Source organism: Pseudomonas artemisiae, assembly GCF_057128685.1.
In genome coordinates, this window is record NZ_JBSKHS010000008.1 from 148,189 (window position 1) to 201,642 (window position 53,454).

A 53,454-nucleotide genomic window follows, 5' to 3' on the forward strand; every position below is an offset into this window, starting at 1 on the left:
CGTGCTGGTCAACAATGCCGGTGTCACGCCCATGGGTTCGCTGACCGAGACGCCCATCGAGGATTGGCACCACGTGATGACTATCGACGTGAACGGCGTGTTTTATCGCACCCGCGCCGCCATGCAGGTATAACCCAGTTCGCCAGCTTTCGCTGGCTCCTACAACTGGCTCCTACCGTTAGTGGAGTTCTGAGACTATCTGTGCCAGCGCTGCGCTCGGATCGGCGGCCTGGCTGATGGGGCGGCCGATCACCAGGTAATCCGAGCCTGCCTCCAGCGCTTGGCGAGGCGTAAGAATGCGGCGCTGGTCGTCTTGGGCACTCCCCGCAGGGCGAATGCCAGGGGTGACCAATTGCAGGCTTGGGAATGCGCCTTTCAAGGCCGGGGCCTCAAGCGCCGAGCACACTAGCCCGTCCATGCCAGCTTGCTGGGCCAGCCCCGCCAGGCGCAGCACCTGCTCTTGAGGGTCCACATCCAGGCCGATGCCCGCCAGGTCTGCCCGCTCCATGCTGGTCAGCACGGTAACGCCGATCAACAGCGGCTTATGCCCGGCCCGTTGCTCCAACACGTCACGGCAGGCGCTCATCATGCGCAAGCCACCGGAGCAATGCACGTTCACCATCCACACACCCATGTCCGCCGCAGCCTTTACCGCCATGGCAGTGGTATTGGGAATATCGTGAAACTTAAGGTCCAGGAACACTTCAAAGCCACGTTCGTTAAGGGCCTCGACAATGCCCGCCGCGCTGCTAGTGAACAGCTCCTTGCCCACCTTGACCCGGCACAAACGCGGGTCCAGCTGGTCAGCAAGCGCCAACGCGGCTTCACGGGTAGAGAAATCCAGGGCAACAATCACAGGCGACTGGCAAACGGGCATAAAGGCTCTCGACGGGTAATCACAAACGGCGCGCATTGTAGCGGATTTGCCCAGGGGTTAGGACGGCATTTGGGCAGACCGCCAGCGCCCGCTACCCTAGACTTGAACCAACCTGCGGCCGCATTACTCGAACCGGTAAAGGAGGCCTAATATGCCCTGGTATGCGTGGTTGATCTTGCTGGTTGCCATCGGCTCTATCGTCGGTGGCTTGATGATGTTGCGCCAAAGCGCGCAGAAACTCCCCCTGACCGAAGAGCAGCTAAAGCGTGTGCATGAGCGCAATGCGCAAATGGACGCAAAGGAAGCGCGAGACAAATAGCCCTCTTCGCTTGAATCTACCCAGTAAGGTTGTACACATACCGCGTGGAATACTATGTGGATAACCCCTTGGCACTCCTCTGCAGCCTATATACTACGCGTGCTACAGGCATCTGATCATTTTTTGCACAGGGCGCGTGAATCTTTGCCTTGTACAAGAATGCAAGTGATTTCCTCGCCAATATAAAGGGAGGCGTAGCCTAGGCTACCCTCCCTCCTTTACCTCGGTATCAAACCTTATCTAGGGTCAGGCTTTGCCAAGTCGGTACGCTGCACTGCCGGCGAAGGCTTGGGCAATGTGCTTCTCAGGTCTTTTACCTGGGCCGCGCTTACCGCTGGTGCCTGATTTCCCCAGCTACCGCGTACAAACGTCAACAACTGAGCCACCTCATCATCCGACAATCGCCAGGCAAAGCCCGGCATGCCTAGTTGAGAGGGCGCGGCAGTAGTTGACGGCAGGTTACTACCGGCCAATACCAGGCGGATCAACGAGACAGGGTCCTCAGCCAGCACGGACGAGTTGCCAGCTATTTTCGGGAATACCCGGTCGTAGCCTTGCCCGTTGGTACGGTGGCACGCAGCACAGTTGTCGATGTACAGCTCTGCGCCGCGACTACCCTCTTGCCCAACCGCCAGGGCCTTCGCCGTGATTGGATCGGCCTTGAAGCTAGAGACCGGCCGCTCGCTCGCTGGAAGGGTTTTCAGGTAGGCCGCCATCGCCTGCAAGTCACCATCGTTGAGGTATTGGGTGCTGTGCACCACTACGTCCCCCATGGCCCCACCCAATACTGCGTGGGTGGTGTTACGAGCGCTGCGCAGCGTGGCTACGATGTCGTCTGCGGTCCAGGCGCCCAAGCCATCGGCCGGGTTACCGCGCAAGCTTACCGCCAGCCAACCGTCGATCACCGGCCCGCCGGCAAGGTAAACCGGGCTGGCCTCGTCCAGGGCTTTTTCCTGCAGGGTTATCGCGCGAGGCGTATGGCAGCTACCGCAGTGCCCCAGGCCCTGGACCAAATACGCGCCTCGCGCCACTTGGGCGCTGGGATAACGGCTTGGGTCAAAGGCCTGAGCATCGGGGTCGGGCGCAAAGGACTTACGCCAGATCGCCAATGGCCAGCGCATCGACAGCGGCCAAGGCACGTCGTTGGCGCGGTTTTGAGCGTTCACCGGCGCCACGCCTTGCATGAAGTACGCGTACAGGGCCCGCATATCGTCATCGCTGATTTTGGCGTAGGCCGGGTATGGCATTGCCGGATATAAACTTTGACCGTTGGCGGCGATGCCGTGGCGAACCGCGCGATCAAAGTCATCGAGCGTGTAGGCGCCAATACCGGTGGAAACGTCAGGGGTAATGTTGCTGCTGTATAGCGTGCCAATGGGCGAAGCGATGGGTAGCCCGCCGGCGAAGGGCTTGCCACCCTTGGCAGTATGGCAGGCGGTACAGTCGCCCGCATCGGCCAGGTAACGCCCCTTTTCGATCAGGGCCTGTTGGTCAGCCACCGGCGAGGCCTGCAGTGAGCGCGTTTTGGTAGGCCACAGAGCAAACGCCAACGCGCACACGAACACCACCACGCCCAAGCCTAATAGGCTCAAGAGAAACTTTTTCATGCGCTTCTCCTCAGGCCTGAACCAGCGGGCCGGGGTTTTTCAGATACTGCTCACGTATAGCGTGAGCGGCCCAGTATGCCAACGCCCCTACCATCCCGGTGGGGTTGTAGCCGTTGTTTTGCGGGAACGCATTAGCGCCAATGGCGAACACGTTATGCACATCCCAGGACTGTAGATAGCGGTTCAAGGCCGAGGTTTTAGGGTCGCTGCCCATGATCGCGCCGCCACAGGTGTGAGTGCTCTGGTATTTAGTGATGTTGTAGTGCTCGCCAGGTTTTTTCGCATCTCCAGCCATAGCGCTCGGGTTAAGGATTTTCGACATCTCCATCGCCTTGCCCACCAAGAACTGCGAGGCTTTGACTTCGTTGTCATGCCAATCGAAGTTCATCCGTAGCAACGGCCGACCGAAACCATCCTTGTAGACGGGGTCGAGGCTCAGGTAATGCTGGCGGTAAGACATACAGGCGCCCTGCACCTCGAAGTAGAACGAATGGCGGAAGGCGTCACTGGCGGCCTGCTTCCACTGCGTGCCCCAGGCGGGTGTACCCGGCGGCACGTTAACCCCGCGAACCGGCCCAGTGCCGGGTTGCCGAGCCCAGATGATCCCGCCACCCACGAAACCGGCCTTGGCGTTATCCAACTGGTTGCCGTTAAGGTTATCCATGGTCGTGCCGGCACCGCCGATACCAATGAACTGGTTGGCCTGCACTTCCTTACCAAAGAACAGCACGACCCGGTTGAGGTTTTGATACGAATAGTTGCGCCCTACGGTACCTTCGCCTGTTTCCGGGTCGTAGGGCTTGCCGATGCCCGATAGCAGCATCAGGTGGACGTTGTACAAAGAGAACGCGCAAAGCAACACCAAGTCCGCCTGTTGCTCCACCTCGCGCCCTTGGGCATCGAGGTAAGTCACGCCGGTGGCTTTCTTGCCATCGCTGTCGAGGTTGACCTTCAGCACTTGAGCGTTGGTGCGCAGGTCGAAGTTCTTGCGCTGGCGCAACACTGGCAAAATGTTGACATTCGGGCTGGCTTTGGAATAGTTCAGGCAGCCGTAGTCGCTGCAGAACCCGCAAGCGTTACACGGCCCCATCTGGCAGCCATAAGGGTTAACGTAGGGGGCTGAGGCATTGGAGGCGGGAATCGGATAAGGGTCCCAGCCCATTTCGCGGGCCGCGCCATAGAACATTTCAGCGCCCAGGTAGTTCGGGTTTGGCCCCAGCGGGAATTCACGGGAGCGCGACCCTTCGAACGGGTTACCGCCGGCTTGCTTTACGCCTTGGATCACCCCGGCCTTACCGGAGGTACCACACACGTACTCGAAGTGATCGAAGTGAGGTTCGAGGTCTTCGTAGCTGACCGGGAAATCCTGAATGGTCATGTCCGCAGGAATAAACTTCGCCCCGTAGCGCTGCTCCATATTGCTACGCAGCTTGAAATCTTCTGGCAACGCGCGGAAGTGACACCCAGACCAATGGCTGCCCGCGCCACCCACGCCGGTGCCCGGCTTGAACGAGCCCATCTGTCGGTAGGGTACGGCTTGGGAAGTAAGGTTATGCCGCGCGGTGACGGTTTCCTGGGCGAGGCTTTGCAAATATCGCCGATGCACCGAGCCTTCAAGTTCATCGACCACTTTCGGGTAAGCAAAATCAGGTTGGGTATCCCGATCGGCGCCCCGCTCCAGTACCACTACGGTCAGGCCCGCATCAGTCAGTTCCTTGGCCATAATGGCCCCGGTCCAGCCCATGCCAACGATCACCACGTCTACTTTTGGTTTTACGTTCGCCACCTTTAACCCCTCCGCCCGGCCAAGTCCACCGGCCCTATTGGGTACGGCCTGTCACGCACGGTTATCCAGTCCATGTAGTCTGCGCGCATGCCGGGGTAACCGATCATCTTCCACGCACCCATGTTCATGTTGCCGCCGTGGGAAGGGTCGGCAAAGTAACCATTGCGTACTTCGTTGAGCAGGTTGGTGAAGAACAGTTTCGACGAAATGTCCTCCAACACCAGCTTGCCGCTCTCCGCGCTCTTGAGTACGTCCTCCTGCTGGGCAGTGGACAGTTGGGCGAAGGTTTTGCCGGAAAACGCCTTGGTGCAGCTGTTGTCCAGGGCCTTGATGCCAACACGTAAGGTGTCGCGCAAGGTAAGGCGGCCCTGGTAGCCGAACTCCGGTGCCGCGTCGATAAACGGCCCCTGCATGTACCAGATCCCGCCATTGGCGTAGGGCGTTTGCATATGACGGTCGAGAAATTCCGGCACCCCCAATTCCACCGCGCCTGGGCCCACTTGGTCAGAGGGGATCAGGCGATCACAGGCGGCAATTAGGAAGGCCCACTCCTGTGGGGTGAAGAAGGTGGGCGTATAAGCGCTAGGCTGGCCAGTGGCAGGCGCGCCAGCCTGGGCGTCGCCTGCGGGGGTTTGCGCAAAGGTAGAGGTTGGAAGGCCTGCACCGGCGAGCGTAACCACTGGTATCAGCGTCAGGGATTTGCGTAGAAATTCCCGGCGTGCTGGGGAGGTATCGTTTGCGGACATCGGTGACTCACTCCAGGTCTGAACACGGATGTAGCTATCGTTATATTTGTTTCACGCGCGGGACCGCAGCCCAGGGCGGCTTCAGATCTTGAACTGGCGTACCAAACTATTCAAGTTAGTACCGAGCGTTGATACCTCACGCATGGTCCGAGCGCTCTGTTCGGTTTCGTCAGCCAAGCTTTCCACCGCGCTCGCGATCTGGTGCACGCTGCGGTTGATCTCCTCGGCCACTGAAGTCTGCTCTTCCGCGGCGCTGGCGATCTGCGCGTTCATTGCATTGATGGTACCGATCAGGCCAGAGATCGAATCCAGCGATGCCCCTACCTCGTTGGTTCGGTGGTTGGCCGCCTCCCCTGCGCCACTGGACCGCTGCATCGCCTCCACCGAGGCCGTGGTGCCGGCTTCAAGGCGAGTGATCATCCCCTGGATTTCCTGGGTGCTTTGCTGAGTACGACTGGCAAGGGCCCGCACCTCGTCGGCCACCACGGCGAACCCACGCCCGGCTTCTCCCGCGCGAGCAGCCTCGATGGCAGCATTGAGTGCGAGCAAATTGGTTTGATCGGCGATGGAGCGGATCACCGCCAGCACCGAAACGATCGAGCGTACGTCGTTCTGCAGGCTATCCAGGCTGGCGCCACTAACACGGATATCCGATACCAGCGCGCTCATGCCCTGGATATTGCTGCCTACTACCTCACGGGCCGCATGGCCTTGCTTGTCGGTTTCCGCCGCGGCTTCAGCAGCCCGCTGGGCGCTCATGGCCACCTCCTGGGCGGCGGAGGACATTTCGTTGATCGCGGTCGCCACCTGATCGGTCTCGTTACGCTGGCGCTGCATGGCCTGCTCCGAGCGCAGGGTTTGCTGAGTAGCCTGGTTCACCAAGCCATCCAGGTTAGTGGTCATCTGCGCCACTTGGCTGACCATGCCCTGGATCTTGTCGACGAAGCGGTTGAAGGACGCGGCCAGGTCCCCCAACTCATCGCGGCTGGCGATGATCAAGCGGCGAGTCAGATCCCCATCCCCTGCGGCAATGTCGTCCAGGTTGGCTTTAAGGGTACGCAAGGGGCGCACCAGGCCATTGGCAGTCCACACGCCTGCGGCGGTCGTAAGCAACAGCAGCAGCAGGGCTACCAGGAAAATACTGCCCAACAAGCTACGAGTGCGTTCAGTTACTGCGGCCTTCTCGAGTTCCATGGCGGCGTCAATGTCGTCTACATTGATCGCACTGCCCAATACCAAGTCCCACTTTTCCAAGTAAACGGTGTAGCCCAGCTTAGGCACCTGGACGTTATCCTGGCCCGGCTTGGGGGCCATATAATCGATATAGTGATTACCGTTCTTGGCTACTTCCACGAAGGTACGGTAATGGTAGCTACCGTCAGGGTCCCGTGTGTCCCAGAAGCTGGTACCGATGCCCGCGGCACTGTCACCCCGGAAGATCCGCACTCCCTTGCTGTCGTAACCAAAAAAGTAACCATCTTCGCCAAACTTGACAGGTTTAATCACTTCCAGGGCTCTGTCACGGGCGGCCATATCGCCCACGGCGGACGCATCATGCAAAGGCTTGATGGTAGTGAGAGCCACATCCACGTAATTCTTCAGTACCTCGCGGTTGCGCGCCATCAGGCTGTCGCGGGTTTCACGCATCTCCTGATCCGCACTGCGCTGCAGCATCCACGAAGCAAGAGCGCTAATGATCAAAGCAAACAGTAATGCCGGGATAATAGCGAGACACAGCATCTTGCCTTTGACTGAAACTTTCATGATTGCCCTCTTGCCGGTGTGAGTGTTCAAAGGTATCGGCAGATAGAGCATTATCATTAAGTATGCTTACACGCTAATATATAGTGCACCAATAAAATGCTCAAAACCCAGAGCTACCGTTAACTGGCTGCCAGGTCAAGTTTTCACTGTGCGCTTGAATCCAACGGCAGGCTAAAAGCCCGCCGTTGCACGTCTAAAACTTAATTAAATAGTCAGAATCAACTGAGTAGTGGGTTTAAAGTTGATTAATTAACGGCCAAGCGGTCCCGATTACGGTCAAGCAGTGCCTTGCCGATACCGTCCACTTCCAATAGCTCTTCTACTGAAGTGAAGGCGCCGTTCTGTTCGCGGAAGGCCACGATAGCCTTGGCCTTGGCTGCGCCAATGCCTGCCAGCTCCTTTTGCAGGGTAGCGGCATCGGCAGTATTAAGGTTTATCATCTCGTTTTTCATGGCCATGTCGTTTTTCATGGGCATGTCGTTTTTCATGGGCATGGAGGCTGTACCTGCCGGGGCCGTTATCGTGTCAGATACAGCAGCCTGCGCGGCAAAGGGAATGGTCGCCAGCAAGGCTATCAGGGCAGAGGAAAGAAGGGTCTTGCGCATGGTTAATGCTCCTTGACAGGTTGGCACGGCGCGTCGTGGGCCGTGCGCTAACCTTAAAGGAGCCGCGCGTTAATTCCAGCACGCAGGTGTTAACGAAGTTTTCAAACCTCCGGCAATGTTTCGATCCAAAGGGCGCCGTCTCCAGAAGGTGCCTCACCTTGACGGGTCAATACCCCATCCGTACCGATTCGATACACCCCTACAACCTTGCTCAGCTCGCCACAGGCCAGCAGCCATTGCCCGTTTGGAGATATAGCAATATTGCGTGGTTGCTTCTCTTCCAACCGGTGATTGTTCAAGAAGGTAAGTTGGCCCGCCGGGCCCACCCGAAACACGCTTACCGAGCTGGTGGTGCGCTCGGTGATATATAACAGCTCGCAACCAGGCACCAAACGAATGTCCGCGCACCATATGCGGGGTGTAGGGTCATCACTGAGATTGTTATTACGACCGTCTCGAACCAGGCCCTCTTCAAGCCCCAAGGATGCAGGTATGCCTTCCTGGACATCCACCTGGGCAAGCGCGCCGGTGCTGTCGTCAATGGTGAAGGACGTCACCGTACCGCTCATTTCTCCTACAACGAAGACAAACTTTCCGTCTTCGGAGAATGCCAAGTGCCTCGGCCCGGTATTGGCAGGCACTTGTATAAAGCCCTCGCCAATGGGCTGGAGCGCTTTAGCCTGCTCATCCAAGCGGAACTGCAATACCCGGTCCTCACCCAATACACAGGCGTATACAAAACGGTTGCTTGGGTCTGGCCGTACGGAGTGTGCATGCAAGCCGCTGGGGTATTTGTTGATATGCTCCAGCACCTGAAGCTCGTTGTCTATGGGCTGCAGGGTGACCACATCCTCCCCGTAAGACGCACCGAGCAAAAATCCGCCTTTACGATCCGTGGCCAGGTATGACATCCCGGCGCCCAGGGGTGCCTGCCCACGCGCGCTTAGCCTGCCATTGCTGGCCTCTATGCTAAAGCTCGCCACTTGGGGCGGCTGCCCCCGCAGAGCCGCGTATAAGGTAGTGCCATCCGGCGAAAGCGCCAGCGCATTCACCTTCTCCCCCGCCGCCAGCTGCTCAACCAGCTTGAGCTCGCCCGTTTCGTCATTCAGGTGATAGTGCGATACCAGGCCATCGTTAGGGCTGGAGATATAGGCATAGCTCATGGAGGCTTCTCGGCAGGTTGAAGGTCAGCAGCCATCCTAGGTCTGCCAGCCCGGCTACTCAACCTTTGCAACAAAAAACCCAACCGCGCAGGCGATTATTTCATGGCACCTATTGCCCAGCGCTGGCTACAGTGAGAGGTAAGGGGCACAAGCACCGAACGCGCTACCCGGCCCAGCACTAGACGGAGACCGCCATGAACAACGACATCTACCTGCTTATCGAACACGGCCGCGAATATGGCGAGGCCTATGTGCTGGGCTGGTTTGATAATGAAGCCACGGCCAGGGAGGCAGCCCTAAAGCTTGAGTGGGATGCTTATCGAGCCGAGTTGAAGCAGCCCTCGGGGTGGCTCAACGAGAAGCCCGTACCGCCTGGGGAGGCGGAATACAAGCGGTATTGGGTGAAGCCGTTGAGTCGGTTTGCGTATGTGAGTATGCCGGAGGTGGAGCGGGTGCATTAAGACATACGAATGCCCAGTAGCTCTCCACCCATCCGTGGGTAAGGCTAGTCTGGCTATCCGTGCGACGTCTTATATGAACCCAAGCCTGACCCGCCGCCTTACAATTGACTATTTGACCAAGACACGGTCACCGCCACCCTTGCCTATCGCGGTGAGAATAATGCAACGAAAATATAATTTTAAACTCATATTCTTGATCATTGAAGCATCTGTTTCCGCAAGTAGTTGAGGGGTTGACATGTCAATATTATTCAACTGAGCAACACCTGTGATACCAGGGCGCGAAACATGCACACCAAGCCCCTCCCGCGCAGTTATAAGTTCATCCTGCGAAGGTAAACACGGGCGTGGGCCGACAAGACTCATTTGCCCACAAAGAACATTTATCAGCTGAGGAAGTTCGTCCAGCTTCGTTCGCCTTAAGACTTTACCTATTTTAGTGACTGCTGATGCATTTACTTGATGTGAAGCAACAGAGGCGGTATTTGTTTTCATGGTTCTGAACTTTATCAGGGTAAATTCCTTCTTGTACCTCCCCACTCTTCTTTGCAAGAAAACGGGAGACCCTGTATCCAGGTATCCAATCATGAGGATGATAAGAAATATTGGAAAGCCAAAAATCAGCCCTAGAAATGAAAAAATAATATCAAATAACCGTATCACTTTAGGCCTATTTTTAAGTTTAATAATTTTTGTACGAGGCTTTACCTAGCAGTTATTCTAGGCGGATGCCCACCTGGCTACCTTCCCTTAGCAGCTTGCAGAACGAAGGCAGGTCATCTGACGTGGAAATGATCAGGATTTCCTTCGTGCCGCCCAGCACCAACATGCTCAGCGGATAGTAAATCATCGGCTTGTCGTATACGGGGAGCATCTGCTTCGAGGTACCGAGGGCCAGGGGCTGTAGGCGAGTACCCGAGCCGCCTGCCAGTATGATGCCTTTACGCTGTGCGCTCATTGTTACAAGTTCCTTTTACCATGCATGCTGCATGTAGGCTTCCCTTGGTACGTTGATGAGAGATTGGCACTTTAAGTGCCAGCCTGTCTTACAGAGTAGAAATGTGCCCTTGCTTAGTAACGAGGCTGGCAACAGACCCTAACCCTATCAAAATTTGGCGTCAGGTTCTTGCTACACGGATTTGCTGCTGCCGTAACGCTGCAAGCCCATACACAAAGGCCATAGGCAACCATATCAGCAGCCAATGCTCCTTTGGCCTGGACATAAAAGCCGCGCCTTCAGTCAAGCCTGCTCCTAAACCGAAAATCAGCCAAGTGCCTGCAATAGTGAACGCCGGCTCATTTCTGTATCGCCAGCAACAAACAAGCGCGACCACGTAAAGCAAACACCAAAGACCAAGCCCTATTATGCCGCCCTCGTAGAGGACTGCCAGTTCGATATTATGCGGATCGGCCAGCGCCTCGCTCAGCCCAGCGATCGGAATCACGAACCCTGCATCAAAACCATGCCCGAGCCATGGATGGAGAGCTACCATACCGAGCACTTGCTGCCAGATTTCCGGGCGGTAGGAGGCGCCGCGTTGCATCAGGGCCTCGGGGTAAAACAGCACAAGCGCCAGGCCAATCGCTAAAACTACGCCGGCACCTATCGCGCCTCTTTTAGGGTTGCCCCCTATCAACAGCCAGCCAAAAGCGAGCACTAGGCCTACCAGGGGTGTTCTAGAACCGGTTGCAATAATCGCTATGAGCAAGACCACTAGGCAGGCCGAGGGTAATGCGAGTTTGCCCACTGGCGCGCGGAAGGCAGTAGCGAGCCAATAGGCGGCAAACGCGCCCAACACATGGGAGGTGAGCAGTGGATTGTAAAGCGCCCCCATGCCGCTCAACCGGCCGTCTCCACGGGGCAGTTCCACCATAACGAAGTGCAATAGCAGCATTACTGCGCCAAGGGTGGCGATCAGGGCGGAGACGTAAGTCGCCTTCATGAGGCGATTAGGGCACTGACAAGCCATCAGCCCTACTGAAAGCATCAGCAGGCCCACATATAGCGGGCGCTTCAGCAGGGAGCCTGTACCCTCCTCCGTAGGGGACCATAGGAGGGTGAGCATCATATAGGCCGAGAAGCCAGCGAACGCCCAAAATAGAGGCTGCCGAGCAAGCACTGTCAGAGACTTCGGGTGCATCAGCACTGCCGCAGCCGTGGGAAACGCGATTAGCGCGTAATACAACTTGTGGTAGAGCGATCGGTCCCCGATCCAAAACAGCCCTGTGAGCATGGCCATCCAGCCTACAGGTAGAATATAACGCACCAACCATTCAGCTGAATGGATCCGGGTAGAAGCCCTAGGTAGATATGCAGCCATCACTGCTTTTTGCTCCCCGCCGCATAGCTCACTTGTAAGAATGTGCGGGATTCTAACAAGGGAGCGCTTACAATTGCTCTATCGGGATCTATTGCTTTGCAAAATCAATCAGCAACCAGCAGGGCCTGATCACACAAAGCACTCCCGCTTAGTTTTCGCGGAGCCAGCCTTAAGGACCACGAAATGCCGCCTCACCACATTGTCAACGACGCTCCCCTCGTCTCAGTCATCATCGCGTCCTATAACCACAGGCCATACGTCGAAGCCAGCATCCGGAGCGTATTGGCGCAAACCTACGCGCCTATCGAGCTGATCGTGGTAGACGACGGCTCCACGGATGGCAGCATCGAATTACTGCAGGCCCTGGCCACCCAGCATGGGTTCGACCTTACCGTGCAAACCAATATGGGCCTGTCGCGCACACTCAATGCCGCCATTGCACGCGCCAAGGGTTCGATGATCGTGCCCTTTGGTTCTGACGACATCATGTTTCCCCACAGGATCGCCACCCAGGTGGCGTATCTCGAAGACAAGCCTGAGGTAGGCATCTGTTCGGCCAATATCGAGCACATTGGGCCAGATGGGCAGGTATTGCCCGCCAAGGAACAGCGTAAACGCAACTTACCCTTCCGCCGCCTAAGCTTCGACGATATGTTTTTTGACCGTAAGCCCGGCCCCAACGCAGCCACCTTGATGATACGCAGAGAAGCGTTCGAGCAGGTGGGTGGCTTTGACCCCAACATCCGCCTTGAGGACATCTACATCCAGTTATCTATCGCCCGAACAGGGTATTTCGTGGATGTGCTGGGTGAGCCTCTGTCGCAATACCGCAAGCACCCTACTAACACCTACAAGAACCACAGGTTCATGTACCAGAGCATGCTGGATACCTTTGCTGCCTTTAAGGAGCAGCCTGGCTATGCTGAGGTTGCCATGGGCTATCGAAACGCTATGTTTCTCAAAAGCGCCAATCGAGACAAGCCACTGGCTCGAGAAATTCTGCGTGATATTCCGTGGAAGTACTGGAATCGCAAGACGGTTCGCGGCATTGGCCGATTGCTATTCTCGCGGTAAGTCTGAGGCATGGCCCGCATACCTAGTGGGCGCGGGCCATATACCGGTTGCCGCCCCCCTACGGCACTTGGGGGTCGTAGACAGCCAGGCCACAGGTGAGGTAGCAAGGTTTCAGTGGTTTGTTAGTACTCGCATACTCTCCCCGAATCGGCGCGTCAGTTGACCAGCCAAGGCTGCCTTCGCCCTCCTTTCCCCGTGTACCAGCCTGATTTCCTGTGGCTTCTCCCGCATCCCCTTTACAAAATCCAGCAACCCGGCTTGGTCCGCATGGGCGGAATAGCCTTGCAGGCTGGCGACGCCCGCGCGGATGTCATACCGCTCGCCGTCCAGGTCGATCGCCACAAAGCCTTCGGCACCTTCTGCGGCCTGAATCAGCGCCCCTGGGGTACCCTTGGCTTGGTAGCCAGAGAAGAGCACGTTATGCCGTGGGTGGCGCAGCATGGCTTTGAGATAGTTGAGGATACGCCCAGCGGAGCACATGCCGTTGCCAGCGATCACGATGGCGGGCCGCAAGGTACTGGCCAGGTAGTTGACCGTGCTCAGGTGTTGGTCGTGGCTGTCTATGGTGATCAATTGCGGGAACGCCAGTGGTGATTGGCCGCTCTTTGCGCGGGCTTGAGCTTCGGCGTTCCAGTAGGGTTGCAGGTCGCGGTAGGCCTGGGTGATGCGGCTGGCCAATGGTGAGTCGAGAATTATCGGTAGCCGCGGCCAGTCGACTGGCTCGGTAGCGCCCGTAGGGGTGTCTATCGCCTTATGGCGCAGAAGGCTTTCTAAATCAGCCAGCAACTCTTGGGTGCGCCCTAGGCTAAAGGATGGAATCAATATCGTGCCCTGGTCTGCCAGGGCAGTGTCTATCAGCCCCTCCAACCTGGCTTGACGGTTTTCACCACTGCCGTGCAGGCGGTCCCCATAGGTACTTTCCAGCAATAATACATCGGCACGCTCGGGCGCCTTGGGTGCCCGCAGCAAGACAGACCGACCACTACCCAAGTCCCCGGAGAACACTATACGTTTATCTCGAGCTTGCCCAGGCTGGGGCACGCTCACCTCTACATAAGCCGAGCCCAATACGTGGCCAGCCCGCTGGAGCCGGAGTTGGCACGCCGCATGTTCACGCGGGCCTATCGGAAACCACTGCTCATACGGCAGCGCAATCACCCTGCTGCTGACTAGCTTTAAGTAACGCTCAAGCTTGGTTTGATCTTGACTTAGCATGAGCTTGAAAGCGTCTTCGAGCATCAAAGGCAGTAGTTTGGCCGAGGGCTCGCTGCACAGGATAGGACCTTGGAAACCTGCAGCGAGGAGCCAAGGAATACGCCCGATATGGTCCAGGTGCACGTGGGTCACCACCAAAGCGGCAACGCCTTCCAATGAAAAGTCGATAGCAGGCGCGGCTTTGTCGCGAGCCTCTGCCCCTTGAAACAGGCCGCAATCTATAAGCAGGCTCAGGCCTTGATCAAGGTGCAGCTGGTGGCAGGAACCGGTCACGCCCTCGTGGGCGCCATGATGTGTGATAGAGGGGTACTGCACGGGCTCGCTTCCTTTGAGCAGATCGGAACTGAATTACGCCCGGTCGCACGGCCTGAGCCTATCAGGATGGTCTTAAATACAGCCGTGCCTAATATTCGGTAAAACTCCACTACGTTTTTGACGGTAATTGCGGTAGCGTTGGGTAAGGTCGCTATTATCCGTGGCGAGCGGCGCAGGGTAGAAAGCGCACTGCATGACTATGATAAAGCCAGGCAACGTACCTGGGCGGTAACCATAAGGACACACATGAAAGGCTTGGTTGTAGCACTAGCTATTTTGCTGATAGGAGGCTGTGCCGGCACTTCGGAGCCCGAAATAAGGCAAGGCAAACGAGGGCTGCACGTTAGCTGTTCGGGGCTAATGTCTTCGTGGAACAAATGCGAGAAGCGCGCCTATAAGGCCTGCGGTGGCGATTATCGGGTGCTGGCCCGCTCGGGCCAAGAGGGCGAAGATGCCAGCGAGTACCCGTTCGGTATCAACCCGGCCGGCTTTACCAGCCGCAGCATGATCGTGATGTGTAAATGACCACCTATGCGTTGCTTTAAGCGCAACGCTCCCGCTTGGCTAACGCTTTAAGCGTTGGTAGCTTTCTGCCGAATTGCAGCGCGGTGCAGCCTGCGGCGCCCACGCATGGCGATAAACCAGCCAATCAGCGGCCCTACCGCCAAGCCCAGCAGCAGTGCCAGTAACACGATGACCGACACGGGCCATTCTGGGCCAGTGAACCCTAGAACGCTCAGGGCTACGGTTTGAGGGTTTTCCAGCACGAACAGCAGGCACACGGCTGCCACTATCAGTACGATTACTACTTGCACAAGGCGCGTGAAACTACGCACGGGTGTTCCTCCAAGGTTCAGGCGCTGTCGCGCACTTCATCTTCGTTTACACGGTCCCGCAGCTCTTTACCTGGCTTGAAGTGTGGAACGAACTTGCCATCGAGCGTGACCGACTGGCCGGTTTTCGGGTTTCGCCCTACACGGGGGGCACGGTAGTGCAATGAAAAGCTACCGAAACCACGGATTTCGATCCGGTCACCCGTTGCCAGCGATTGAGACATTTGTTCGAGCATGGTCTTGATTGCAAGCTCTACGTCCTTGGGCGACAGCAGGCCTTGATGCGTGACAATTCGTTCGATCAGTTCGGACTTCGTCATGTTTTTCCCTTCTTAATCAAGAAGCTAGGAAACCGCAAGAAGGTTGTAGCATGGCTCAAGCGGTTTGAACAGCTTAAGTATTGACTTTATTCATGCTTTGCGGGCGTCGTTGTTTTGACTCCGAAAAGCCGTCGTGCGTGAGCAACCGAGCTGGCTTCGGCAGTCGCGGCCCAGGCAGAGCAAAAAATGCTCAAGCCTCCAGAGAAGAACACATTCGGTAAGAAAAAAGCAGCTGAAAAACCATTCAACATTATTTTAGGCTGCACTAGCGCTTAAATAACGAACACCCAAGTGCTGTAGCTCGCAGCGGGCTTTGAAGTCTTTCGAATAGGGATGACTGACTTTCGCATGGATTTTTCGCTTGAACTCATTGGCAATCTCAGATGGCAATCAGGTTAGAAATAAACACACAAGATCCCGAGGAAATCGCGCTTATACAGCGCTATTGGGCAATAGATGAATCGGGGGCCTTTATTGAAAAGGTCAGGGACTTGGTTCCCTTTCGCGAATTGACTCAGAGCAGCGCGGTAGCCAGTTATGTGAAAGACCGCTGCAAGGCCTACGACGACAATCAGCCCTGCACAGACTGCAGTCAGCCCGCTGAAATTACCAGCCGTTCTGACCTAAATAGACAATCGCAAGGCTCAATCCTGCGACGGTGCTTAGCGTGCCAGGAGAAGGTAGCGGCTCGCGAACAGGCGCGTGAGGCCGAACAGGCTGCACAATTGGCAGATCGTCTTGCTGAATATGCGCGGGGGCAAAGCAGCCAAACCTGCGTTTATCAAGAAATTGGCGATGCTGAAGTACTGATATTAATAGCCCTGGAAGCTGCAATTACTCCTCGCTTAACGCAGGGCACCTTTGTCATCCAGGACTGCAAGGCCTTATGCCCAGGTCAGGCGGCGCCCTATGTTAAAAGGCTGGTAATGGCTGGGGTGTTGGTTCAACGTCCTTTCGAGGCACAGGCAGGCACCTATTTCCTCAAAGACGATGAGTTATGGGTCAGAGAGCCTTGGATTGCGTATGGGCTAGCACCCGACCCAAGCATGACCAGTACCGGCTCACTACTAGAAACCCTCTCTCTACGCACGCTAACAGACGGGCCAGCCATTGCGGAGCTTTGGCTCGATTACGCGGCTCAAGATGTAATGCATTATTTTCTTAGGGAATGTGAAATTTATCAGCACCACTTATGTGATGAGGCACTGCTAGACATTCAGAGCAGCTTTCGCAGTGCGTTGACAACTTATAGCGTAGCGCAACTCTGGTCAGTAGCCTGGAAGGTGGTGCGAGACGCTGCCAGTCTGGCCAACCGCACGTATTACAACCGAGAAAAAGCGGCCGCTACCATCCCGGGCAAGATTCGTCGGCATATGGAAAAGGTAGAGCGCGACGCTACCCCTATCAGCGCCTGGAGCCGTCGGGATGAGCACCCAGCGGGTACCTTGGGCATGGTCTTTTGGGAGCTGTTTCAGATCGACGAGGATACCCTGGGTTCTCAAGCATTGGAAGCCTTGTCTGGTATCGGCGCGCCAGCATCCACGCATACTCTTGAAGCAGCTTTGATCGTTCCTGCCGCCCAACTGGTCCATGCTGCCGTTGCCGAAGAGCTAGCAGGTGAAGTACTGCTGGAGTTCGCTGCCCTTATCCAGCGGGGTATTGGCGTGCCGGAGGCAATTCAAACCATCTTGGATGAGCGTGCCGTGTTGCAAGCCCGCATCAACCTACAATCAAACTAAAAAAAAGGGGTGACCGAAGTCACCCCTTTTTCAGATAGAGAACAGAACTTAGTTCTGCTTTTCCATCTGAGCGCGCAGCAGATCACCCAAGGTGGTCGGGCCAGCAGCTTCGGAGCTAGGCTTCTCGCGCAGGCTCTGAATGGCTTCTTTCTCGTCTTCAACGTCTTTCGATTTGATCGACAGTTGGATAGCCCGGGACTTGCGGTCGACGCTGATGATCTTGGCTTCGACTTCTTCGCCTTCTTTCAGCACGTTGCGGGCGTCTTCAACGCGGTCGCGGCTGATTTCGGAGGCTTTGAGCGTAGCTTCGATGTCATCGGCCAGGGTGATGATAGCGCCCTTGGCGTCAACTTCTTTAACGATACCGCGGACGATAGCGCCTTTGTCGTTCACTGCGACGAAGTTGGAGAACGGATCGTCTTCCAGCTGCTTGATACCGAGCGAGATGCGCTCACGCTCAGGATCAACCGACAGGATAACGGTTTCCAGCTCGTCGCCCTTCTTGAAGCGGCGTACGGCTTCTTCGCCAACTTCGTTCCAGGAGATGTCGGACAGGTGGACCAGACCGTCGATGCCGCCGTCCAAGCCGATGAAGATACCGAAATCGGTGATCGACTTGATGGTGCCGGAGATCTTGTCGCCCTTGTTGAACTGGCCAGAGAAGTCTTCCCATGGGTTCGACTTGCACTGCTTGATGCCCAGGGAAATACGACGACGCTCTTCGTCGATGTCCAGAACCATAACTTCCACTTCGTCGCCAACCTGAACGACTTTCGACGGGTGGATGTTCTTGTTGGTCCAATCCATTTCGGAAACGTGTACCAGGCCTTCCACGCCTTCTTCCAGCTCCGCGAAGCAGCCGTAGTCGGTCAGGTTGGTTACGCGCGCGTCTACGCGGGTACCTTCTGGGTAACGTGCCTTGATAGCAACCCATGGGTCTTCGCCCAGCTGCTTCAGGCCCAGGGATACACGGTTACGCTCGCGATCGTATTTCAGTACCTTGACATCGATCTCGTCGCCAACGTTGACGATCTCGGAAGGATGCTTGATACGCTTCCAGGCCATGTCGGTAATGTGCAACAAGCCATCCACGCCGCCCAGGTCGACGAATGCGCCGTAGTCGGTGAGGTTCTTGACAATACCCTTGACCTGCTGGCCTTCCTGCAGCGATTCCAGCAGCGCTTCGCGCTCTGCGCTGTTCTCGGCTTCCAGGACGCTACGACGGGAAACGACAACGTTGTTGCGCTTCTGGTCCAGCTTGATGACCTTGAACTCGAGCTCTTTGCCTTCGAGGTGAGTGGTGTCGCGCACTGGGCGCACGTCGACCAGGGAGCCCGGCAGGAACGCGCGGATGCCGTTGACGTCGACGGTGAAACCACCCTTGACCTTGCCGTTGATAACGCCCTTGACCACTTCTTCGGCAGCGAAGGCAGCTTCCAGAACGATCCAGCACTCGGCGCGCTTGGCTTTTTCACGGGACAGCTTGGTTTCGCCAAAGCCGTCTTCCACCGCGTCCAGCGCGACGTGAACTTCGTCACCGACCTTGATGGTCAGCTCGCCAGCTTCGTTGAAGAACTGCTCGAGCGGGATGACGCCCTCGGATTTCAGGCCTGCGTGAACAGTCACCCAGTCACCGTCGATATCGACAACGGTACCAGTGATGATCGCGCCTGGCTGAAGGTTGAGGGTTTTCAGGCTTTCTTCAAAAAGTTCTGCAAAGCTTTCGCTCATTTTAATTCCTGTAAATTGAGCCGGATGCCGGCCCATCAACCACGCTCCAGCTAACGTGGGCTGCGTTCAAATAAAAGAAAACCCGCGGGAGCAGCGGCAATCGCCGCTTACACTGGAACCCCCGAGGGCCTTCCTGGGTCAGGCGGGGTCGCGCAAACTACGCAAATCGACCTCGCTCATGATTCGTTGGAGCACCTGTTCGATGGACAGCTCGGTAGAGTCAAGCTGTATAGCGTCCGCGGCAGGCTTGAGTGGCGCCACGGCTCGCTGGGTGTCGCGCTCGTCGCGCAGACGTATCTCATCCAACAGACTCGCCAGACTAACATCATCGCCCTTTGCCTTCAACTGCAAGTAACGACGGCGGGCGCGTTCGTCCGCGCTGGCGGTAAGAAATATCTTCAGGGGCGCATCAGGAAACACCACCGTTCCCATGTCTCGCCCGTCGGCGATCAACCCTGGGAGCTCGCAAAACGCCTTCTGGCGCTCGAGCAATGCTTCGCGCACCGCGGCAATGGCCGCCACCTGTGACGCCCCGGCACCCACCTGCTCATTGCGAATGGCCTGGGACACATCATCCCCCTCAAGGACGATACGGTCCACCCCGTTGCCGGTTGCCGCGACGAATTGCACATCCAGGTGCTTGGCCAGCAGCACCAGCGAGGCTTCGTTGCTCCAGGAAACGCCGTGGTTGCTCGCAGCGAAAGCCAATAGCCGGTACAGTGCGCCGGAGTCGAGCAGGTTCCAGCCCAATTGTTCGGCAAGCTTGCTGGCAACGGTGCCCTTGCCCGACCCGCTAGGGCCGTCGATGGTGATGACTGGAATGTGAGCATTCACAACAAACCCTCTTCTAAGACATGCCCCTCACGCGCCCTTGGCGCTGAAGAACCGTGAACAAAAACAAGCCGGCAACCGGTGACGCGGGCTACCGGCGCGGATGATACCCCTATCTATGTGACACCGGCAGTCACACCGCCAAGACACGGCGCTATGGGGTATCAATGTCGGCATTAGGCACGTGGGGTTTGGCTCTATCGGCCAGGATTTGCCCAAAATGCTCCCGGGCCATGCGAGCGCGCTTGAACACACTGAGCAATTCTTCGCTGTCGCGCGCCTCAACCGCCTGGCGCAGCGCGTCGAGGTCGGCGCGATAGGCATCGAGTTGGCGCAACACAGCGTCGCGGTTGGCCTGGAAGATGTCGTGCCACATGACCGGGTCGCTGCCAGCGATGCGGGTAAAGTCCCGGAAGCCGCCTGCGGCGTAACGAAAAATCTCCAGGCTTTCATCCCGCCGCGCCATGGAATCAACCAGGTTGAACGCCAGCAGGTGAGGCAGGTGGCTGGTCGCCGCCAGTACCTCATCGTGGCGCTCGACCTCCATGTGTTCTACATCCGCGCCCAGCGCTCGCCATAGCATGTCCACCACGGCCAGCGCCGCAGGGTCCGTCTCGGCCAAAGGCGTAAGGATTACCTTGTGCCGCTGGAACAGGGCGGCATTGGAAGCCTCTACCCCGCTACGCTCGGAGCCTGCGATAGGATGGGCAGGCACCAGCCGAGCCAGGTGCCCTGGCAAGGCAGCCCGGGCCGCGCGGACGATATTGCCCTTGGCGCTCCCAACGTCAGTGATAATGGCGTTTCCCAGGTCCAGCTTCGCCAACAGCCCAAGCACCCGCTCCATGGCCAGGATCGGCACTGCCAGTTGGATAACGTCCGCACCCACGCAGGCCTGCGCCAGGCTCTCCTCGCAGCGGTCGGTTACGCCTAGCTCCACCGCGCGGGCGCGCGAACTGGGGTTCAGGTCCACCCCCACCACCTCGCGGCACAGCCCGCTGGCCCGCAGCCCTTTGGCAAAAGAGCCGCCAATCAGGCCGAGGCCGACCACGACCAGGCGGCCGATCAGGGGCGTGGGCGCCGAAGTGTTTCGATTCAACATGAGGGTTCCGAAAAGCCTTGGCCGCGACGGCAAGCCCGCCGCGTTCCGGGTTATACGAGTGGCTGAATGCCCACTGTGGGCAAGGTTAGAGCACAGCCTTGGGATAGGAGCCCAGCACCTTGAGGGCGACCGCTTCGCCGCTGATGCGCTCGAGCACCGCCTTGATCAGCGGGTCCCGGTGATGACCCACGAAGTCGATAAAGAAGACGTACGTCCACTTCCCGCTTCGCGAAGGCCGGGTTTCGATGCGGGTAAGGTCGATATTGCTGTCATGAAACGGCATCAGCAGTTCATGGAGCGTGCCAGGCTTGTTTTGCATGGAGACAATGATCGAGGTTTTGTCGTCCCCGGTTGGCGGGACTTCCTGGCTACCTATGATCAAAAACCGTGTGGCGTTATCCGGGCGATCTTCGATCTTCTCAGCCAGGCGATCCAACCCATACAGGCCAGCCGCCATGTCCCCTGCGATGGCCGCGGAATTCCACTCTCCCTTCACTCGCTTGGCCGCTTCGGCATTGCTGGATACCGCCACGCGTTCCACGTTGGGGTAGTGGGCATCCAGCCATTTACGGCACTGGGCCAGGGATTGGGCGTGGGAGTAGATGCGCGAAATACTGTCGGTTTTGGTGTTGGGGCCAATGAGCAGATGGTGGTGGATGCGCAATTCCACCTCGCCACAGATCACCATATCGTGCTCAAGGAAGCTATCAAGGGTGTGGTTCACCGCGCCTTCGGTGGAGTTCTCCACCGGCACTACCCCGAAATTCACCGCCCCCGCCACTACTTCGCGGAACACTTCATCGATGGCGGCCATGGGCTGGCTGATCACCGCATGGCCGAAGTGCTTCATGGCAGCGGCCTGGGTGAAGGTACCCTCAGGGCCCAGGTAGGCTACCTTTAGCGGCTGCTCCAGCGCCAGGCAGGTAGACATGATCTCGCGGAACAGCCGAGCCATCTCTTCGTCGCCCAACGGCCCCTGGTTGCGCTCCATCACCCGCTTGAGCACCTGGGCTTCCCGCTCGGGGCGGTAAAACACCGGCTGCTCGCCGGCGGCCAGGGTAGCCATTTTTACCCGGGCCACTTCCTGAGCGCAGCGAGCCCGGTCACTGATCAGTTCGAGAATCTTCTCGTCGAGGCTGTCGATGCGCAGGCGCAGCGCCTTGAGTTCCTGATCAGACATCAGCCATGCTCCTTCTCGAATGCTGCCATGTACGCGACCAAGGCTTCGATCGCATCCAAGCCCAAGGCGTTGTAGATGGAGGCGCGCATGCCGCCTACAGAGCGGTGCCCCTTGAGGTTGAGCAAACCGCGCGCGTCGGCGCCCGCCAGGAAGGCCGCGTCGAGCTTCTCATCGGCCAGGCGGAAGGGCACGTTCATCCAAGAACGGGCTGCGGGCGCGATAGGGTTGCTATAAAAATCGCTGCTATCGATAAAGCCATAGAGCCGGTCCTTCTTGGCGCGATTGCGTTGCTCCATGACCGTTACCCCGCCCTGCTCCTTGAGCCATTCGAACACCAGGCCAGAAAGGTACCAGGAGTAAGTCGCCGGGGTGTTGTACATGGAGCCGTTATCCGCGGCTACCTTGTAGTTGAGCATGGTGGGGCAACTGGCGCGCGCATTGCCGAGCAGGTCTTCGCGCACGATCACCACCACCAGGCCGCTGGGGCCGATGTTCTTCTGGGCACCGGCGTAGATCAGGCCATAGTCGGCAACATCGATTGGCCTTGAAAGGATGTCCGAGGACATGTCCACTACCAAGGGCGCATGGACCTTCGGCGCCCAGTGAAACTCCAGGCCGCCGATGGTTTCGTTGCTGGCGTAATGAATGTAGGCCGGGTTATCGCTCAGTTGCCATTCGCTTTGGGCTGGCAGGTCGAGGTAATCCAGGCGCTTGGCGCTGGCTGCCACATTGACCGTGCCATAACGGCGGGCTTCATCGATGGCCTTGCGGGACCAGATACCGGTGTCAATGTAATCGGCCACCCCCCCTTCGGGGAGCAGGTTCAGCGGGATTTCCGCAAACTGCTGGCTGGCGCCGCCTTGCAGGAACAGCACTTTGTAGTTATCCGGGACAGACAGCAGGTCCCGCAAGTCTTGCTCGGCCTTTTGCGCCACGGTGGTGTAATCCGCCCCGCGGTGGCTCATTTCCATCACGGAAAGGCCCTTGCCATGCCAGTCGAGCATCTCCGCCTGGGCGCGCCGTAGAACGGCTTCGGGCAGCGCGGCTGGACCTGCGCAGAAATTAAAGGCTCGCTTGCTCACATCCACTCTCGCTCTACAAAGGGCTGACTATCTTTGCATCGCCGGGCACGAACGCCCGGCTGCCTGACCGGCTTACTCGTCGATTGGCTCTTCGCCAGTATCACCCAGGTGGTCCGCTGGGGTTTCCAAGGTCTCTTCGGGCGCTTCGGCCAACTCTTCCACCCTGCTGGCGGCGAGGGCGTCTTCGCTCTCGAACAGCTCCACTTCTTCCTCGGATGGCTCCTGCACCCGTTCCAAGCCCACCAGTTTCTCGTCGGTGGCGAGCTTGATCAGGGTCACGCCCTGGGTGTTACGGCCCAGGCTGGACACTTCACCCACGCGGGTGCGCACCAGGGTGCCCTGATCGGAGATCAGCATGATTTCTTCGCCTTCCAATACCTGCACGGCGCCCACCAGGCGGCCGTTGCGGTCGTTGCTGACCATGGCGATCACGCCCTGGCCGCCACGGTTGTACTGGGGGAACTCGGCGATGGCGGTACGCTTGCCATAACCACGCTCGGAGGCGGTGAGGATTTCGCTGCCCTCCTCCGGGATGATCATGGAGATCAGGCGCTGCCCTTCGGCCAGGCGCATGCCGCGCACGCCACGGGCGGTTCGGCCCATGGGGCGCACGTCGGCTTCGTTGAAACGAGTTACCTTGCCAGCGTCGGAGAACAGCATCACTTCGCGCTCGCCATCGGTGATGGAGGCTGAGATGAGCACGTCGCCTTCATCCAGTTCCAGGGCGATCAGGCCCACGCTGCGCTGACGGCTGAACTGTTGCAGTGGTACCTTTTTCACGGTGCCGTTGGCGGTAGCCATGAAGATAAAGTGCCCTTCGGTGTACTCCTCCACCGGCAGCATGGTGGTGATGTACTCACCTTCGCTGAGCGGCAGCAGGTTCACCAGCGGCCGGCCGCGGGCGGCGCGTGACGCTTCGGGGATTTCATAGGTTTTGAGCCAGTACACCTTGCCCTTGCTGGAGAACAGCATCAGGGTGGTGTGGCTGTTAGCGACCAACAGGTGGGAAATGTAGTCTTCGTCCTTCACGCCCGTGGCGGACTTGCCCTTGCCGCCCCGACGCTGGGCCTGGTAAGCGGCCAGCGGTTGGGTTTTGGCATAGCCACCGTGGGAGATGGTCACAACCCGGTGCTCTTCGGGGATCATGTCGCCAAGGGTGAGGTCCAGGCGGGCATCGAGGATTTCGGTGCGGCGCGCGTCGCCGTATTCAGCACGGATCAGCTCAAGCTCTTCACGGATCACTTCCATCAGCCGCTCGGCGCTGCTCAGGATGCGAATCAGCTCGCCAATCTGGTTGAGGATTTCCTGGTACTCGGCCAGCAGCTTCTCGTGCTCCAGCCCGGTAAGGCGGTGCAAGCGCAGGTCGAGAATGGCCTGGGCCTGTTCCGGCGACAGGAAATACTTGCCGTCGCGCATGCCGTACTGCGGGTCCAGGTTCTCTGGGCGGCAGGCATCGGCGCCAGCGCGCTCGACCATGGTCATCACCGCCGAGGACTCCCAGCCCGTGGACACCAAGGCCTCCTTGGCCTCCGACGGCGTGGGCGAGGCCTTGATCAGGGCGATCACTGGGTCGATGTTGGACAGCGCAACGGCTTGCCCTTCCAGGATGTGCCCACGCTCGCGGGCCTTGCGCAGTTCGAACACGGTACGGCGGGTGACCACTTCGCGGCGGTGGCGCACGAAGGCTTCAAGCAGGTCCTTGAGGTTCAACAGCCGCGGACGGCCGTCGATCAGGGCCACGATGTTGATACCGAACACTGCTTGCATCTGGGTTTGGGCATAGAGGTTGTTAAGAATGACCTCAGGTACCTCGCCGCGCCGCAACTCGATCACGATGCGCATGCCGTCTTTGTCCGACTCATCGCGCAACTCGGTGATGCCTTCGAGCTTTTTCTCTTTTACCAGCTCGGCGATCTTCTCGATCAGCCGTGCCTTGTTGAGCTGGTACGGCAGCTCGGTCACTACGATTTGTTGACGCCCGCCTACCTTGTCGATGTCTTCGACGGTGGAGCGCGCGCGCATATAAATGCGGCCACGGCCGGTGCGATAGGCCTCGATGATGCCCTGGCGGCCGTTGATGATGGCGGCGGTGGGGAAATCCGGCCCGGGGATGTGCTGCATCAGCTCATCAATGGTCACGTCCGGGTTGTCGATCACTGCCAGGCAACCGTCTAGCACCTCGCCCAGGTTGTGGGGTGGAATGTTGGTGGCCATGCCCACGGCGATACCGCTGGAGCCGTTGACCAACAGGTTGGGCACACGGGTGGGCATGACTGCAGGGATTTGCTCGGTACCGTCGTAGTTCGGTACCCAGTCCACGGTTTCCTTGTGTAGGTCGGCCAGCAGCTCATGAGCCAGCTTGGTCATGCGCACTTCGGTGTATCGCATGGCCGCGGCGTTGTCGCCGTCCACGGAACCGAAGTTGCCCTGGCCGTCTACCAGCAGGTAGCGCAGGGAGAATGGCTGGGCCATTCGCACGATGGTGTCGTAGACCGCGGTATCGCCGTGGGGGTGATATTTACCGATGACGTCACCGACCACACGGGCCGATTTCTTGTAGGGCTTGTTCCAGTCGTTGCCAAGCTCGCTCATGGCATAAAGAACCCGCCGATGCACTGGCTTCAAGCCATCGCGGGCGTCGGGCAATGCGCGCCCAACGATTACGCTCATGGCGTAGTCGAGGTACGACTGCTTGAGCTCGTCTTCGATATTGACCGGTAGGATTTCTTTGGCCAGTTCGCCCATGAGAAGCCTGATTCCTTAATGTAATGAAACTCAGCCGAGCCAGCATTGGCCCGCGATACACACAGCGACTTGCGCTTCACAAACCCTGCATAACGCTGGAATAAGCGCCAGCCTCTAAACCGCTGGATGTTACCACGATGGGCGCCAGGGGCCTATCCCAAAGAGGGCTTTGGAGGAGAAGGCGCAAGCAGATAAAGCGCCCAGGCGAGCGCTGAGAGGGCCAGGCAGTTTTTACAACAGCAAGACTTGGCAATTTTGACGAGGGGCCGGGAAACCATTGCAGGAGCCAGCGAAGCTGGCGATTGGGCTAGTTATGCCCATGGTAATTACGGGGCAAACGCATTCGCCAGCTTCGCTGGCTCCTACAAAAAGCGCGTTCAGTGCAAGCGCTTGCGGCACATCAGCTGGTTCATCTTGGCGGTATCAGGGCGTTCCACCACGCCCTTCTCGGTAACAATGGCGTCGATCAGGTCAGCGGGGGTTACGTCGAACACGGGGTTGAAGGCGTCTACGTCCGCGCCAATGCGGGTGCCGCCTACTTCCAGCAGCTCACTGCCGGCACGCTCTTCGATCGGAATGTCGTCGCCGCTTTCAAGGCTCATGTCGATGGTCGAGCTTGGCGCCACCACCATAAAGCGCACGCCGTGGTGCATGGCGTTCACCGCCAACTGGTAAGTGCCGATCTTGTTGGCCACATCACCATTGGCGGTAATACGGTCGGCGCCTACGATCACCCAGGTAATACCCTTGGTTTTCATGATATGGGCCGCCGCGGCGTCGGCGTTCAGGCACACCGGGATGCCTTCGTTGGCCAATTCCCAGGCGGTAAGCCGCGAGCCCTGTAGCCAGGGCCGAGTTTCATCGGCATATACCCGCTCTACCATGCCTTCGAGCCAGGCACCGCGGATCACCCCCAATGCCGTACCGAAGCCGCCGGTTGCCAGGGCACCGGTGTTGCAATGGGTGAGCAAGGCCTGCTCGCTGCCCTGATGCTTGCGGATCAGGTCCACGCCCAGCTGGGCCATGGTAAGGTTGGCTTCGCGGTCGCTCTGGTGAATGTCTACCGCCTCGGCTTCCAGGGCGGCCAAGGGGGATTCCCCCGCGCGCAGGCGGCCCAGGCGGTCGCGCATGCGATTGAGTGCCCAGAACAGGTTGACCGCCGTGGGTCGGGAATCTGCCAGCAAGGCAATGTCTGCCGCGACTCCAGCCTGCCAGTCGCCACCGGCCGGCAACCGCTGCGCGGCAGACAGCACAACGCCATAGGCGGCGGCAATGCCAATGGCCGGCGCGCCTCGCACCACCATGCCGCGGATGGCGTGGGCAACGTCCACGGCGGTGGTGTGCCGTACCCAGGTTTCAGCGGTAGGGAGCAGGCGCTGGTCGAGCAGGAACAATGCACCGTCGCGCCAGTCGATCGCTTTTACCTTCTCTGCCGCCAAAAGCCGATCGCGCATGCCACACCCCACTCAAGCTACCAAAGCGGCCGATTATACCGCCCCCCCGGGAAAGACGCTCGGGTATACTTGCCGCTCTTGTTCCTCTCATCGGAAGCCCCCATGCCCAACGCCCCAACGCTAGACCTTTTGCTGCTACCAACCTGGTTGGTGCCGGTGGAACCGGCGGGGGTGGTGTTCAAGGATTATGCGCTGGGTATTCGTGATGGCTTGATCGACTTCATCGGCCCTCGGGCCGACGGCATCGCCCGCTCGGCCTTGGAGGTTCGGGAACTGCCCGGCTGCCTCCTGGCCCCTGGCATGGTCAACGGTCATGGTCACGCCGCCATGAGCCTGTTCCGAGGCCTGGCCGACGACTTGCCGTTGATGAGCTGGCTGGAAGAGCACATCTGGCCCGCCGAAGGCCGCTGGGTCGACGAAGCCTTTATCCGTGACGGCATGGACCTTGCCATCGCCGAGCAGCTCAAAGGCGGCATCACCTGTTTCGCCGATATGTACTTCTTCCCTAAAGTGGCCGCCGAGCGCGTGCACCACAGCGGCATGCGCGCGCAAATCTCCATTCCAGTGCTGGATTTCCCCGTACCCGGCGCCCGCGACATAGACGAGGCCTTACGCCAAGGCATCGCCCTGTTCGACGCGTTGCGCGACCATCCGCGTATCAGCCTGGCATTCGGCCCACATGCGCCGTACACCGTGGGCGATGAAAACCTAGAAAAAGTCCGCGTACTGGCCGACCAGCTGGACGCACCCATCCATATGCACGTGCACGAAACCGCTTTCGAGGTTCGTCAGGCCGTGGAGAAAACCGGCGAGCGGCCCTTGGCCCGGCTGGCGCGGCTGGGTTTGCTGGGGCCGCGTTTCCAAGCGGTACACATGACCCAGGTCAACGACGAAGACCTGGCACTGCTGGTGGAAAACAACTGCAGCGTGATGCATTGCCCCGAGTCGAACCTCAAGCTTGCCAGCGGTTTTTGCCCGGTGGAGCACTTGTGGCAGGCTGGCGTGAACGTGGCCATAGGCACCGATGGCGCCGCCAGCAACAACAACTTGGACCTGCTAGGCGAGACCCGTACCGCTGCCCTGCTAGCCAAGGCAGTGGCAGGCTCGGCCACCGCGGTCGACGCCCACCGAGCATTGCGCATGGCTACCCTCAACGGTGCCCGTGCCCTGGGCCTGGAAGCAACGATCGGTTCACTGGAACTGGGCAAGGCCGCGGACATGGTCGCGTTCGACCTCTCTGGGATGGCCTTGCAGCCTGTCTACAACCCAGTGTCTCAATTGATCTACGCCGCCGGGCGCGATTGCGTGAAGCATGTATGGGTCGCCGGCCAGCCGTTATTGGAAAACGGCCGCCTCATGGGCTTTGACGAAGCCACGCTCATCGCCCAGGCCCAAGCCTGGGGTGAGCATATCGGTGCTGGCGATGCCCAATGAACGCCCTCTTTTTATTTAGTTTCAAGGATCGCCCATGAGTAACGTCGACCACGCTGAAATCGCCAAATTCGAAGCCCTTGCCCACCGCTGGTGGGACCGAGAAAGCGAGTTCAAGCCTTTGCATGAAATCAACCCGCTGCGGGTGAACTGGATCGACGAGCGCGCCAACCTGGCCGGTAAGCGCGTGCTGGATGTTGGCTGTGGCGGTGGCATCCTGAGCGAGGCCATGGCCCTGCGCGGCGCCACCGTGACCGGTATCGACATGGGCGAAGCGCCTTTGGCGGTGGCAAGGCTGCACCAGTTGGAATCGGGTGTGGACGTTACCTACCGGCAAATCACCGCCGAAGCCCTGGCCCAGGAAGCGCCCGGGCAGTTTGACGTGGTTACCTGCCTGGAAATGCTCGAGCACGTGCCAGATCCCTCTTCGGTCATTCGTGCCTGCGCGCGCATGGTCAAGCCCGGCGGCCAGGTGTTCTTCTCTACCATCAACCGCAATCCCAAGGCGTACCTGTTCGCCATCATCGGCGCTGAATACATCATGAAGCTGTTGCCCCGTGGCACCCACGACTTCAAGAAATTCATCCGCCCTTCCGAGATGGGCAGCTGGAGCCGTGATGCCGAGCTTCGGGTACGGGACATGATCGGCCTGACCTACAACCCGCTGACCAAGCACTACAAGCTCGCTCAGGATGTGGACGTGAACTACATGCTGCAAACCGTACGGGAGGGTTGATCATGCGCCTGGACGCAGTGCTCTTCGACATGGACGGTACCTTGCTGGACACCGCGCCGGATTTCGTTGCGGTGTGCCAGGCCATGCTCGCCGAACGCGGCCTGCCCGCGGTGGACGACCAACGCGTACGCGATGTGGTTTCCGGCGGCGCTCGAGCCATGGTCACCGCCACCTTTGGCCTGCCCCCTGAGGCATCAGAATTCGAGGCCTTGCGCCTGGAATTCCTGGACCGTTACCAACAAGCCTGCGCCGTGCACACTCGCCTTTACGATGGCATGCAAGCGCTGCTTGCCGATATCGAAAAAGCCGGCCTGCCTTGGGGCGTGGTGACCAATAAACCGGTGCGCTTCGCCGAGCCGATCATGCAGCGGCTGAACCTGGCGCAGCGTTCCCGGGTGCTGATTTGCCCTGACCACGTCACTCGCAGCAAGCCGGACCCTGAGCCATTGGTGCTAGCGTGCAAAACCCTGGGGGTGGACCCATCAAAGGTGTTGTTCGTGGGCGACGACCTGCGTGATATCGAATCGGGCCGCGATGCGGGTACCAAAACCGCTGCGGTGCGCTACGGCTATATTCACCCGGATGACAACCCCAATCACTGGGGCGCCGACTTGGTCGTGAGCGACCCCTACGAGCTGCGCGAGGTGCTGGACCGCGCCCTCCGCGTTGCTGACACCCGCGGTGGAGAAAGCTGATATGTTCGACTATAAAGCACCGCCTCAACTACTAACCGGCCGGGTGATCCTGGTCACCGGCGCTGGCCGTGGCATAGGCGCGGCGGCGGCACGCGCTTATGCCGCCCATGGCGCTCAGGTCATTTTACTGGGCAAGACCGAGGCCAACCTGCGCGCCGTGGCCGCGACCATCGTCAAGGCTGGGCACCCGGAGCCATTGGTGTACCCACTGAACCTGGAAACGGCCACTACGGCGCACTACGAAACACTCGAAGTGCGCATCAAAAACCAGTTCGGGCGCCTTGATGGCTTGCTGCACAACGCTTCTCTGCTAGGCCCACGGCTTACCCTGGATGAAATCCCGGATGCCGACTTCGCTCAGGTAATGCAGGTGAACGTGAACGCCACCTTTATGCTGACCCGCGCCCTGCTGCCGTTGCTGCGCCGCTCGACTGATGCGTCCGTTGTCTTTACGTCCAGCAGCGTGGGCCGCAAAGGCCGCGCTCAGTGGGGCGTGTATGCGGTATCGAAGTTCGCCACCGAGGGCTTGATGCAAACCCTGGCCGATGAGCTGCAAGGCACTTCGCAGATCCGTGCCAACAGCCTGAACCCAGGCGGCACCCGCACCGAGATGCGGGCTGAGGCGTACCCGGACGAAAACCCCGAGCGTAACCCCACGCCAGAGGACATCATGCCGGTGTACCTGTACCTTATGGGCCCAGACAGCACCGGCGTGAATGGTCAGGCGTTCGACGCCAGGTAAGCACCTCCCACGCGTCTCAACACGTAGCAGCCTGGCTTGCCAGCGACCTGGCCGCCGAGCAAGCCCGGTCGCAGCCAAGGCTTGCTGCTACGCGATTTGCGGCTTCAACCCACGTATCCCCATCCACGTAGCCGCCAGCCCTTAGGCGATCGCCTGCTGCTTGCGCTGCATCTTTTCGTGCTCCAACGCCATGCAACGCTCCAGGAACAGGAACATGTAGTCGTAGCTCTTGCAGATCGCGCGGCGCAGTTCGGTTTGCAACGTCTGGGAGGGGTTGTTGCCGGCCAGGGTGCAAATGATCTCCAAGGCTTCCCAGGGGTGCGCGTCATCGTACTGAGCATGCATTTTCAGCCACTTCATGGCGCGCTTACGGGTTTCCTCTGGGAAGGCATTGGCGTAAACGTCGCTGGAGCACACCACTGCTGACCACTCGCCCGTGGCACCCTCGATGGCGTAGTTGGTGGCGGCCATGGCAATCACCAACGAGTCGGTGGCACAGGTTTGCCAGCACCAGTGGCTAAGCGATTGCAGTTCCGGCGGCACGTCCTGGGCTTGCAGGTCGTCCAGGGTCACGCCGTGGGCCGCGCACCAGTTCACCCAATAGTCGGCGTGGTTAAGCTCTACGCGGATGTTACGCATCAGCCAACGGCGCGCCATGTCCTCGCCCGGGTGCCGACCAAAACGGGTTTTGGTGAGGTTTTGCGCCATGTACAGCGAGAACTGCTCGACCACCGGCCACCCGCCAATCAAGTACTGGCGCATGGTAACGGCGCTTAGCATGTTATCACGCAGGCGCTGGTACAGCTCATGCTGCACCACCCGGCGTTTGGCGTAACTACAATCGCGCAGCAGTTGCTGAGCCCATGCCGGGTAACTGGTGGCCTCCATGAGCGGGCCGGTACGGGTAAAACCTAATTCAGCTACATCATTCATCGACAACTTCCCTTCTGTTGGTGAAAAACTACCGCCGGCTTATCTCCGGTTTAGAGGGCTAACCGCCTGGCATACCCAAAGCAGCGGTCACATCGGCGTGCCTTGTGAGCGAGCCTGGTTGCTACGTTGACGCATTCCATTCAGATGCCTTGAGGCGTGGCACGGGCTTTATCAGCGGACCTTAAACTCTCAGCGGTGAACAACCGTGGGCGCTCGATCAAATAGCCCTGGGCGTAGTCCACGCCAATTTCCTTAAGCGCCTGCTCGATAAGCGGCGTTTCCACGAACTCGGCAATAGTACGCTTGCCCATCACATGGCCGATATGGTTGATCACCTCGACCATGGCGCGGTTGATAGGGTCGTCCAGCATATCCTTGACGAAGCTGCCGTCGATCTTGAGGAAGTCCACGGGCAAGTGCTTAAGGTATGCGAAGGACGACATGCCCGCGCAGAAATCATCCAGCGAGAAGAGACACCCCAGCGCCTTGAGTTCGTTGATGAAACGAATGGCGCTGCCCAAGTTGGAAATGGCGCTCGTCTCAGTGATTTCAAAGCAAATCAGATGGGGCGCGATGCCGAACCGGCGGAATTGTTCACGCAGATAATCCAGGAAATCGTCATCGCCGATACTGATCCCGGACAAGTTGATGGCACATACGGCCAAAGGCTCGTCTCCACCGTCATCCATCGCCTGGCGAATGATCGCGAACACGCTCTTTACCACCCAGCGGTCCAGGGCGGTCATCAGGCCATAACGTTCGGCGGCGGGGATAAAGGAATCAGGCAGGATCATACGCCCGTGTTCGTCATGCAGGCGCAGGAGGATTTCCACATGGCGTGCATGCCCTGCTTCGCGCATAGGGCTAGACAACTGGGCGATTTCCTGGCCGTAGAGGGTAAAGCGGTCTTCTTCCAAGGCCAGGCGCAGGCGTTGTATCCAGGCCATTTCGCCGAAGCGCGTGGACACTTCGGTGTCGTCGGCGTGATACACCTGAACCCGGTTGCGGCCCTTCTCCTTGGCCATGTAACAGGCCATGTCCGCGGCACGCAGTGACAACTCCAGGGTGGCCGGCAGTAGATCCAGATGCACCAGCCCGATACTGACAGAGGTCATGAACGGCCGGCCCTTCCACACAAAATGCAGGCTGTGCACGCTCTCGCGCAGGTGCTCGGCAATCCGTTCGGCCTGGTCGGCGGGGCAGTCTTCCAGCAACACCCCGAACTCGTCGCCGCCCAGGCGGGCCAGGGTGTCAGATTCGCGCAGGCCCGATTGCAGCACCGCGCAGATGTGGCGCAACAGCTCATCCCCAGCGGCATGCCCACAGGTGTCGTTGACCAGCTTGAATTGGTCCAGGTCCAGGAACATCAGCGAGTGCCGGCCCTTGCCGTTGGCCATGCGCCCCAGGGCTTGCTCCAGGCGGTGCTCGAACTCCCGGCGGTTGGCCAACCCGGTCAGGGCATCATGGCTGGCTTGCCAAGACAGGTTGGCAATGTACTGCCGCTCCTGGGTCATGTCGTGCAATACCAGCACCGCGCCACTGATGCGCCCGTCGGTTTCAATGGGCGCGCCCACCAGCGTGACCGAGACTGTACTGCCATCAAGCCGCTGAATGAGCTTGGCGTGCTCGCTACCGCCTTTGAGCTGCCCGTCCAAAATGCGCTCGATCAGCGTAAAAGGATCTTGTTCGGCGTGCTCGTCCAGTAGGTTGAACAAGGCTGAGAGCGGCAGCCCCGCCGCGTGCTCGGCCTTCCAATGAGTGAGTTGTTCGGCGGCCGGGTTCATATAGGCAATGGCGCCGGTAACGTCGGTGGCGATCACACCATCGCCGATGGAGGCCAGGGTGACCTGGGCGCGTTCCTTTTCCAGCTGCAGGGCCTCGGCCATGCTATGGCGCTGCACCAACAGCTTGCGGGTGATCCACAACGCCAGCACGATCAGCACGAAGGTGGTGATCAGGTTGGTGGCGATCAACAAGCGCTGCAGCACCCGGGTACCTTCGCCCAAGGCATCACTGAAGGCCTTCTCCGCAGGCGTTACGGCGTCGTTGAGGCTGAGGATTTGCTTCTTCCACTGGGTCATGGCCTCGTCCGAGGCGGTGCCAGCGATAATCGCCGAATGCATCAAGCGGGCGATGTCATCAAGCTCGTTCAGGTAGGCATCACCGATGGTCCACAGCTCGATGGCCCGGGAGAAGTATGAGATATGCCGGAAATTGAGAAACAGCCAGATCACGCCATCGAAGTCATCCGGGTGGTTACCCCCTTGCTGCAGGCCGTGACGGGCCAAGGCCAGATCAGGGTCCGGCTGTTCGAGGGCCAGGCGCAATTCACGGCTGCCCTCGGGCACCGCCATGGCTTCCCGGTACTTGCGAAACGCCTGTTCATCACGATTGTCAGCGTAAAGGCTCAGGTAAAAGATCGCGTCTTTCTGACCTTTGGACCACAGGCTTTCTCCGGCAACATACCCACGCACGGCGCTGAGCGCATACAGGCTGATGCAGCCGAGCAGCGCCAGCAACATCACCACGGCGATGAACGGCCAGGCAATGCTGATAAGCCGAGGGGTTTCCGGTGTCCGTGTCTGCTTCATTTGATCCCTTGCGCAACAGAAGCGGTACAGGGCCCTTGTGGGCCTGGCACTATTCGGCGCAGCGCAGCCAGCGTTAATTAGCGTCGCTTGGCGCGGCGCACCCCCTCTTATCGCGTTCCACCACGGTCTCGTGGACGTAACGGCACCGCGCGACTATAACGCGGTGGCGCGACCAAGCCAACGTGCCAGCAGGGGTGCCAGGTCCTCCAATGGCTGATAGCCGTTAGTGAGCAGGGCAAACTGCCGGTCACGTTCAGCCAACACGGTTGGAAAGCCTGAAATACCAAGGTCATGTGACCAAGTGAAGTCTGCCTGGGTCGCCGCCAAGGTGGCGTGGGCATCGAAGGCCTCGGCAAAACGGGCGCGGGGCAGGCCTATGCCTTGGGCAAGGTCCACCAGGACCGAGGTGCGGGTAACATCCTCGCCCTGGTTATAAAAAGCACTGGCAATGGCCTGGGCCATGGGTAACGCCCGCATCGGGTCCACCTGACGCGCCGCTACCACGGCCCGACAGGCGGGCTCCGTGTTGTACACAAACCCTGGGGGCATTGCGCCTTCGAACGTAAAAGGTTGCCCCGTGGTGGCCTGCACGCTGTGCCAGTGCTCAAGGATGCGCGCTCGGGTACCGTCGTCCAAGGCCGTATGCCCAGTGCGCAAGCCGCCCACCACTAGGTGGGTCTGGACACCGGCCGCAAGCGCCTGGGCGAACAAGCCGTTGGCAACCGGAGCGAAACCCCAACACCAGGAGCAGAGCGGGTCCATCACGTACACCAGGCGGCTGGCCATGGTTCAAGCCTCGGTGGTTTTACGGTAGTTGTAGCCAATGGGGTGCGGCTGATTGCGTGCCTTGGCCAACTCGATCTGCTTTTGCCGATCGATGGCGCTACGGCGGGTTTTCTCGCTCAGGTTATCCCAGCAATGGGGGCAACTGATACCTGGAGCATAGTGCGGCGACTGGCGCTCTTCCACGCTGATCGGCATACGGCAGGCATGGCACTGGTCGTAGTCGCCCTCGGTGAGGTCATGACGAACAGTCACTCGGTTGTCGAACACAAAGCAGTCGCCCTGCCATTTGCTTTCTGCCGGAGCGACCTCTTCGAGGTATTTCAAGATGCCACCCTTGAGGTGGTATACCTCCTCGAAGCCCTCGCCGAGCATGAAACTGGAGGCTTTTTCGCAACGAATGCCACCGGTGCAGAACATCGCCACCTTCTTATGGCGCGCCGGGTCGAAATTAGCCTTGATGTAATCGGGAAACTCTCGGAAAGAGGTGGTTTTAGGGTCTACCGCGCCCTCGAAAGTACCGATGGCCACTTCGTAATCGTTACGGGTATCGATCAAAAATACGTCCGGGTCGCTGATCAGCGCGTTCCAGTCCCTGGGCTCGATATAGGTGCCCACTGTTTTGTTTGGGTCCACCCCTGGCACGCCCAGGGTGACGATCTCTTTCTTGAGTTTGACCTTGGTACGGTAAAAGGGCTGCTCGTCGCAGTAGGACTCTTTATGGTCAACATCCACCAGCCGTGGATCGTTGCGCAGCCAGGCAAGCAGCGCATCGATACCCTCGCGGGAGGCCGATACCGTGCCGTTGATGCCTTCATTGGCCAGCAGCAAGGTGCCTTTCACGCCATTGGCCATCATCACATCCAGCAGCGGTTCACGCAGCGCGGTGTAATCTTCGAGGGTAACGAACTTGTACAGCGCGGCCACAACGATAGGTTGGCTCATCTTTGCTTTCTCCAGGTGGTCGCCCTCGCAAAGGGCGGACCGGGTCATTGACACACGCCGGGGGTAGCCCCGCGCGGCGCGCATTCTAGCAAAGCGATACAGCGTTGTGTCGGCCAAAAGAGCCGTTGAGGATACAGCCGGCGAGCGCCTTACAGCCCCGCCGACATGGGCAGTGCTAGTGCCCCCCGGCACACACCGGTGACGTCGGCGCGCCTGGGGTGGCGGCCCATTCATCAGGGGTGTAGGTGTGCAAGGCCAAGGCATGGAATTCACCCATCAACTCACCCAGGGTGCCGTACACCAACTGGTGGCGCTTGACACTGTTGAGCCCGGCGAAGCGCTGGCTGACCACCACCGCCTTGTAGTGGGTTTGCTGGCCGCGGCTGTGCATGTGGCTTTCGTCCACCACACTCAAGTGTTGCGGCTGTAACAAACCAAGGGCCTGTTCGATGCGGGTTTGCAGGGTCATGGCGTTATTTCTTCTTGGCAGGCTCGGCAGGCTTGGCCGGGGCGACTTCCGCAGTCATGTCCGCCAGTAGCTTGTTCACCACCGGGGCGGCTTCTTGCAGGTGGGTTTGGGTAAGCTCGGCAGACTGCTCGGTGACTTGGGGCATTTTTTGAACGATCTTCTGGCCCAGCGGAGACTGGTAGAATTTGACCAGGTCTTTGAGTTCTTGCTCGGTGAAGTTGCTGGTGTAGAGCTTGACCATTTCAGGCTTGAGCTTGTCCCAGCCGATGGCTTTGTCCAGGGCGGCATTGGCCTTGGCCTGGTAGCTTTCCAGCGTGGCTTTCTTCGAATCGGGTGCGTTGGACTGGGCAAAGCGCTGGGCAAACATCTGCTGGACCTGCATGTACACAGGGGTACCCAGCTTGTCTGCGTGAGCCATCATCAGGAAGGCTTCCGCGCTGGCGTTGTGGCTGGCGGTATCGGCCATGACCGGCCCGGCGCAGACCAACATGGCCGCTGTGCAGAGGGCGCGAACTCGATTCATCGGTTTTCCTTACTGTGGCAATTGGGAACGGCAAAAGGGCCAGGCCCTGAACGGCCCATTCTGCGCCCAACCCAACCGGCCACTCAACCCTCACCGACGAGCCGCCCTGCCAGCCGCTCGCCGATCAGCCGTGCGAAACACGGAACCCACCGCTCAGGAACGCGCCTAAACTGGTTGTTGAACCTGCATAAGCGAGATTGCAATGACCCGCATCGAAACTGACAGCATCGGCCAGATCGACGTCCCGGAAGACGCCTATTGGGGTGCGCAAACCCAGCGCTCGCTGATTAACTTCGCCATTGGCGAGCAGCGCATGCCACTGGCCGTGGTGCATGCCCTGGCCCTGATCAAAAAGGCCGCGGCGCGGGTCAATAATCGCAGCGGTGACCTGCCGCCTGACGTGGCCCGGCTGATCGAACAGGCCGCCGACGAAATTCTGGCTGGCGAGCACAACGAACAATTCCCCCTGGTGGTGTGGCAAACCGGCAGTGGCACCCAGAGCAACATGAACGTGAACGAGGTGATCGCCGGGCGTGCCAACGAACTGGCCGGCCAAGGCCGTGGCGGTAAGGCGCCAGTGCACCCCAATGACCACGTGAACCGCTCGCAGAGTTCTAACGATTGCTTCCCCACAGCCATGCACGTGGCCACGGCCAAAGCGGTACAGGCCGACCTGCTGCCTGCCATTGGTGAATTGTCCGCGGGCCTGGCGGAGCTTTCGGCCCGGCATATGAGCTTGGTGAAAACCGGCCGCACCCACATGATGGATGCCACGCCCATCACCTTCGGCCAGGAGATGTCTGCCTTCGTAGCTCAGCTGGACTACGCCCAGCGAGCCATTCGCAGCGCCTTGCCAGGGGTATACGAACTGGCCCAGGGCGGTACCGCGGTGGGCACGGGCTTGAATGCCCCACAGGGGTTCGCTGAAGCCATCGCTGCCGAACTGGCTGCTCTTTCTGGGCTGCCCTTCGTGACCGCGCCGAATAAGTTTGCCGCGCTGGCCGGCCATGAGCCTTTGGTTACATTGGCTGGGGCCTTGAAAACCCTGGCCGTGGCCTTGATGAAACTGGCCAATGACCTGCGCTTGCTCAGTTCCGGCCCTCGTGGCGGCCTGGCCGAAGTGCGTTTGCCCGCCAACGAGCCTGGCAGCTCGATCATGCCGGGCAAGGTGAACCCCACACAGTGCGAGGCGCTATCGATGCTGGCTTGCCAGGTGTTGGGCAATGATGTGGCCATCGGCATGGCCGCCAGCCAGGGCCACCTGCAGCTGAACGTATTCAAGCCGGTGATTATCCATAATCTATTGCAGTCCATTCGTCTGCTGGCCGATGGCTGCCGTAACTTCCAGGCCCATTGCATTGCCGGGCTTGAAGCAGACGCTGATAAGATGGCCGAGCATCTGGAGCGTGGCTTGATGTTGGTGACGGCCTTAAACCCCCATATCGGTTACGACAAGGCTGCACAAATCGCTAAAAAAGCCTACGGGGAAAACCTCACCTTGCGCCAAGCGGCGCTGGACCTGGGTTACCTTACCGACGAGCAGTTCGATCAGTGGGTACGCCCAGAGAACATGCTCTCGGCGGGCAGTAACGGTTAAGGCAACACCCCCGCCCGCCATGGAGGCGGGCGGTAATTACTTCGGCAGTCAGTTCGTTCGGAGGCAACATGTTAGGCAAACGCGCGGAAGAAGCCGCACCCGCTACACGGTTTCGTAGCGACCGCTTCACGCTCATCAATGGTCACTTCTTCTTTACTACCCGGGAAAACACCCTCGAAGGCCCCTTCACGACCCGGGAAGCCGCCGTTCGTGAAAGCCAGGCCTATATCGAGCGCGCCGCCCGTGAGCAGATGCATCGCTAGCACCTACCCCGTCGAAGCAGGCAGTCGCTGATCAGTTCCCCCAGGCCGCGCCCTGTCCCACAGGGCAGTGTTTCGAACTGTAGAAGCGGCCATAGCCCGCGAACAGGCTACAGCGAACAGCTCAACTATCCTGCCTAAAGGCCTTTTCCAAGGCCTCGTTGATAGTCCGCAGCACCTTCACCCTCGCCCAACGCTTGTCATTAGCCTCAATCAAGGTCCATGGGGCGATTTCGGTGCTGGTACGGTCCACCATGTCGCCCACGGCCTGACGGTACTGGGGCCATTTATCCCGGTTACGCCAGTCGTCTTCGGTGATCTTGTAGCGTTTGAAGGGGGTATCTTCCCGCTCCTTGAAGCGCTCAAGCTGGGTTTGCGCGTCGATGGCCAGCCAGAACTTCACCACTACCACGCCCGCTTCGCTCAGTTGCTCTTCGAAGTCATTGATCTCACTGTAGGCCCTGAGCCAGTCCGCCGGCTCGCAAAAACCCTCTACGCGCTCCACCAATACCCGGCCATACCAGGAACGGTCGAAGATAGTGAACTGGCGCTTGGCCGGAATGTGCCGCCAGAACCGCCACAGATAAGGCTGCGCTCGCTCCTCTTCGGTAGGCGCCGCCACCGGCACGATATGGTACTGGCGAGGGTCCAGGGCAGCGGCGACGCGGCGAATGGCGCCGCCCTTGCCTGCGGCGTCATTACCCTCGAATACAGCCACCAGGGCGTGGCGGCGCATATGTTTATGGCGCAGCAAGGTGGCCAGGCGTGCCTGCTCTTCGATCAACTGCCGTTGGTACTGGTCTTTTTCCAGTGCCAGGCTTAGGTCCAGGGCGTCCAGCACCGAGCGCTCGTCCAGGCTTTTGCCCAAAGGCGGCACTGCCTGTTGAACAGGCCGCTGGGCCATTTTCAGGCGGGCTTGCAGCCCTTCGAGCAGGATGTTGCCCACCGCCAGGCTGCGGTAGTTGCTGTCCGCGCCTTCTATCACATGCCAAGGGGCGTATTCACGGCTGGTTCGGCGCAATACCCGCTCGCCGTAGTGCACGAAGCGGTCGTAGGTTTTCGATTGCTGCCAGTCCAAGGGGCTGATCCGCCAGCTGTGCAGCGGGTCGTCCTTAAGGGTTTTGAGGCGGTGTTTCATCTGCTTCTTGGACAGGTGAAACCAGAACTTCAAGATCAGCGCGCCTTCGTCGCAGAGCATCTGCTCCAGGCGCTCGGCCTGGTTGATGGCTTGGTCGAGCACGGCGTCCTTGAATTTGCCATGCACCCGGCCCTGCAGCATCTGGCTGTACCAGTTGCCAAAGAAGATCCCCATACGCCCCTTAGCCGGCAGTTGGCGCCAATAGCGCCAGGCCGGGGGCCGGTCCAGTTCTTCGTCGGTTTGTTCGTCGAAGGTGCGCACTTCGATCAACCGCGGGTCCATCCACTCATTAAGCAGTTTCACCGTTTCGCCCTTACCGGCCCCCTCGATGCCGTTGATCAGCACGATAACCGGGAAACTACCTCGCTCCTTGAGTTCGTATTGGGCGTCCAACAGCGCCTCACGCAGGGCCGGTACCGCGGCCTTGTAGGTGTCATCGTCGATGGCATGGCCGATTTCGGCGGATTCGAACATAAGCGTGCTCCCTCTGGCTGCTTATCTGGACACCAGGGTATGGCAAAATACTCGCCCGCCTTACTGCGAAGCTGTCAACGCCCCATGCCCAACCCCACCACCTGCGCCCAGCTCGACTGGGACGAGAACGGCCAGCCGCTATCCCTGGCCTTTGGCGACGTGTACTACTCCAGCCAGGCCGCTCTGGAAGAGACCCGTTATGTGTTCCTGGAACAGAATCGTCTGGAACAGCGGTTCGCCGAACTGGCCGTTGATAGCACCTTGGTAATCGGCGAAACCGGCTTTGGCACGGGGCTGAACTTCCTCTGCGCCTGGCGCCTGTTCGATGCTACCGCCAGGCCAGGAGCGCGCTTGCACTTCATCAGTACCGAGAAATTCCCCCTTACCCAGGCAGACCTCACTCGGGCCCTGGCGCCGTGGCCAGGCCTGGCACCCTGGGCAGAAGCATTGCAAACCAGCTACCAGGCTATACATGAGGGCGCTCAGCACTTGGTGTTCGCTCAAGGGCGAGTGACCCTCAGCGTGTTGATCGGGGATGCGCGGGCCCAACTGAGCCAGGTGCGGGGCAGCGTGGATGCGTGGTTCCTGGACGGTTTCGCTCCGGCCAAGAACCCGGACATGTGGACACCAGAACTGTTCGCCGAGGTTGCGCGGCTGTCCGCTTCTGGGGCGACCCTGGGTACTTTCAGTTCAGCAGGGGCCGTGCGGCGGGGATTAAGGGCGGTGGGGTTCAAGATGAAACGCTTGCCTGGGCAGGGCAAGAAGTGGGAAATCATGCGGGGTGAGTTTATCGGCACCGCGGAGCCTGCCGTGGTACCTAAGCCTGAAAGCCAACCCTGGTTCGCTTACCCACCCAAAGTACCTGGCCCACGGGAAGCGCTGGTCATCGGTGCCGGCCTGGCCGGCTGTGCCACGGCCGCCAGCCTGGCGGCCAGAGGCTGGCAGGTCACCCTGCTAGAGCGCCACGGGCAGTTGGCCGGTGAAGCCTCGGGCAACCCGCAAGGGGTGTTGTACCTGAAACTGTCGGCCCATGGCACGGCGCTGTCGCGGCTGATCCTTAGCGGCTTTGGTTATACCCGGCGTTTGCTCGAGCGCCTGGAGCGCGGCCGCGACTGGGACGATTGTGGGGTGTTGCAACTGGGCATCACCGAGGCCGACAGCAAGCGCCAGCAAGCCTTGGCTGAAGCGTTCGCGCCTAGCCTGCTGCGCGCGGTGAGCGCCGAACACGCCAGCACCCTCGCCGGCGCACCCTTGCCCAACGGCGGGCTGTGGTTCCCTGAAGGGGGGTGGGTGCATCCGCCGGCCTTATGCGCGCTGTTGGCCGAACACCCCGCTATTCGGGTCCATACGCACCAAGAGGTATTGCGCCTGGAACGCGAAGGTAACCTGTGGCAAGCCTGGGGCGGCGACCGATTGGTAGCCAGCGCGCCGGTGGTGGTGCTGGCCTGCGCCGCCCAAGTGGGGGCCTTCGAACACACCGCCCACTTGCCGCTCAAACCCATACGCGGGCAGATCACCCGCTTGCCCGCTACCCTAGCCAGCAGTGCCTTGGCGACAGTCGTGTGCGCTGAGGGGTATGTGGCACCCGCGCGCCAAGGTGAGCATACCTTGGGGGCTAGCTTTGACTTCCAACGCCTGGACAACGCGCCTAGCCTGGCTGAACACCAGCACAACCTGGCCTTACTGGAGAGCCTCTCGCCAACGCTCAGCCAGTGGTTGGCCCCTGCCAGCGTCGAGGGCCTTCAGGGGCGCGTTGGCCTGCGTTGCACTAGCCCCGACTACCTGCCCATCGTAGGCCCGGTAGCTGCCGAGGCGCCCTTTGTGGCGGCCTATCAAGGCTTGCAGCGTAACGCTCGGGCGCCCATAAGCGCGCCCTGCCCCTGGTTGCCAGGCCTGTGGGTCAACAGCGGCCATGGCTCACGGGGCCTGATCACCGCGCCCCTATGCGGCGAACTGATCGCCGCCTGGCTGGAGCATGAACCCTTGCCCGTGTCACAAAGCGTTGCCCTCGCCTGCCACCCCAATCGCTTCGCGGTGAGGCAGCTAAGCAAAGGGGGTGGCAACCACCGATCGGCGGGCAGTCAAGCCTGAGCCGAAGCGGCCGATATCCTGTAGGATAAGAGGCACTTTGATATCACGGATTGATTCGCCCTTGTACCTTGTGGAAAACATTACATGACCCAGCCTGCCCCCACGCCCATCAACGAAGCGGCCCGCCTGCATCGCGTGGCGGGCCTGTGCCTGCTTGAGGGCACCCTGGACCCGGTGTTCGAAGACATTGTCGAACTGGTGCGCAACTATTTCAACGCCCCGATCGCGCTGATCTCGATTCTCGAAGAGCAACGCCAGTGGTTCAAGGCCAGCCGCGGCCTTAGCGTCAGGGGCACCCCCCGTGATGTGTCCTTTTGTGGCTACGCGATTTTGTCCGACGCGTTATTTGTGGTCGAAGACACCGCGCTGGATGACCGTTTCAAAGACAACCCTCTGGTAACCGGTGCGCCCCATATCCGCTTTTACGCCGGCATGCCCTTGGTCACCGACGATGGCCTGGGGCTGGGCAGCCTGTGCGTGATAGATACCCAGCCTCGGCCGGGTTTGACTGCCCGTGAAGCCCAAGGCCTGAAACGGTTTGCGTCATTGGTGATGCAGCGAATCGCTAGCGTGCGCGATTACACCTTCCGTGATCAGCAGACTGGCATGCTCAACCGCACCCGGCTGGAAGAAGATATCTTCGAACATCGAGACGACCGCGCCCACTCACTGGTGTCCATCGACATGGTCTCGCCGCAGATGTTGAACGACATCGTCAAGGCATTGGGCTATCAGTTTTCCCAAGACTTGATGCTGGCCATGCACGACGAACTCAAGGCCGTGCTGCCTGCTCAAACGGCCATTTACCGGATCAGCCAGACCCGCTTTGGGTTTTTCTTCCAAGGTGGGCGCGGCCCGGAAAGCGACCGATTGTTTTGCACCATCACCCAGCGCTTCAAGCAGCCATTGATATGCGCCGGTATCCCGATTCAAACGCAGATCGGCATCGGGGCCATCGAGCTTATCCAAAGCCAGGCCAGCCTCCCGGACTGGCTGCGCATGGTGGTCAGCGCGTCGGATGACGCACGCACCAAGGGCAAGGGATGGGGTTGGTACGACCCGGGCCTTGGGCGGGCGCAACAACGGGCGTTCATGTTGCTTAGCGCCCTGGCCGAAGCCTTGCAAAGCCCGTCGCAGTTGCGCATGGCCTACCAGCCGCGTTTCGATGCGCAGACCGGCGCGGTGCTTTCCGTAGAGGCTTTGCTGCGTTGGGAGCACCCCTTCCTGGGCACGGTCCACCCAGGCGAATTCGTTCCCCTGGCCGAGCGCACCTCTATGATCCGCCCTTTGAGCCTGTGGGTGATCCGCCGGGCCGTGGCCCAGGCGACCTTCTGGCACCGGGCTGGGCAGGGTTTGAAGGTCTCGGTGAATGTGTCCGCCGAAGACCTGGACGGCGCGCAGTTCACTGACAACCTGTTAGCCTTGTTAGCCGAGCACGGCCTACCGCCTCACTTGCTGGAGCTGGAGTTCACTGAAAGCGCCCTGTGCCAGAGCCCGGAGCTGGTGCGCGAGCAATTGGAGCGCCTGCGTCAGGTAGGGATCGACGTGGCTATCGATGATTTCGGCACCGGCTACAGCAACTGGACCTACCTGCGCCAACTGCCCGCCACGGCGGTGAAGCTCGACCGTTCGCTGATCTGTAACGTCAGCACCGACGAGCGCGACCGCCGCCTGGTGGAGACCCTGATCGGCCTGGGGTTGCGCCTGGGCTATCGCATCGTTGCCGAAGGCATCGAGGACGCCGCCACACTGGAGGTGCTGCGCCAAGCCGGCTGCCACGAAGTACAAGGCTATTACCTGGCCCGGCCCATGGAACTCGAAGCCCTGGAAGCCTGGCGTAAGGCCAGCAAAGCGTTGTAGAGACCGGCTTGGCCCTCACCTTGCGGACTGGGCCCTACACCCCGTAGCAGCAGGGCTTGCCCGCGATCGGGTCAACACGGTAACGCGGCCAGTCGCGAGCAAGCCAGCTATGTTGGATTGCCCGCCTCAAGGGAACGATCACGCCCTGCCTCTCTCCAAAACCCATGCCCCTGCTCCCATGCCCGCCCGGCGGCGGTGCCGAGCAGGGCCCCGCGCTACTGGCCATGCACCCTTGCGGCCTGGTTTTACGCTGGCCAGCCGACCTCGCGTCTTGCCTCTGGCAGCCCCTGTGAGGCCAGTAGCGCCAAATGCTGATAAAGGTTTTAGCTACATGTGTGGAATCGCAGGAGAGCTCCGCTTCGATAACCAGCCCGCCGACCTGGGCGCGGTCGAACGAATCACTCACCACCTGGCCCCTCGAGGACCCGACGCCTGGGGCTTTCACAGCCAGGGCCCGGTGGCGCTGGGGCACCGCCGGCTGAAGATCATGGACCTGTCAGACTGCTCCGCGCAGCCGATGGTCGATGGTCAACTGGGCTTGGCCCTTGCATTCAACGGCGCCATCTATAATTACCCGGAGCTGCGAAAAGAACTCGAAGCCCTGGGGTATAGCTTCTATTCCGACGGCGACACAGAGGTGCTGCTCAAGGGCTATCACGCTTGGAAGGAAGCGCTGCTGCCCAAGCTTAATGGCATGTTCGCCTTCGCGGTCTGGGAGCGCGACACCCAACGCCTGTTCCTTGCCCGTGACCGCCTGGGGGTCAAGCCGCTGTACCTGAACCGCACCGGCAACCGTTTGCGCTTTTCCTCTACCCTGCCCGCGCTGCTCAAGGGCGGCGACATCGACCCGATGTTGGACCCGGTTGGTTTGAACCATTACCTGAACTTCCATGCCGTGGTGCCCGCCCCGCGTACCGTGCTGGCCAATGTGCAAAAGTTGCCAGCGGCTACCTGGATGCGTATCGAGGCCGACGGCCGAACCGAGGAAAAAACCTGGTGGACCCTGCCTTACGGGCCAACCGCTGAAGAGAGCACCCTCGACCTGGCGGGCTGGACCGACCGCGTACTGGACGCAACCCGCGAAGCCGTGGCCATTCGCCAACGGGCAGCGGTGGACGTAGGCGTGCTGCTATCGGGTGGCGTGGATTCGAGCATGCTGGTAGGCCTGCTGCGCGAGGCCGGGGTAGACAACCTGCTGACGTTCTCCATCGGTTTCGATGACGCTGGCGGCGAGCGCGGCAACGAGTTCGAGTACTCAGACCTGATCGCCCGGCACTACGGCACCCGCCACCATCAACTGCGCATTGGTGAACACGAGATCATCGAGCAGTTGCCGGCAGCCTTTCGGGCCATGAGCGAGCCCATGGTCAGTCATGACTGCATCGCGTTCTACCTGCTGTCCCGTGAAGTGGCCAAGCACTGCAAAGTGGTGCAAAGCGGCCAGGGCGCCGATGAGCTGTTCGCCGGTTATCACTGGTACCCTAAGGTCGACGGCGCCAGCGACCCTTTCGCCGCGTACCGCGAAGCCTTCTTCGACCGCGGCTATGCTGACTACGCCGATACGGTTCAGCCCAAATGGCGCCTGGACCGAGACGCCGCCGGGGACTTTGTGCGCGAACACTTTGCCATGCCCGGCGCCGATGCCGCAGTGGACAAAGCCCTGCGCCTGGACAGCACCGTGATGCTGGTGGACGACCCGGTCAAGCGGGTGGACAACATGACCATGGCCTGGGGGCTCGAAGCGCGCACGCCTTTCCTGGACTACCGCTTGGTGGAACTGTCGGCGCGCATTCCTGGCCGCTTTAAATTGCCGGACGGTGGCAAGCAGGTGCTCAAAGAAGCCGCGCGCCGGGTAATCCCGAGCGAAGTGATCGATCGCAAAAAAGGCTATTTCCCGGTACCTGGCCTCAAGCACCTGGAAGGCGCCACCCTGGGCTGGGTACGGGACCTGCTGCTGGACCCGAGTCAGGATCGCGGCCTGTTCAACCCTGCCCGCATCGATGCCTTGCTCACCGACCCCCATGGCCAGCTCACGCCCTTGCGCGGCTCAAAGCTGTGGCAACTGGCAGCGCTGAACCTTTGGCTCAGCGAACAGGGGATTTGACCGATGAAAGCCCATCCGCATGCCATGAATCAGCGGCTGCAACGTGGTCAGCCCCCGTCTTACGAGCGCCTGCAAGCCCTGTGCGCCGAAGACGGCCTGCCACTGGCCAATACGCCCCGGCCCTTGCAATGTGGCTGGGGCCGCTTGTTGATGGGCCATACCTGGCCGTCACCGCAGGCCTTGGCAACCGAGTTGCTGAACGAGCATGCCGGGGATCGGGACATCGCCCTTTATGTGGCCGCCCCTCAGCAAGTGCTGGCCCAGGCGCCTCAGCAGTTGTTCCTGGACCCTTCCGATACGTTGCGGCTGTGGTTCAGCGACTACCGCCCGGCCCAGCGGGTGTTTCGTGGGTTCCGGATTCGCCGGGCCTACACTGCCCAGGACTGGGAGGCGATCAACCAGCTGTACCGCAAACGCCGCATGTTGCCTGTGGACCCGGCCAAACTCACACCTCGCCACCAGGGCGGGCCGGTGTACTGGCTGGCTGAAGACGAGGCCGATGGGTCGATCATCGGCAGCGTAATGGGCCTTAACCACCGAACGGCCTTCCAGGACCCAGAGCACGGCAGCAGCCTGTGGTGCCTGGCGGTGGACCCTCGCTGCACCCGCCCAGGGGTAGGGGAAGTGCTGGTGCGGCATTTGGTTGAGCACTTTATGAGCCGGGGCTTGGCCTTTCTGGACCTCTCGGTGATGCATGACAACCGCCTGGCCAAGAACCTCTACGGCAAGCTGGGCTTTCGTACCCTTTCCACCTTTGCGGTAAAGTGTAAGAACTCGATCAACCATAAGCTGTTCCTGGGCCCCGCCCCCACCGACGACCTGAACCCCTATGCCCGGATCATCGTCGATGAAGCCTACCGTCGCGGCATCGACGTGCAGGTTGTGGACGCTGAACAAGGGCTGTTTACCCTAAGCCACAGTGGCCGGCGGATTCGCTGCCGGGAATCACTGTGCGACCTCACCAGTTCCATCAGCGTGATGCTTTGCCAAGACAAAAGCCTGACCCACAAAACCCTGGCCGCCGCGGGTGTGTCGCTGCCCGCGCAACAACTGGCGGCCAGTGCCGATGACAACCAGGACTTCCTCGAACAGCATGGCCGAGTGGTGGTCAAGCCGTTGGACGGCGAGCAGGGCCTGGGTGTAGCAGTAGACCTGCGCACGTTGGAAGAGGTACAGGCGGCCATCGAAAACGCTCGCCAGTATGACAGCCAGGTGCTGCTGGAAAGCTTCCATGAAGGCGCCGACCTGCGCATCGTGGTGATTGGCTTTGAGGTAGTGGCCGCGGCCATTCGCCGCCCGGCCCACGTGGTTGGAGATGGTCAGCATAGCGTGCATGACCTGATCGAAGCCCAGAGCCGTCGTCGCCAGGCCGCTACCAATGGCGAAAGCCGTATTCCACTGGACCGGGAGACCGAGCGCACGGTGCAGGTCGCAGGCTTGGAGTACAGCAGTGTCTTGCCCAAAGGGCAGATTCTGGTTGTGCGCAAAACCGCCAATCTGCACACCGGTGGCCATTTGGAAGATGTGACCGACATCCTGCACCCCGTTCTGCGCGACGCGGCCATCGAGGCCGCCCGTGCCTTGGATATTCCCGTGGTGGGCCTGGACCTGCTGGTACCTGCCGCCGATCAGCCGGACTACGTATTTATCGAGGCCAACGAACGGGTGGGCCTGGCCAACCATGAACCCCGGCCAACCGCGGAACGCTTCATCGATTTACTGTTCCCACACATACAGCCTGTGCGCTGAGCACCCCGCGACTCTCGAGGAGAACCTTGATGTCTACCATCCCCGAGCCGGATATGAATTATCTGCGCAAGGTGTTGCTGGAAATGCTCGCCATTCCCAGCCCGACTGGCTTTACCGACACCATCGTGCGCTATGTTGCCGAATGCCTGGACAACCTGGGCATTCCCTATGAACTTACCCGCCGTGGCACGCTGCGCGCTACCCTCAAGGGCAAGCGCAGCTCACCGGACCGTGCGGTGTCGTCGCACCTGGACACCATTGGCGCCATCGTGCGCACCCTTCAGGACAACGGCCGCCTGGGCCTGGCACCGGTGGGCTGCTGGTCCAGCCGGTTCGCTGAAGGCAGCCGGGTCAGCGTGTTCACCGACACTGGCATCATTCGAGGCAGTGTATTGCCGCTGATGGCCTCCGGGCATGCGTTCAACACCGCCGTGGACCAGATGCCCATCACCTGGGACCATGTGGAGCTACGCTTGGACGCCTATTCGGCGACACGCGCCGATGCCGAGGCCCTGGGGGTGAATGTAGGGGATTTCGTTGCCTTCGACCCCCTGCCGGAATTCACTGACAGCGGCCATATCAGCGCGCGTCACCTTGATGATAAGGCCGGTGTCGCGGCGGTACTGGCTGCCCTTAAAGCCATCGTGGACAGCAAAAGCGAGCTGGTCATCGACTGCCACCCGATCTTCACCATCACCGAGGAGACCGGCTCCGGCGCCGCTGGCGCGCTGCCTTGGGATGTGAGTGAATTCGTGGGGGTGGATATCGCGCCGGTGGCGCCTGGGCAACATTCCAGTGAGCATGCGGTAAGCGTGGCCATGCAGGACTCCAGCGGGCCCTATGATTATCACCTGTCTCGCCACCTGCTAAAGCTGGGCGGCGAAAACGGCCTGCCGGTACGCCGTGACTTGTTCCGTTATTACTACAGTGATGCCCATTCAGCGGTGACTGCGGGCAATGACGTGCGCGCGGCCTTGCTTGCCTTCGGTTGTGATGCAACCCATGGGTATGAACGCACCCATATTGATAGCCTGGCCGCGCTGAGCCGCTTGTTGACGGCCTATATGCTCAGCCCGCCGGTGTTCGCCAGCGATGCTGACCCGGCTCAAGCGTCCTTGAGCAAATTCAGCAAGCAGATCGAACACGACACCCATATGGAAAGCGACACCCGGGTGCCGAGCGTGGATGAGGTGATCGGCAGGTGATGCCGGTCCGTCGATAACTCACGGGGCCGAGCGGCCAGTTAACCCCCACCACGCGTGCGGTAAGCTGGGCGCTCCTCCCCCTTAGGTAGAACGGCTTTGTTGATTCCCTACGACCAACTCGAACCTGAAACCCTGAACCGGCTGATCGAAGATTTCGTCACCCGGGATGGCACCGACAACGGCGACGAAACCCCGCTGCAGACCCGCGTATTGCGCGTACGCCAGGCCTTGGCCAAGGGTCAGGCGTTTATTCTCTTCGACCTCGAAAGCCAGCAATGCCAGTTGTTGGCCCGCCATGACATACCCAAGGCGTTGCTGGAAGACTGAGCCGCTTCAGCGCCCTGAAACAGCAAGGGTGTTCTCTTGCTCCAGCTTGAGCCGTTTATAGATCTCCGAGCGATGAACCTCCACTCTCCGTGGCGCGGCAATGCCCAGCCTCACTTGGTTGCCACTGATGGAGAGGATCTTGATACGGATGTCATCGCCGATAATGATTTCCTCACCGACTGCCCGGGTCAGTACAAGCATGGTTAGCGTCCTTTCTTGGTTGGAGCCCCGAGCCTGCCTTGTAACCTACAGGGGTTCAATGCAGCGAAGACCGATTGCTCCGCTGGAAGGGAAATCTGGACACTTTCCTACAAGAAAGTCATACCTCTTCAAACAGTTCTGTTCGCTACACATAAACAACGCCACGCCCTCCTATAGGCGTGAGCGACAGCTCGCGAACAAGGTTTTATGTAGACCACCTAGGCCCGAACAGCACCAACGTAGCGCCCAACACGCAGATCCCCACGCCCAGCCAGTCGGTCCATAACGGCCGGGCCCGCTCTACCCAGGCGAGCCAACCCAGAGAAGCAGCAATGTAAATGCCCCCATAGGCCGCATACGCGCGCCCGGCATAAGCCGCCTCCACCCGCGTAAGCACACAGGCAAAACACACCAGGCTCACGAGCCCCGCAGCCGCCCAGGTCGGGCTTTTATCCAGCCGCAGCCATAGATAAAAGCCGTAACAGCCAGCGATCTCCAACACCGCCGCCAAGGCGAACCAAAGGTAGTTAAACATTGCCTGCTCCTAAGCCGTGGGCCCATTAGCATACGTGAGGAACCGCCCCGGTTTGACCTAGCCATAAGCGGTGCGGGAGTCGGGGCCATTCAATTCAAGGTATTTCAAACTTTTTGCGCGCTAGAAGTGTCATAAGTTGCAAGCGGACGGTAGTACCCAACCGCCTCACTCCGCGGCGTTGCCGCAAAGGGATCAAACACTAAGGAATCCGCCATGGGCACCCTACTCATCATCATTCTGATTCTGCTGCTGATCGGTGGTCTACCCGTTTTCCCACACTCGCGCAGCTGGGGCTATGGGCCGTCAGGCATCATCGGTACCGTGCTGGTCATCCTGCTGATTCTCGTATTACTCGGGAAAATCTAGCAGCGCTGCTTCCCAAGCGAGCATACACAACCCCGAGCGGTGGACTATCCACCCTCGGGGTTGTGTCGCTTCAGGCACCTGCCTTTAGAAGGTTGTGCGCAAGCCCACTTGCAGGCTGCGCCCCTCTGCTGGGGCAATATCCCGCAGGATGGAGCTGGCGTAGCGCACGGTCTGGTTGGTAAGGTTCTCAGCGTTCACAAAAGCCAGCCACTGGCTATCACCGACCTCAAAGCCATAACCCAGGCTAGCACCCAAGGTGGTATAGCTATCGGTATCGGTTTCGTTGTCCGGCACGCGCCGCTGGGCGCTGGCATGCTCTACATCCAAGCGGGCCTGCCAGGCATCCTTGTTCCACAACAGGCCTGTGTTCACCCGCAGGGGTGCGATGCGCGGCAACGGCTCGCCGGTGTCCAGGTTCTTGGCCCAGGTGTAGTCCGCCGACAGCTCCAAGGCGAAGCTGCCATAGGCGGTATCCCCTAGCTTCCAGTGATCTTGGGCCTCGATACCAGCGAAACGCGCGCGTACGCCTGAATAGGTGTATTCAGGAATGCCATCGGCGTCCACGTCCCCTTCATCGCTGAGAGAGCGGCCACTGCCCAGCAAACCGATGTAATTGGAAAAGTGGCTGTAGAACACGCCAATGCTGCCCTTGTGCACCTGATTGTCGAAACGCAGGGCCAGGTCGCTACTCACGGCTTTTTCTTTGGACAACCCCGAATCACCTACTTCATAAGTGCCCGTGGCCACGTGGGCACCGTTGGCATACAGCTCATAGAAGGTGGGTGCGCGCTCGGTGTAGCCCAGGGTTGCGGCCAAGGCCCAAGTGGGCGTAAGGGTATAGACCGCGCCGGTGGACACGCTGCCCGCAGTGAAACTGCTGGTGCTGCTGGCGTTGGCAAACCGCTCGTTGCCGCCTGCGTCAGGGTTGACCGTGGTGTGTTCCAGCCGCCCGCCCAAGGTGGCTTTCAGGCGTTCCGTGGCTTGCCACTCTTCAAGAACGAATACCGCCCCAGCGTCCGTATCGGTTTGGGGCACAAAGGCTTCTTCGCCCAAGGCTGAGAATTCACTGCGGGTCACCTGCGCTCCCACCACACCGGTTACCGGCCCGATAGGCTGATGACGGGCCTCCACGCGTGCTTCATAGCCTTTGTTCTTGAAGGTGGTACCCACTTCACCGTCTTCTATTTCCTTGTGCTGGTAATCGGTGTAGGCCGCGTCTAGCTTCACCGAGGTAAACGGGCCGGCCAGGTTGCGCAGTTCCGAGGCGAAGGCGTAGTGATCCTGCTGCATGCGCAGGCGCACACCTTGCTCGGCGGGGGAGCCGTAGTTGGCGTCGTAACCGGAGTAGGACACCCCGGCATAGCCGTTATCCCAGGTGTAGGAACCGCCTACCGCGCCGCCGTCCTGGCGCCCATCGCTATTGCCCAGCCGGTGCTTGTGGTCGTCCCCGGGTTCAAGCGCACGCTGCTCGCCCGTGCGGGCATAACCAGGAATACGCAGGTCATTGAACTGCCGGCTATTGGCATCCAGGTGCAGGGCGAACACCCCATTGCCTGCTTCGAGCTTACCCGCGCTGCTTCGGGTGGTATCGGCGCCGCCGTAACGCAGCTCGCCCGCACCATGAATGCCCTCGATGGCTTCGGTAGGAATGCGGTTATCGAAGGTATTGACCACCCCGCCGATGGCGTTGCCTCCATACAAGAGCGCGGCTGGGCCACGCACGATTTCAATCCGGTCAACGTTCACCGGGTCCAGCGGTACGGCGTGATCGTAGGACAGCGATGAGGCGTCCAGCGCCCCTACCCCATTGCGTAGCAGGCGAATCCGATCGCCATCGAGCCCGCGGATGATCGGTCGGCTGGCACCCGGGCCAAAGTACGAAGAGGATACACCGGGCTCGTGGGCCAGGGTTTCACCCAGGCTACCCTTCTGCCGCAGGGTCAGCGTATCGCCCTCTACTACCGTGCTGGGGGCGGCAACGGCTTCGCTGCCCAGAGGGTTAGCGGTCACCACCACCGGTTGCAGGTTCACGACCTCTGCCGCATAGGCCGGGTGAGCGATAAAAAGCGCGATCGCTATGGGCGACAACGGCCACAGCGCATTCCTTGATTGAATAAACATGCCAGTTTCCATGGAAGCGAGCGCCAGGGCCTGTCGACCGACCCCTGCGCCTGCGGTATACACAACGCTAGGCCAAGCATTAGAAATGTTATGGTATAACATCTTGTAACACCTAAACCAGCGTTTGCTTCCATAAAAAAAAGGCCCCGCGGGTGCGCAATGCTGTTCACTTAAGGATTGTTGACTAATCCTTGGGTAGCAGGAAAATCCGGAATCTGATTATAGATTCCGGATTTTTTTATGTCTGTCGCTCAGGATTTAGGCGCTGTTCTGGACTTTGCTGAGCAGCCGCTCTCACGCCTCGACGTATT

Annotated in this window: 46 protein-coding genes and 4 pseudogenes; 19 read left to right on the forward strand and 31 right to left on the reverse strand. The window is 59.8% G+C overall.

Annotated elements, in window-relative coordinates:
* Position 1: 1 nt before the first annotated feature.
* Positions 2–133 (forward strand): SDR family NAD(P)-dependent oxidoreductase, encoded by a 132-nt coding sequence (locus tag ACWKV4_RS11775; RefSeq protein WP_483832256.1) that lies wholly within the window; start codon positions 2–4, stop codon positions 131–133.
* A 45-nt stretch (positions 134–178) separates the two neighbouring features.
* Here ACWKV4_RS11775 and pyrF read toward each other — a convergent pair whose 3' ends face one another.
* A complete protein-coding gene (gene pyrF / locus ACWKV4_RS11780) occupies positions 179–877 on the reverse strand; it encodes an orotidine-5'-phosphate decarboxylase (RefSeq protein ID WP_483832257.1) in 699 nt (232 codons plus the stop codon).
* Positions 878–1,028: 151 nt separating this feature from the next.
* Here pyrF and ACWKV4_RS11785 point away from each other — a divergent pair, with 151 nt between their 5' ends.
* Positions 1,029–1,196 (forward strand): DUF2897 family protein, encoded by a 168-nt coding sequence (locus ACWKV4_RS11785; RefSeq protein ID WP_483832258.1) that lies wholly within the window; start codon positions 1,029–1,031, stop codon positions 1,194–1,196.
* Between the two features lie 236 nt (positions 1,197–1,432).
* On the opposite strand, the gene ACWKV4_RS11790 is transcribed toward ACWKV4_RS11785, so the two are convergent.
* The 7 genes and pseudogenes from ACWKV4_RS11790 to ACWKV4_RS11820 form a co-directional block, all read right to left on the reverse strand.
* Complete coding sequence (locus ACWKV4_RS11790; RefSeq protein WP_483832259.1) at positions 1,433–2,803, reverse strand: cytochrome c; 1,371 nt, start codon at positions 2,801–2,803, stop codon at positions 1,433–1,435.
* Positions 2,804–2,813: 10 nt separating this feature from the next.
* Positions 2,814–4,589, reverse strand: a complete 1,776-nt coding sequence (locus ACWKV4_RS11795; RefSeq protein ID WP_483832260.1) for a GMC family oxidoreductase — start codon at positions 4,587–4,589, stop codon at positions 2,814–2,816.
* Positions 4,590–4,591: 2 nt separating this feature from the next.
* Positions 4,592–5,335, reverse strand: coding sequence for a gluconate 2-dehydrogenase subunit 3 family protein (locus ACWKV4_RS11800; protein WP_483832261.1), 744 nt, complete (start codon positions 5,333–5,335; stop codon positions 4,592–4,594).
* A gap of 81 nt (positions 5,336–5,416) precedes the next feature.
* Positions 5,417–5,911 (reverse strand): annotated as a pseudogene (locus tag ACWKV4_RS11805) (methyl-accepting chemotaxis protein); the annotation flags it as partial.
* A gap of 363 nt (positions 5,912–6,274) precedes the next feature.
* A pseudogene (locus tag ACWKV4_RS11810) lies at positions 6,275–7,156 on the reverse strand (cache domain-containing protein); the annotation flags it as partial.
* A gap of 188 nt (positions 7,157–7,344) precedes the next feature.
* Positions 7,345–7,704 (reverse strand): ComEA family DNA-binding protein, encoded by a 360-nt coding sequence (locus ACWKV4_RS11815; RefSeq protein ID WP_483832263.1) that lies wholly within the window; start codon positions 7,702–7,704, stop codon positions 7,345–7,347.
* A gap of 101 nt (positions 7,705–7,805) precedes the next feature.
* Complete coding sequence (locus ACWKV4_RS11820) at positions 7,806–8,867, reverse strand: lactonase family protein (RefSeq protein WP_483832264.1); 1,062 nt, start codon at positions 8,865–8,867, stop codon at positions 7,806–7,808.
* Positions 8,868–9,061: 194 nt separating this feature from the next.
* On the opposite strand from ACWKV4_RS11820, the gene ACWKV4_RS11825 reads away from it, so the two are divergent.
* Complete coding sequence (locus ACWKV4_RS11825; protein ID WP_483832265.1) at positions 9,062–9,328, forward strand: hypothetical protein; 267 nt, start codon at positions 9,062–9,064, stop codon at positions 9,326–9,328.
* 108 nt (positions 9,329–9,436) lie between these two features.
* Here ACWKV4_RS11825 and ACWKV4_RS11830 read toward each other — a convergent pair whose 3' ends face one another.
* The 3 genes and pseudogenes from ACWKV4_RS11830 to ACWKV4_RS11840 form a co-directional block, all read right to left on the reverse strand.
* On the reverse strand, positions 9,437–9,991 hold the full coding sequence (locus tag ACWKV4_RS11830; RefSeq protein WP_483832266.1) for a sugar transferase: 555 nt from the start codon (positions 9,989–9,991) through the stop codon (positions 9,437–9,439).
* A 58-nt stretch (positions 9,992–10,049) separates the two neighbouring features.
* A pseudogene (locus ACWKV4_RS11835) lies at positions 10,050–10,286 on the reverse strand (sugar phosphate nucleotidyltransferase); the annotation flags it as partial.
* 160 nt (positions 10,287–10,446) lie between these two features.
* Complete coding sequence (locus ACWKV4_RS11840) at positions 10,447–11,562, reverse strand: O-antigen ligase family protein (protein ID WP_483839549.1); 1,116 nt, start codon at positions 11,560–11,562, stop codon at positions 10,447–10,449.
* A gap of 270 nt (positions 11,563–11,832) precedes the next feature.
* Between ACWKV4_RS11840 and ACWKV4_RS11845 the strand changes: the two genes are divergently transcribed.
* Positions 11,833–12,723, forward strand: a complete 891-nt coding sequence (locus tag ACWKV4_RS11845) for a glycosyltransferase family 2 protein (protein ID WP_483832268.1) — start codon at positions 11,833–11,835, stop codon at positions 12,721–12,723.
* A 111-nt stretch (positions 12,724–12,834) separates the two neighbouring features.
* Here the strand turns inward: ACWKV4_RS11845 and ACWKV4_RS11850 are convergent, their stop codons facing one another.
* The gene (locus tag ACWKV4_RS11850; RefSeq protein WP_483832269.1) at positions 12,835–14,253 is read right to left on the reverse strand and encodes an MBL fold metallo-hydrolase RNA specificity domain-containing protein; all 1,419 of its coding nucleotides are present in this window, start codon (positions 14,251–14,253) and stop codon (positions 12,835–12,837) included.
* 246 nt (positions 14,254–14,499) lie between these two features.
* Between ACWKV4_RS11850 and ACWKV4_RS11855 the strand changes: the two genes are divergently transcribed.
* On the forward strand, positions 14,500–14,778 hold the full coding sequence (locus ACWKV4_RS11855; protein WP_483832305.1) for a hypothetical protein: 279 nt from the start codon (positions 14,500–14,502) through the stop codon (positions 14,776–14,778).
* Between the two features lie 47 nt (positions 14,779–14,825).
* Here the strand turns inward: ACWKV4_RS11855 and ACWKV4_RS11860 are convergent, their stop codons facing one another.
* Positions 14,826–15,089, reverse strand: coding sequence for a lipopolysaccharide assembly protein LapA domain-containing protein (locus ACWKV4_RS11860; RefSeq protein WP_483832270.1), 264 nt, complete (start codon positions 15,087–15,089; stop codon positions 14,826–14,828).
* Between the two features lie 17 nt (positions 15,090–15,106).
* Positions 15,107–15,406: an integration host factor subunit beta gene (gene ihfB / locus ACWKV4_RS11865; RefSeq protein ID WP_483832271.1), complete on the reverse strand. Its 300-nt coding sequence runs from the start codon at positions 15,404–15,406 to the stop codon at positions 15,107–15,109.
* Between the two features lie 383 nt (positions 15,407–15,789).
* Between ihfB and ACWKV4_RS11870 the strand changes: the two genes are divergently transcribed.
* Complete coding sequence (locus tag ACWKV4_RS11870; protein WP_483832272.1) at positions 15,790–17,145, forward strand: hypothetical protein; 1,356 nt, start codon at positions 15,790–15,792, stop codon at positions 17,143–17,145.
* Positions 17,146–17,193: 48 nt separating this feature from the next.
* Here ACWKV4_RS11870 and rpsA read toward each other — a convergent pair whose 3' ends face one another.
* From rpsA to mtnA, 7 genes and pseudogenes are all read right to left on the reverse strand, one after another.
* Positions 17,194–18,876, reverse strand: a complete 1,683-nt coding sequence (gene rpsA, locus ACWKV4_RS11875) for a 30S ribosomal protein S1 (protein WP_483832273.1) — start codon at positions 18,874–18,876, stop codon at positions 17,194–17,196.
* Between the two features lie 138 nt (positions 18,877–19,014).
* Complete coding sequence (gene cmk / locus ACWKV4_RS11880) at positions 19,015–19,710, reverse strand: (d)CMP kinase (RefSeq protein ID WP_483832274.1); 696 nt, start codon at positions 19,708–19,710, stop codon at positions 19,015–19,017.
* 166 nt (positions 19,711–19,876) lie between these two features.
* Positions 19,877–20,806 (reverse strand): annotated as a pseudogene (locus tag ACWKV4_RS11885) (prephenate dehydrogenase/arogenate dehydrogenase family protein); the annotation flags it as partial.
* A gap of 85 nt (positions 20,807–20,891) precedes the next feature.
* Positions 20,892–21,986, reverse strand: a complete 1,095-nt coding sequence (pheA, locus tag ACWKV4_RS11890; protein ID WP_483832275.1) for a prephenate dehydratase — start codon at positions 21,984–21,986, stop codon at positions 20,892–20,894.
* The gene (gene serC, locus ACWKV4_RS11895; RefSeq protein ID WP_483832276.1) at positions 21,986–23,068 is read right to left on the reverse strand and encodes a 3-phosphoserine/phosphohydroxythreonine transaminase; all 1,083 of its coding nucleotides are present in this window, start codon (positions 23,066–23,068) and stop codon (positions 21,986–21,988) included. Before serC ends, pheA begins: the two co-directional genes overlap by 1 nt.
* A 72-nt stretch (positions 23,069–23,140) precedes the next feature.
* A complete protein-coding gene (gyrA, locus tag ACWKV4_RS11900; protein ID WP_483832277.1) occupies positions 23,141–25,813 on the reverse strand; it encodes a DNA gyrase subunit A in 2,673 nt (890 codons plus the stop codon).
* 377 nt (positions 25,814–26,190) lie between these two features.
* Entirely contained in the window at positions 26,191–27,267 is a 1,077-nt protein-coding gene (gene mtnA, locus ACWKV4_RS11905) for an S-methyl-5-thioribose-1-phosphate isomerase (protein ID WP_483832278.1), read from the reverse strand.
* Positions 27,268–27,369: 102 nt separating this feature from the next.
* Between mtnA and ACWKV4_RS11910 the strand changes: the two genes are divergently transcribed.
* The 4 genes from ACWKV4_RS11910 to ACWKV4_RS11925 are packed head-to-tail and all read left to right on the forward strand — an operon-like array spanning position 27,370 to position 30,871.
* Positions 27,370–28,701: a TRZ/ATZ family hydrolase gene (locus tag ACWKV4_RS11910; RefSeq protein ID WP_483832279.1), complete on the forward strand. Its 1,332-nt coding sequence runs from the start codon at positions 27,370–27,372 to the stop codon at positions 28,699–28,701.
* A gap of 34 nt (positions 28,702–28,735) precedes the next feature.
* The gene (gene ubiG / locus ACWKV4_RS11915; protein ID WP_483832280.1) at positions 28,736–29,434 is read left to right on the forward strand and encodes a bifunctional 2-polyprenyl-6-hydroxyphenol methylase/3-demethylubiquinol 3-O-methyltransferase UbiG; all 699 of its coding nucleotides are present in this window, start codon (positions 28,736–28,738) and stop codon (positions 29,432–29,434) included.
* A gap of 2 nt (positions 29,435–29,436) precedes the next feature.
* Positions 29,437–30,129: an N-acetylmuramic acid 6-phosphate phosphatase MupP gene (gene mupP / locus ACWKV4_RS11920; RefSeq protein WP_483832281.1), complete on the forward strand. Its 693-nt coding sequence runs from the start codon at positions 29,437–29,439 to the stop codon at positions 30,127–30,129.
* 1 nt (position 30,130) lies between these two features.
* Positions 30,131–30,871, forward strand: a complete 741-nt coding sequence (locus tag ACWKV4_RS11925; protein WP_483832282.1) for a YciK family oxidoreductase — start codon at positions 30,131–30,133, stop codon at positions 30,869–30,871.
* A gap of 141 nt (positions 30,872–31,012) precedes the next feature.
* On the opposite strand, the gene ACWKV4_RS11930 is transcribed toward ACWKV4_RS11925, so the two are convergent.
* From ACWKV4_RS11930 to ACWKV4_RS11955, 6 genes are all read right to left on the reverse strand, one after another.
* Entirely contained in the window at positions 31,013–31,804 is a 792-nt protein-coding gene (locus tag ACWKV4_RS11930; RefSeq protein ID WP_483832283.1) for an iron-containing redox enzyme family protein, read from the reverse strand.
* A 140-nt stretch (positions 31,805–31,944) separates the two neighbouring features.
* A complete protein-coding gene (locus ACWKV4_RS11935) occupies positions 31,945–34,395 on the reverse strand; it encodes an EAL domain-containing protein (protein ID WP_483832284.1) in 2,451 nt (816 codons plus the stop codon).
* Positions 34,396–34,548: 153 nt separating this feature from the next.
* A complete protein-coding gene (locus tag ACWKV4_RS11940; RefSeq protein WP_483832285.1) occupies positions 34,549–35,181 on the reverse strand; it encodes a DsbA family protein in 633 nt (210 codons plus the stop codon).
* Between the two features lie 3 nt (positions 35,182–35,184).
* Positions 35,185–36,123, reverse strand: coding sequence for an oxygen-dependent tRNA uridine(34) hydroxylase TrhO (gene trhO, locus ACWKV4_RS11945; protein ID WP_483832286.1), 939 nt, complete (start codon positions 36,121–36,123; stop codon positions 35,185–35,187).
* 175 nt (positions 36,124–36,298) lie between these two features.
* Positions 36,299–36,592, reverse strand: a complete 294-nt coding sequence (locus ACWKV4_RS11950; protein WP_483832287.1) for a BolA family protein — start codon at positions 36,590–36,592, stop codon at positions 36,299–36,301.
* Between the two features lie 4 nt (positions 36,593–36,596).
* Positions 36,597–37,115, reverse strand: a complete 519-nt coding sequence (locus ACWKV4_RS11955; protein ID WP_483832288.1) for a DUF2059 domain-containing protein — start codon at positions 37,113–37,115, stop codon at positions 36,597–36,599.
* Positions 37,116–37,317: 202 nt separating this feature from the next.
* Between ACWKV4_RS11955 and ACWKV4_RS11960 the strand changes: the two genes are divergently transcribed.
* Positions 37,318–38,712, forward strand: a complete 1,395-nt coding sequence (locus ACWKV4_RS11960; protein WP_483832289.1) for a class II fumarate hydratase — start codon at positions 37,318–37,320, stop codon at positions 38,710–38,712.
* Positions 38,713–38,780: 68 nt separating this feature from the next.
* Complete coding sequence (locus ACWKV4_RS11965; RefSeq protein WP_483832290.1) at positions 38,781–38,975, forward strand: DUF6316 family protein; 195 nt, start codon at positions 38,781–38,783, stop codon at positions 38,973–38,975.
* A gap of 121 nt (positions 38,976–39,096) precedes the next feature.
* On the opposite strand, the gene pap is transcribed toward ACWKV4_RS11965, so the two are convergent.
* Positions 39,097–40,584, reverse strand: coding sequence for a polyphosphate:AMP phosphotransferase (gene pap / locus ACWKV4_RS11970; RefSeq protein WP_483832291.1), 1,488 nt, complete (start codon positions 40,582–40,584; stop codon positions 39,097–39,099).
* A gap of 84 nt (positions 40,585–40,668) precedes the next feature.
* Between pap and mnmC the strand changes: the two genes are divergently transcribed.
* From mnmC to ACWKV4_RS12000, 6 genes are all read left to right on the forward strand, one after another.
* On the forward strand, positions 40,669–42,675 hold the full coding sequence (gene mnmC / locus ACWKV4_RS11975; protein ID WP_483832292.1) for a bifunctional tRNA (5-methylaminomethyl-2-thiouridine)(34)-methyltransferase MnmC2/FAD-dependent 5-carboxymethylaminomethyl-2-thiouridine(34) oxidoreductase MnmC1: 2,007 nt from the start codon (positions 40,669–40,671) through the stop codon (positions 42,673–42,675).
* Positions 42,676–42,759: 84 nt separating this feature from the next.
* Positions 42,760–44,535 carry an EAL domain-containing protein gene (locus ACWKV4_RS11980; protein ID WP_483832293.1) on the forward strand — a complete coding sequence of 592 codons (1,776 nt, stop codon included), beginning with the start codon at positions 42,760–42,762 and terminating at the stop codon, positions 44,533–44,535.
* A 331-nt stretch (positions 44,536–44,866) separates the two neighbouring features.
* Positions 44,867–46,639, forward strand: a complete 1,773-nt coding sequence (locus ACWKV4_RS11985) for an N-acetylglutaminylglutamine amidotransferase (RefSeq protein WP_483832294.1) — start codon at positions 44,867–44,869, stop codon at positions 46,637–46,639.
* A gap of 3 nt (positions 46,640–46,642) precedes the next feature.
* Entirely contained in the window at positions 46,643–48,388 is a 1,746-nt protein-coding gene (gene ngg, locus ACWKV4_RS11990; RefSeq protein WP_483832295.1) for an N-acetylglutaminylglutamine synthetase, read from the forward strand.
* A gap of 29 nt (positions 48,389–48,417) precedes the next feature.
* Positions 48,418–49,593, forward strand: a complete 1,176-nt coding sequence (locus tag ACWKV4_RS11995; protein ID WP_483832296.1) for an osmoprotectant NAGGN system M42 family peptidase — start codon at positions 48,418–48,420, stop codon at positions 49,591–49,593.
* Positions 49,594–49,689: 96 nt separating this feature from the next.
* On the forward strand, positions 49,690–49,920 hold the full coding sequence (locus tag ACWKV4_RS12000; protein WP_483832297.1) for a YheU family protein: 231 nt from the start codon (positions 49,690–49,692) through the stop codon (positions 49,918–49,920).
* Positions 49,921–49,926: 6 nt separating this feature from the next.
* On the opposite strand, the gene csrA is transcribed toward ACWKV4_RS12000, so the two are convergent.
* Both csrA and ACWKV4_RS12010 read right to left on the reverse strand, forming a co-directional pair.
* Positions 49,927–50,121, reverse strand: a complete 195-nt coding sequence (gene csrA, locus ACWKV4_RS12005; RefSeq protein ID WP_483832298.1) for a carbon storage regulator CsrA — start codon at positions 50,119–50,121, stop codon at positions 49,927–49,929.
* A 205-nt stretch (positions 50,122–50,326) separates the two neighbouring features.
* Positions 50,327–50,656, reverse strand: a complete 330-nt coding sequence (locus tag ACWKV4_RS12010; protein WP_483832299.1) for a YnfA family protein — start codon at positions 50,654–50,656, stop codon at positions 50,327–50,329.
* A 213-nt stretch (positions 50,657–50,869) separates the two neighbouring features.
* Here ACWKV4_RS12010 and ACWKV4_RS12015 point away from each other — a divergent pair, with 213 nt between their 5' ends.
* Positions 50,870–51,022, forward strand: a complete 153-nt coding sequence (locus ACWKV4_RS12015) for a DUF3309 family protein (RefSeq protein ID WP_483832300.1) — start codon at positions 50,870–50,872, stop codon at positions 51,020–51,022.
* An 84-nt stretch (positions 51,023–51,106) separates the two neighbouring features.
* On the opposite strand, the gene ACWKV4_RS12020 is transcribed toward ACWKV4_RS12015, so the two are convergent.
* Positions 51,107–53,143: a TonB-dependent receptor gene (locus ACWKV4_RS12020; RefSeq protein WP_483832301.1), complete on the reverse strand. Its 2,037-nt coding sequence runs from the start codon at positions 53,141–53,143 to the stop codon at positions 51,107–51,109.
* Between the last annotated feature and the right edge of the window lie 311 nt (positions 53,144–53,454).

Coding starts and splice junctions, on each gene's coding strand:
- ngg (WP_483832295.1), top strand. CDS start 46,643: ATGAAAGCCCATCCGCATGCCATGAATCAGCGGCTGCAACGTGGTCAG.
- mupP (WP_483832281.1), top strand. CDS start 29,437: ATGCGCCTGGACGCAGTGCTCTTCGACATGGACGGTACCTTGCTGGAC.
- ACWKV4_RS11910 (WP_483832279.1), top strand. CDS start 27,370: ATGCCCAACGCCCCAACGCTAGACCTTTTGCTGCTACCAACCTGGTTG.
- ACWKV4_RS11940 (WP_483832285.1), bottom strand. CDS start 35,181: ATGGCCAGCCGCCTGGTGTACGTGATGGACCCGCTCTGCTCCTGGTGT.
- ACWKV4_RS11820 (WP_483832264.1), bottom strand. CDS start 8,867: ATGAGCTATGCCTATATCTCCAGCCCTAACGATGGCCTGGTATCGCAC.
- ACWKV4_RS11925 (WP_483832282.1), top strand. CDS start 30,131: ATGTTCGACTATAAAGCACCGCCTCAACTACTAACCGGCCGGGTGATC.
- pyrF (WP_483832257.1), bottom strand. CDS start 877: ATGCCCGTTTGCCAGTCGCCTGTGATTGTTGCCCTGGATTTCTCTACC.
- mtnA (WP_483832278.1), bottom strand. CDS start 27,267: ATGCGCGATCGGCTTTTGGCGGCAGAGAAGGTAAAAGCGATCGACTGG.
- ACWKV4_RS11800 (WP_483832261.1), bottom strand. CDS start 5,335: ATGTCCGCAAACGATACCTCCCCAGCACGCCGGGAATTTCTACGCAAA.
- csrA (WP_483832298.1), bottom strand. CDS start 50,121: ATGCTTGTACTGACCCGGGCAGTCGGTGAGGAAATCATTATCGGCGAT.
- ACWKV4_RS11995 (WP_483832296.1), top strand. CDS start 48,418: ATGTCTACCATCCCCGAGCCGGATATGAATTATCTGCGCAAGGTGTTG.
- ACWKV4_RS11955 (WP_483832288.1), bottom strand. CDS start 37,115: ATGAATCGAGTTCGCGCCCTCTGCACAGCGGCCATGTTGGTCTGCGCC.
- ACWKV4_RS11870 (WP_483832272.1), top strand. CDS start 15,790: ATGGCAATCAGGTTAGAAATAAACACACAAGATCCCGAGGAAATCGCG.
- ACWKV4_RS11825 (WP_483832265.1), top strand. CDS start 9,062: ATGAACAACGACATCTACCTGCTTATCGAACACGGCCGCGAATATGGC.
- ubiG (WP_483832280.1), top strand. CDS start 28,736: ATGAGTAACGTCGACCACGCTGAAATCGCCAAATTCGAAGCCCTTGCC.
- ACWKV4_RS11840 (WP_483839549.1), bottom strand. CDS start 11,562: ATGCTCACAGGGCTGTTTTGGATCGGGGACCGATCGCTCTACCACAAG.
- ACWKV4_RS11930 (WP_483832283.1), bottom strand. CDS start 31,804: ATGAATGATGTAGCTGAATTAGGTTTTACCCGTACCGGCCCGCTCATG.
- ACWKV4_RS11950 (WP_483832287.1), bottom strand. CDS start 36,592: ATGACCCTGCAAACCCGCATCGAACAGGCCCTTGGTTTGTTACAGCCG.
- ACWKV4_RS11985 (WP_483832294.1), top strand. CDS start 44,867: ATGTGTGGAATCGCAGGAGAGCTCCGCTTCGATAACCAGCCCGCCGAC.
- gyrA (WP_483832277.1), bottom strand. CDS start 25,813: ATGGGCGAACTGGCCAAAGAAATCCTACCGGTCAATATCGAAGACGAG.
- mnmC (WP_483832292.1), top strand. CDS start 40,669: ATGCCCAACCCCACCACCTGCGCCCAGCTCGACTGGGACGAGAACGGC.
- ACWKV4_RS12015 (WP_483832300.1), top strand. CDS start 50,870: ATGGGCACCCTACTCATCATCATTCTGATTCTGCTGCTGATCGGTGGT.
- ACWKV4_RS11855 (WP_483832305.1), top strand. CDS start 14,500: ATGAAAGGCTTGGTTGTAGCACTAGCTATTTTGCTGATAGGAGGCTGT.
- ihfB (WP_483832271.1), bottom strand. CDS start 15,406: ATGACGAAGTCCGAACTGATCGAACGAATTGTCACGCATCAAGGCCTG.
- ACWKV4_RS11980 (WP_483832293.1), top strand. CDS start 42,760: ATGACCCAGCCTGCCCCCACGCCCATCAACGAAGCGGCCCGCCTGCAT.
- ACWKV4_RS11965 (WP_483832290.1), top strand. CDS start 38,781: ATGTTAGGCAAACGCGCGGAAGAAGCCGCACCCGCTACACGGTTTCGT.
- ACWKV4_RS12020 (WP_483832301.1), bottom strand. CDS start 53,143: ATGTTTATTCAATCAAGGAATGCGCTGTGGCCGTTGTCGCCCATAGCG.
- ACWKV4_RS12010 (WP_483832299.1), bottom strand. CDS start 50,656: ATGTTTAACTACCTTTGGTTCGCCTTGGCGGCGGTGTTGGAGATCGCT.
- pheA (WP_483832275.1), bottom strand. CDS start 21,986: ATGTCTGATCAGGAACTCAAGGCGCTGCGCCTGCGCATCGACAGCCTC.
- rpsA (WP_483832273.1), bottom strand. CDS start 18,876: ATGAGCGAAAGCTTTGCAGAACTTTTTGAAGAAAGCCTGAAAACCCTC.
- trhO (WP_483832286.1), bottom strand. CDS start 36,123: ATGAGCCAACCTATCGTTGTGGCCGCGCTGTACAAGTTCGTTACCCTC.
- ACWKV4_RS11845 (WP_483832268.1), top strand. CDS start 11,833: ATGCCGCCTCACCACATTGTCAACGACGCTCCCCTCGTCTCAGTCATC.
- ACWKV4_RS11790 (WP_483832259.1), bottom strand. CDS start 2,803: ATGAAAAAGTTTCTCTTGAGCCTATTAGGCTTGGGCGTGGTGGTGTTC.
- ACWKV4_RS11815 (WP_483832263.1), bottom strand. CDS start 7,704: ATGCGCAAGACCCTTCTTTCCTCTGCCCTGATAGCCTTGCTGGCGACC.
- ACWKV4_RS11935 (WP_483832284.1), bottom strand. CDS start 34,395: ATGAAGCAGACACGGACACCGGAAACCCCTCGGCTTATCAGCATTGCC.
- ACWKV4_RS11960 (WP_483832289.1), top strand. CDS start 37,318: ATGACCCGCATCGAAACTGACAGCATCGGCCAGATCGACGTCCCGGAA.
- ACWKV4_RS11785 (WP_483832258.1), top strand. CDS start 1,029: ATGCCCTGGTATGCGTGGTTGATCTTGCTGGTTGCCATCGGCTCTATC.
- pap (WP_483832291.1), bottom strand. CDS start 40,584: ATGTTCGAATCCGCCGAAATCGGCCATGCCATCGACGATGACACCTAC.